Origin of the sequence: Pseudoxanthomonas suwonensis J47 (assembly GCF_000513955.1) — a bacterium.
Taxonomy (GTDB): Bacteria; Pseudomonadota; Gammaproteobacteria; order Xanthomonadales; family Xanthomonadaceae; genus Pseudoxanthomonas; species Pseudoxanthomonas suwonensis_C.
The window spans coordinates 1-48,569 of record NZ_AZUZ01000032.1 but is presented as its reverse complement, the minus strand read 5'-3'; the positions used below and the strand labels follow the sequence as shown (position 1 = coordinate 48,569).

Genomic DNA, 48,569 nt, shown 5'->3' with positions numbered 1-48,569 from the left:
TGGTTCTTCACCCAACTCCGGGGAAGGCCGCCCGGATCTTGAGGAAGAAGTAGGCGTCATCGCGGAAGCCGTAGGCCATGCGCTTGATGACCTTGATCTTGTTGTTGATGCCCTCGACCAGGTTGGTGCCCAGCGGCCACCGGCAGTGGGCCAGGATGCCGGGCAGGTAGGGCTCCAGGCGCCGGACGAAGATCTTCAGCGGCTCCAGCCCGCTGCGCAGGGCCCGGCGCTTCCACTGCTTCCAGGCGCGTAACGCCCAGGCGCGGCTGCGATATCGCCACAACTGTTTGAGGTCGTCCTTGAGCAGGTAGACGGTGAGCAAGGCGCGGTTGGCTGCCAGCAGTTCGTCCAGGTGCACGGCTTTGTCCGCCGGTACGTTCTCCCGGTTGCGCAGCAGCAGCCAGCGCGAGGTCTTCACCACGCGCCGGGCGGACGTGTCGCCACGCAACCGGTTGGCTTCGTCCACCCGGACCCGGTCGATCACCTCGCGGCCGTACTTGGCCACCACATGAAACAGGTCGTAGACCACCTCGGCGTTGGGACAGTGCTGGCGCACCTCCAGGTCATAGGCGGTGTTCATGTCCATGGCCACCGCCTGGATCTGCGCGCAGCGCTGCGGACCCAGCAGTTCGAAGAACGGACGCACCTCGGCCCGGCTGCGGCCGCGGCCCACCCACAACACCCGCTTGCGCTGCGGATCGACCACCACTGTGGCGTAGCGATGGCCCTTCTGGATCGCGAACTCGTCCATGGCCAGCAACCGCACCCCGTCCAGGTCCGGTGGCCCCAGCGTGCGCTCCAGGTACCGGTAATCGATGGCCTTGGCCGTCTTCCAGTCCAGGCCATGCCACTGCGCGGCGTGCCGCACCGAGGTGACCGCGCACAGGCGCGCCACGCTGCGGGCCAGACGCCGGGTCACCCGGGCATGCCGGTCCAGCCAGTCCAACTGCTCCAGCCGGGGACCACAGCGCGGGCAGGCCAGGCGCAGCCGTTGCACCCGCAGCTCCACCGACTCCTCGAACACCGGCAGGTCGCGGATCCGCCGCACCGTGCGGTCGTGGATCGCCGCCACGGGCTGGCCGCAGCCGCTGCAGCAACGCCGCACGCCCTCCTGCGGATCAAGCTCGATCACCAGCCAGCGTTGGCCGCCGCGCGGCTCGCGATGCCAGCGGCTTACGCCATATCCCGCCCAGCCTCCCAGCGGGGACATACAATCCAACTCGGCCACGGCCGGCCCCAGTTTGTTGCTTCGACACCAGCAAGTCTGCCGGGTCGGCCGTGTGCCTCTCTCCCCTTAGTTGGGAGAAGAACCATTTTTTTGTGAGGCATGATGATTCGAGGACGCAGGGGATGGTTCAGGAGGCAACTCACATCGTTGTGGGATCCATAGAGTTCGGCTCGCCGCCCTTTCGGAAGTTGGGTGGCTTTCGTATCGATTTTGCCGAGCGTCTCAAGCTAATTGCGGGTCACAACGGAATTGGCAAGTCGACAATTCTCGGATTGGTTTCGAATACCTTCGGATTAACTGATAAAGATGGTCCAAGGAGATCTCTTCTACGCGAACATAGAGAAGATCGTCTATTTGTCTATCGATGAGGTGGATCTCGCGCAAGACGGTCGGTCGGCTCCACCTACGGTTACCGCAAAGGTCGGCGGAGTGGAGGTGCGTAAGCGGTGCGCAATGACTCGGCGCGTAAAAGAGAAGCGCGCCAGGGTGGTGCCTCGGACAATAGATAGGGCCGACGACGATCCAGTGGGGCAAGATGCGAAGATTCCGTTGCCGACTATTTATCTAGGCATCAGGCGTTTGGCGTCTATCGGTGAGGCGGATGAAAACGAAGTCGCGAACGTCGTGCTGGCGATGGACTCCGAGGACAAAGCGCTGATGCGGGACTTCGTGTCGTCTGTAATTATGGGGGTTGAGCTAACTCCTGACGTCGGCCGCAACCCGTAAAGCAGGCAAAGGGCGTACCAACAGGGCGTAGCCCGGGTAAGCGAAGCGCACCGCGCCCCCGCATGGTCGAGGCGCTGGCGAGGTTCGGCGCGTCGCCACGCGCCAGCGGACTCGCCGCCACGCCATATGTACGGGTAAGCGAAGCGCACCCGGGGACGATGTGCCTTGAGGGATGGCTGCGCACCATTCCGCGCATCCGTCAATCGGCTACTGGCCGCGGAACCGAAGCACTACAATGCGCGCCCCCGTTTTCCCCCGCAGTGCATGGACATCGTCGTACTCGAAGAGCTCAAGGCCTATATCGATCCGCTGACCAACGACGAGTACGAGGCACTGGAGCGCAACCTGCTGGCCGAGGGCTGCCGCGACTCCCTGGTCCTGTGGGGCAACATCCTGGTCGACGGCCACAACCGCTACGGCATCTGCCAGAAGCATGGCATCCCCTTCAACACGGTGCAGAACACGCGCTTCCAGTCGATGGAAGACGTGCACCTGTGGATGATCGAGCAGCACCTGGGCCGGCGCAGCGTCTCCGACTACCAGCGCGGCGTGCTGGCGCTGCGCAAGCGCGAGATCCTGGCCCGCCGCCTGCAGGCGCAGCGCGAGGCCGAGCTGGAGGCGCTGCGTGCCGCCCAGGCCGCCGCTGCCGCCGCCGAAGCGGCCGAGGCCGAAGCCGCGGAAGCCGCCGAGGCCCTGAACGCCAGGGCGGAGCCCGACGACCTGCCGCCGTGGGATCCGGTGCCGGTCAGCCGTGCCGAACTGGCGCGCGAGGCCAAGCTCAGCCCGAACCAGGTGGCGATGATCGAGCGCATCCACACCCAGGCCGCGCCGGAGGTGGTGGAGGCGCTGAAGGCCGGCGAGATCTCCATCAGCGCCGCCGCCGCGGTGGCCAGCCTGCCGGTGGAGGAACAGCGCAGCGCCGCCCAGGGCGGCAAGGCCGAGCTGCGCCAGGCGGCAAGACGCGCGCGCGAGACGAAGAAGCGTCCGCGCCAGGAACCGGTGCCCGCCGCCGCCGAGGGCGGCGAAGACGCCCCCGAGGCCGCGGCCGAGCCGGACGTCCGGACCCTGCAGCGCCGCGTTGCCCAGCTGGAGCGCGAGAACGAGCAGCTGCGCGCCCAGGTGCAGGCGCTGCAGAACCAGCTGCTGCGCATGCGCGAGGCGAACGCGCAGGGTTGAAGGCCCGCGATCCTGTGGTTCGTGCTGCCGTTTGCCGTGTTCGGGAGCAAGGGGCGGCTGGATACCCTGATCGGCCTGCAGCGCCAGCAGACCGACCAGATCGCCTCGCTACGCGCCGACCTGCTGCGCATGCAGGCCGACACGCCCGGGGAACGACGCCAGGCCCGCTGCCGGCATGACTTCCGGCGCGCGCGCCAGGTGCGCGCCTGCCGCATGCTGCCGCCCTCGCCACGACTACAGGGGGTAGGGCATGCGTCTTCTGCTGGCAGCGGTACTGGGCCTGGCATCCACGGTGGCCACGGCTGCGCCGCGCCCGGCCGAGGTGGCCGTGCTCTCCACCCTGCACCGCCTGCACGCGCAGGTGCCGACGTATAACCAGGAGGTGCTGGCCGAAAGCATCCGCCGCCTGGACGCGGACGTGCTGTGCATCGAGGTGAATCCGGACAAGTACGCCCAGCGTGCCCCGGAGTCCACCAAGGTCGAGTACCCGGAAACCATCTACCCGCTGATCGATGCCGGCCACTACAAGGTCTACCCGATGGAGCCGGAGAACCCGCTGTACGACCAGATCGGCGGCGCCTACATGGCCTCGTTCCAGGCCTTCGCGTCCGGCCAGCCGGAGGCTTCGGCCGCGTTCTCGGCCTATGGCCAGGCGATCTACGCCGCGCTGCGCCACTACTGGACCAGTCCGGCGCGGGTCAACGACGCGGTCACCGACCAGCAGCTGCGCGCCAAGCACGCGCTGCAGGAAGGCCTGGTCGGCGAGGGCGAGCGCGCCGGCTGGCAGGCCTGGAACCGCCACTTCCTCGAGGTGGTCGTGCGCGCGGCCGCGGAGAACCCGGGCAAGCGCATCGTGGTCCTGGTCGGCGCCGAGCACGGCTACTGGCTGCGCGAACACCTGGCCGCCCAGCCCAACCTGCGCCTGCTCGACACCGCGGCGCTGCTGGCCGACTGAGCCGGGCAGCCCCGGGAGCGAACGCGCGGACGCGCAGCCCGTAAGCGAAGCGCACCGCGCCGCCGCGGTGCGGCTTGGCCCATGGGCCGATACCTGGCTTGCAGGCAACTGATACTTGCGTTGACGCTTGCGCAGGGCCCAACGCAATCTCCTACCGATGCGCGTATCACAGAGATCCGGGCTATCCGGAACCCGGGCGCAGGGAAGTGCGCTACACTTCACAGGAGAAAGCGCGATGCGTGAACTGCAGGAGCTTGAAGTGGCGAGTGTGAGCGGCAGCGGCGAAGGCGGTGCTGCCATCGGTGGCATCGTCGGTGGTATCGCTGGCCGCTACGGTGGTGTGACCGCCGGCGCGGCGATCGGTGGAGCGATCGGCAGCGTGATCCCGGGCGTGGGCACCGTGGCCGGCGGCCTGATCGGCGCGACGGTCGGCCTGATCCATGGATCGCTTATCGGCGGCGCGGTCGGCGGCTACGCCGGCTCGAAGATCCAGGATGCGCTCATGCAGAAGTGATTCCTGCGCGCCCTCTCCGCCGCGGCGGGGAGGGCGCGTACCTCCGGAGGAGGATCGATGCAGTTGCGCGAAGGCTTCAAGCTGGGCGCGAGGATCGAGGCGGTGGCCCTGTCATTCGTGGTCCTGTACATCCTGCTGTTTGAGCAGGATCTGGCGCCGCGGTTTGTGCGTGGGTACCTGCTTGGCTTCGTGACCATGGGAGCGGTGATCTACCTGCTCGCCCGCCCGGACGAGGACGGCACGCTGGGGGCCTGGCGTGCCAACCGCAATTTCATGGTCTTCCTGTCCGGATTGCCCTGCCTGGTGTTGCTTGGCCTGGTCTCCCAGCAGGTTCCTTACGAGGAATACGCCTGGCTGGTTGTGGTGCTCGGCGGCTGGATGGGAAACCGGATCGGCTGGTTGCTGAAAACACGCAGACGCAATGCCTGAGTTTCCGCCCTGTCGGACAACAGTCCGGGTGGCAACCACATGGCCCGAACAAGCAAGGTCAGCGGATGCCCGGCTTTCGCCGGCACGACGGTGCTTGCGCTTCATGCAACGCGGCAGCCCCGGGGGAGCCGCAGGGAGGCGTCCACACTCCGGGCCGGACCTGGTCGCACCCAGGTGCGCGAGGCCACGGACGCGGCCTTCGGCCTTGTCCGGGCTACCGGGTCGCCAGTGGCCGCGCGTGCTGGACGAGGGTGACCAGCAACTTGCCCGGTTCCTCGGCCAGGATCTCGTGGGCCGAGTGCTCGAACCACTCGAAGTGCTTGTACGGCGCCTGCACGCGCCCGAACCACTCGTAGGCGACCTGCGAGTTGACGCTGCGGTCGTGGCGGCCGGCGAGGATGATCAGCGGGCAGCCCAGACGCGTCTGCCCGCCCAGGTCCACGGACAGCACGTCGCTGAGCAGGAACTCCTGCGACCAGCCGTTGCCCTCGTACGCGCGCGCGGCTTCCGCGTCGCTGTACTCCGGCGCCAGGCGCACGGCGATGCCGTCGACCTGGCCCTGGCGCCAGGCCATCACCCCGCCGTAGTAGTCCGACCACTTCCGTTCAAGCGCGATCTTCGCCAGCGGGATCGGCTCGCCTTCGCGCGCGTACGGCGCGATCGATTCCAGCTCGGCGACGGCGCCGGCATTGCCGTCGCGGCGTGCCTGCTCCAGCGCATAGGCATAGCCGCGGCGCTCGCTCTCCGGGCTGTCGATGGCCTGGCCCATGCCGATGTAGGCATGCAGCCACTCCGGCCGGCGCAGCGCGAATTCCAGGCCCACGTAGCTGCCCCACGAGGTGCCCAGCAGGAACACCTTGTCCTGGGCGAACTCGCGGCGCAGCCAGGCCACCAGCTCCTCGGTGTCGTCGACGAAGCGTTGCGGGCGCATGCTCGGCGCGACCCGGGCCGGGTCGTTGGCCAGGTGGGTCTTGCCGGCGCCGCGCTGGTCCCAGTGGACCACGGTGAAGTACTCCTCCAGCCCGCGCGTGGCCCACCAGGCAATGCCGGAGGTGGGGAAGCCCGGGCCACCGTGCACCACCAGCAGCACCGGGTTGGCGCGGTCCTGGCCGCGGATGGAGACGAACTGGTCGATGCCGCCGATGCGCACGTACTCGTAGCGCTCCACGCCCTGCGGGGCCACGATCCGGCGCAGTTCGCGGATCACGCCCACCGCCTCGGCGCGGGCGCTGGCAGGCGGCTCCTGTGCCGGGGCGGGCGGGGCCAGGGCCAGCGTGGCCAGTGCAACCGCAAACAGTCGGATCGTCCACATGCGCCGGTCCTCGTCGGGGAAGGGGACGTGTAGAGGCCACTGTACCGGCATGCGGCGGCCGTTGGCCCGGCCAGACCCCGGGGCGGCCTCCGGCCTTGCCCGGGCTACCTGCGGGCGCGGGAGAGCAGGGCGTTGAGCGCGATCGCGCCGAAGGTGGCGGTGCCGATGCCGCCCAGGGCGAACTCGCCGAACTTCAGGGTGAACTCGCCGGTGCCCAGCACCAGCGGGATCGCGGCGACGATCAGGTTCTTCGGGTCGGAGAAATCCACCCGGTTGTCGACCCAGATACGCGCGCCCGCAACGGCAATGAGCCCGAACACCACGATCGACACGCCGCCCATCACCGGCAGCGGGATCGCCTGGATCAGCGCGCCGAACTTGGGCGAGAAGCCCAGCAGGATCGCGATCGTCGCCGCGCATACGAACACCGCTGTCGAGTAGATGCGCGTGGCCGCCATCACCCCGATGTTCTCGGCATAGGTGGTCACGCCGGTGCCGCCGGCCGCGCCGGACACCATCGTCGCCACGCCGTCGCCGATGAAGGCGCGGCCCATGTAGCGGTCGAGGTTGCGGCCGGTCATCGCCGTCACCGCCTTGATGTGACCCAGGTTCTCCGCCACCAGGATGATCACCACCGGCACGATCAGCATCATCGCGCGGGTGTCGAACACCGGCGTGTGCAGCGAGGGCAGGCCGAACCACGGCGCGGCGACGATCGCGCCCACGTCCACCGGCTTGCCCAGGCCCAGGCCGTTGGTCAGCGCGGCGTAGACCAGGCTGGCCAGCAGCAGGCCGACCAGGATCAGCAACCGCTGCACCATGCCGCGGGTGAACACCCCCACCAGCGCCACCGACAGGAAGGTCACCGCCTGCATCCACGCGTCGAAGTTGCCGGCGGCCATGTTCTTCACCGGGATCGCCGCCAGGTTCAGGCCGATCACCGCCACCACCGCGCCGGTCACCACCGGCGGCATCAGCCGTTCGATCCAGCCGGTGCCGGCCAGGTGCACCACCACGCCTATCAGCGCGTAGACCAGGCCGCACGCGATGATCCCGCCCAGCGCCAGGCCGATGTTGGCGTTGGCGCCCTGGCTGGCGACGTAGCCGGTGGCCACGTTGACCACGCCGATGAAGGCGAACGACGAACCGAGATAGCTGGGCACCTTGCCGCCGGTGACCAGGAAGAAAATCAGCGTGCCGATGCCGCTCATCAGCACCGCCAGGTTGGGATCGAAGCCCATCAGGATCGGCGCCAGCACCGTGGAGCCGAACATGGCGACCACGTGCTGCACGCCCATCAACCCGGTCTGGCCCCAGGGCAGCCGCTCGTCCGGCCCGATCACGCCGCCATCCTGCAGGACGGCCGGCGACTTTTCCGTCCACGAGAACATGCCCATGCGCCTGCATCCCCGATTCGTTCCCGCGATCTTAGGGGCTGGCCGGGTTCGTCCCAAGCGCCTGGTGCCCGGCGGCCCGCGACATGCTTCCCGGAAGCGCTCGAAAGGGATAACTTTGCGACGGTTTGCGAATAGGGGGTTCGCAATGTTTCGCCTGATCGCGGCCGCCTGCCTGGCGGCCTTCGCCATGGGCGCGTCGGCCCAGACCATCAAGGCCCATGTGGCGCCCAGCGCCCCGGCCAAGCCGGCCTACCGCCCGCCACAGCCGTACAACTCCGCCGCGAAGGACACCACGCCGTTCAACTGCGAGCAGTGGCGACGGCACCCGCACCCGGGGATGGTCGGGTTCTGCGAGAGCATCGAGTACATGGTGCTGTCCAGCGAAGCGCGAATGCAGGGGCGACCGGCCGCATCGCGCAGCGTGGTGACGCTGCCGGCCATGGGCTCGGCCGAGGCGAAGGAGCTGGGCTACGCCTGCATTGGCGGCCAGGCTTTCCGTCGCATCCCGAACGGCTGGGAGCAGGTATCGGCAAGAGATGGTGGCTGGCAGCGCTGCACCGGTGGCTGACGAGCGTGCAGCGCAGGTGGCAAGCGGGCGTGGTGCGCCCGCAGCCATCGATCCTGTCCTTCAGTCCTCGATCGGATCGGCCTCGTGCGCCGGCAGCGAGGCGATGAAGGCGCGCATCTGCGCGATCCGTTCGGGCGTATGGCCGGTCCACCCGGTGAGCTCGCCGACGACGCGGAACGGATGCCGCGAGCGGTACGACCGGGTCGGGTTGCCGGGATAGCGCTTGTTGGTGAGGTTGGGGTCGTCCTCCAGGGGGCCGGTGGGTTCGACGATGTAGATGCGCCCCGGTCCTTCGCCTTCGGCCAGTTCGGCGCCCCAGGCCGCCGCGTCCAGCGTCGCGGACAGGTAGACGTAGCGTGACGGCTTGCGGTTGCCGAAGTTGGAGGGACGGCCGGGCGCGATCAGATCGCCCACGCGGAGGTCGGCCTTGGTGCCGTGGTAGTAGGTCTGCGCTTCACTCATTCCTTCGCTCCTTCTTCCTGCCGGAACGGCAGGGCGGCGATCCTGCACCGCGCGTAGGGCGTTGCCGCAAGCCCCGGGGGCTTGTATAACGTTGTTGTGGGAGGCGCGGCGCGCCTCCCGTTCTTTTCTTGCGCACGCGAAGCGCGCGTGTTGCGCCAGGGGTGAAGTCGCCCCCGATGGCCCGGTCGCCCTGGTCCGTGTTCCGTCGCCGCACGGCAGGTTCCGTCGGGAACCGGTGGTTCGCCAAGGACCACCGTGCGAGCCTGCGAGGGTTCCCTCGATGCGGACATGCGCCATGAAGCATGCGAACTCGATCCTCTGCGGCGTTGCCATGCTGTTGGCAGCCACATGCGCGTTTCCGGTCCACGCGAGCGACGCGGACTGCGCGGTGGGCAGTTACCGCCTGGCTGATGGCCGCGCGCTGGATATCGGCCCGGGCGGCGAAGGCCGGTTGCGCTGGCGCACGCCCGATGGCCGCACCGGCGCGCTGTCGCCGGCGGGCGATGGCAGCTGGACCAGCACGCTGGGCTGGACGGGGCGCGCGGATGGACATCGCGTCGTGATCGAAGACTGCGGCCGCGGCGGCATCCAGTTCGACGGCGTCGCTGGCCTGCGCGTCGCGCTGGTGCAGGTCGAAACCCGATTTCAAGGCAGCGGTGGCACGCAGCTGGCCGGGCGACTGACGTTGCCGCCGGGCAAGGGTGCAGTGCCGCTGGTGGTGCTGGTCCATGGCGCGGAGCACGACTCGGCCTTGCAGCGCTACTCGTTGCAGCGCGAGTTCGCCAGCGCTGCCATCGGCGTGTTCGCCTACGACAAGCGCGGCACCGGCGCTTCAGGCGGCGACTACACGCAGGACTACCTGACTCTCGCCACCGATGCGATCCACGCCGCTCGCGAAGCCCGCCGCCTGGCCGGAGCACGCGCGGGTCGCATCGGCTACCAGGGTGGCAGCCAGGGCGGCTGGGTGGCGCCACTGGCGGCGCGTATCGCGCCGGTGGACTTCGTGATCGTCAGCTTCGGCCTGGCGGTGTCGCCGCTGGACGAGGATCGCGAGGCGATCGCCGGCGACATGGCGCGCGGCGGCTTCGGGCCGGAGGCGATGGCCGGGGCCATGGAGATTGCCGACGCCACCGCGCGCCTGATCGAGAGCGACTTCAGCGACGGCTTCGCGCACCTGGAGGTGGTGAAGGCGAAGTATCGCGATGCGCCCTGGTATCCAGCGGTGCGTGGCAACTTCACCGCCTACCTGCTCGCCAACGACGCGGAGGCCATCCGCCGCGATGCGCCGGGCCTGGTCCGGAGCATACCGGCACGCTACGACCCGATGCCGGTGCTGGAAACCCTCGACGTGCCACAGCTGTGGCTGTTCGGCAGCGAGGACCGCGATGCGCCGCCCGGCGAGAGCGTGCGACGTCTCGCCGCGCTGCAGCGTGCCGGACGGCCGATCGCCACGGTGGTGTTCCCCGGCGCCGACCACGGCATGTACGAGTTCGAAGTGGCCGCCGATGGCGAGCGCCTCTCCACCCGCCAGCCCGAGGGCTATTTCCAGGCGATGGCCGACTTCATCCTCGGCCGTCCACTGCAGCCGCATTACGGTGCGGCCACGCTCTCCCAGGTGCCCGTGATCCCTTCTCCCTAAGGGGGCTGGGCAGGGGAACGGGCCGGAGCCCGACGCCCCGTCGTGCATCGAAGCCCGATCGGCCCGCAGCACGCATGGGTGTTCCCCTGATCCGCCAGTCCTGCTGAAGTACTAAGGTGGCGCGACGGTGCGCCTTCAACAGGGAGGAAGCTGATGGGGAACGGAAGGATTTACGTTGCGGGTGTGGTCCTGGCGATGCTGGCAGGTGCAAGCGCGCCGGCGTGGGCCGCCGGAAGCGGGCAGGGGGCCGCCACGGTGGGAAGCGGGAAGACGCGGGCATGCATGATCGCCGGCGAGTTCGAGATCCTGGGCCAGCGCCTGCGGTCGCGCGACTGCTTCCAGGCAGGCCCCGACATTCCCGAGGCGACACACCGCGAGCTGTGCGAATCGCTGGCGCAGACCTCGGCGCAGCTGGGCGGCAAGGCCGGCGAGATCACCTGGATGGATGCCTGCCCCAGCCCGAACCAGGGCAGCTGCCGCGGCATCTTCGGCCAGAAGACGATGCACGCGTTCTACTACGAACGCCGGCCCGACGACCTGGCCACGCTGCCCGACAGCTGCCGCATGGGCGGCGGTACCTGGCAGAAGTAGGCGCCGACCCTCTCCCCTCGGGGGAGACGGCATGTGCGCGCCACTGGCGCGCATGCCGGCGAATGCCCGCATTTCGCTGGACGCAGGGCGCGGAGCGGGGTTGGGGAGAGGGCGGTGTGCCCCACCTGGCCTGGGCTGCCGGCCCTCTCCCCCGGCCCCTCTCCCGGGGGGAGAGGGGAGTGGTTCGGTGCTACCTTGCGTGTATCGAGGAGGGACGCGATGGCCAAGTACCTGATCTCCTTTCCCGCCGCCGCGATGGTGGTGCCCGACGGCGAGTGGGATGCGGTGGTCCGCGATTCGCATGCGGTGATCGGGGAAGCCAAAGCTGCCGGCGTGTATGTGTTCGGCGGCGGCATCGACGAATCCGTGCCGCCGGTGCTGGTGTCCGCGGCGGGCGAGGTGAGCGAGGGCGGCTATCCGGGTGCGCCGCCGCTCAACGGCGGCTTCACCGTGCTGGAGCTGCCGTCGCGCAATGCCGCCATCACCTGGGCGGCGCGGATCGCCAGGGCCTGCCGCTGCGCCCAGGAGCTGCGGGTATTCGGGTTCGATCCGCAGTCCTGAGCGATAGCAGCTGAAGCGGCCGGAGTCTCAGCGGCCTCCGGCCGGCGTCGGGTCGCCCACCTCCACGTTGGTCTTCGGCGGATCGGTCCACACCGCGTCGACCCACTCGCGATACTTCGTCGGTTCCCAGAACTTGTCCTGGTAGAACGCGTGGCCGCGGATCACCATGCGCAGCCCGTCGGGCCCCGGCACCACGACGTCCAGGGCCTTGCGCCGGCGCCAGTTGGCCGAGCTGAAGCGCTCCCGCAGCAGGTGGCTGTTGAGCTTGCGCGTGGCCACTTCATCGGCATACGTGGCCAGCATCGGTTGTCCGATCTCGACGGCTCGCTCCCGCTCGCCCCCGTCGAGCTGCCGCCAGTAGTTCTCGCGCTGGGCCACGAACAGCCGGTAGCCGCGCTCGGCGGCCAGGTCGGCCCAGGCATAGGCCAGGGCGCGGTCCACCGGCTGGCCCTGGCCCTTCCACGCCATCTCGGCCAGCAGCGCCTGCGCGGGCTTGTCGCCATAGCTGGCGGCTTTCTCCAGCAGCGTCCGCGCCTGCGCGAAATCGCCTTCGGCATAGGCCTGCCAGCCTTCCGTGCGGTACTTCATGTCCGGATGCGCGTTGAGGAAGGCCTGCGTCTGCATGACCTCCAGGTCGTCGCCTTCGATCGGGGCGTCGTCCGCGACTGCGGCGAGCGGACTGCAGGACAGCAGGACAAGAAGGATGCGCGTGCACACAGTACTCATGACCACTCCCTGGTGATGGTGGACCGGGTGCCGCCGGCGTGCCGGCGGGAGCGCGCCTGATCGGGCGCCTGCCAAGGGTACGTCGTCGGTCCGCAAACCGTCGCAACCTTCGCCAGGCTTCCTGAACGCCGCACGTAACGCGGACGCGGGTCACGCGCGGGAATGACCAACGGCCCACGCCGGTTCTGCTGCATCTGTCCCAGCATCCATCTTGCCGGTGCGCTTGGCACCGCCGTTCACATCGAAGCGGAGGTCGCATGTCCGAGCTGTCCCCCACGGTCCGTCGTCCCGCGCGCGTGCTGGGTGCACTGGTGTCGCTGCTGCTGCCGGTGCTGGCTTCGCCGGCGCTGGCCGAGGAATGTCCCGACCGTTCCAGTTACGCGCCGGCGCGCGAGATCATCGCCGACCTCGGCCGCATCACCGCGCCGACCGGCGTGCAGGAGGAGTACGCGGTCGAGATCGGCGGGCTGAAGCAGTGGGTCAACGTGCGCGGCCAGGATCGCGACAATCCGCTGCTGCTGCTGGTGCACGGCGGCCCGGCCTCGCCGGTGATCCCGACGCTGTGGCAGTTCCAGCGCCCACTGGAGGAGTACTTCACCGTCGCCAACTACGACCAGCGCGGCGCCGGCAGGACCTTCCTGCTGAATCCACCGGAGGACGCCGCCGACACGATCAGGATCCAGCGCTACGTCGACGACGCCATCGAGCTGGCCGAGTACCTGCGCATGCGCTACCACAAGCGCAAGCTGGTCCTGGCCGGGCACAGCTGGGGCACGGTGGTCGCCATGCACGCGGCGCTGCAGCGGCCGGACCTGTTCCATGCCTACGTCGGCATGGGCCAGGTGATCAACGTGCGCACCAACGAGCAGCTGAGCTTCGAGTACGGCCTGCGCACCGCGCGCGAGCGCGGCAACCGGGAGGCGGTGCGCGAGATGGAGTCGATCGCGCCGTACCCGGGCGACCAGCCGATTACCCGCGAGCGCATCGTTATCGCCCGCAAGTGGCCGCAGTACTACGGCGGGATGAGCGCGTTCCGCGAGGAGTCGAAGTACTTCTTCCGGGGGCCGCGGCTGTCGCCGGACTACGACGACGCGGCGCGCTGCGCGATCAACGCCGGCAGCGTGTTCACCCTGGGGCGACTGCTGGACGAGTTCCTGCAGGTGGACTTCACCGGGGTGAAGCGCTTCCCGATCCCCGTGGTGATGTTAATGGGCCGCCACGACTACACCACGCCGTCCGAACCCACCGCCGCCTGGCTGGCGCAGGTGCAGGCGCCGTACAAGGCCGGCGTGTGGTTCGAGCGCTCGGCGCACATGATCCCGTGGGAGGAGCCGGGCAGGACCCTGGTCAGCCTGCTGGAGCAGGTGCGGCCGCTGGCGGTGCAGGGCGAGGCCGAAACGCAGCGCTGAGCCGCATCCATTCCATCCATCCCCATCCGGAGGTCCCGTGTCACTTGCCACCCTCGTCATCGCCGCGGCCGCGGCGTCGGCCGCACCGTCCATCGAGCCCGCCACCCGCGCGGCGATCGAGGCCACCTGCTTCGACTACGTCGACGGCCAGCTCGAAGGCGACCCGGCGCGGGTGGCGCGCGCGCTGCATCCTGACCTGGCCAAGCGCGCGGTGCTGGGCGATACGCCGGACGAGCGCCTGGGCCTGCGCCGGATGGGCAAGGAGGAGCTGGTCGCGCTGACCCGGCAGGGCGTGCTGAAGACGCCGAAGGAGCAATGGGACCGCAGCTGCACGGTGCTGGACGTGGCCGGCAATGCCGCGGTGGTGCGTGCGGAGACGCCATGGTTCGTCGACTTCTTCCACATGGGCCGTTTCGGCGAGCGCTGGATCATCGTCAACGCGCTGTGGCACCCGAAGCCGAAGCCCGGACAGGCGCCATGACCGGCGGCGGCCAGTGCCGCGCCGGCAACGGCGACTGAACGCTCGCCGCGTGCACCAACCAATGGCAGGGCAGCCGCGCCCCGACCCGGTCTAGGCTTGGCGCCGAATCCAGGGGGATCCTCCATGCGCACGCCCGTCGCCGCTCTGCCCGCCGTCGCCCTCGTCCTGCTGCTGTCGGCCTGTACCACCGCGCAGGTCCGGCTGCCGGCCGGGTTCTCCGACCAGGCCGAGGCCTTTGAAGTCAGCGGCCACTCGCCGCGCCGTTTCGGCGAGCCTGTGCGCTTCGGTCCCTACAGCGCGCTGGAAATGCGCGAAGGCTCGACCTTCTCCTGGACGGTGCCGGCGCTGGTCGCCGACCTGACCCGCACCTCCAGGCCGTACGCGTACACGCTGGTGGCGCGCGAGCAGCCGCCGGTGCAGGTGCAGTGCCATGCGCGCGCGTGGACGGCCAGTAGCGGCGGCGAGTCGCGCCGCCTGGAAGTGGACCTGACCGCGATGGCCGGGCCGCTGCTGGCCTGCGGCCTGAGCCTGGACGGGCAGGAAGCGCAGCCACTGCAGATCGTGCGCGAAGCCGGACGTTACGACGGCCGCCTGGTCGCGCCGTGGGGCCGCGAGTACGCGGTGCGCGCGATCCATGCCTACGACAGCACGCCGGTCGCTTCCAACATCCCCACCGGCTACGCCATCGTCGATGGCGACACCACGCTGGCGGTAGTGGACGTGGTCAATCGCGGCCGCGTGCACCTGGTCCGCGGCCTGGACGAGGACCAGCGCGTGTATTTCGCTGCGGCCGCCGCGGCGCTGCTGTTGCTTGATCCGGAGCTGGGCGGCTGACGGACGCCCGCATGGGATCGCGACGGTGCATGCGCGGTCCGCACGCATGGCGCCACGCATCCGTGGCGCCACTCCGCTGATGACATCGAAGCATGTGACCGGCGCACGCGGCGATTGGGCGCGCGCCGGCCGACGGCGTATCGTGGGCAAGGTTTCCCCCCGACGCCCACGCCACCATGAAGCATGTCCGCCTGATCGCCGTCTCCGTCTCCGCCGTGCTCGCCTTGGCCGGCTGCAAGCCCGCGCAGGAAAGCGCCGCACCCGACGCGGATGCGGTCACCGCCACCGCAGACACGGACCAGGCCTATCTCGCCTCGGTCGAACAGTGGCGACAGGAGCGTGAGGCCAGGCTGCGCGATCCGGACGGCTGGCTCAGCTTCACCGGTTCGGGCCAGGTCGCCGTCGGCAGGCACCGCGTCGGCAGCGCCAATGACAACGACATCGTCGTGCCCGGCGGTCCGGCGCACTGGGGTGTGCTGACCGTGCCCGCCGAAGGCGCGCCGGTGTTCCAGCCGGCCGCCGATGCCGGGCTGCAGGTGGACGGCAAGCCCTTCGCCGGCGGTCCGCTGCTGACCCAGCTCGACGAGGGCGGCCCCACCGGCATCCATTCCGGCGCGCAGCGCTTCTACCTGGTGCGCACCGGCGAGGTGTACGGCTGGCGCTACCGCGATCCGGAATCGCCCGCGCTGAAGGCGTTCGACGGCGTGCCGCATTTCCCGGTGGATCCGGCCTGGCGCATCGAGGCGAAGTGGACCGCGTTCGAGCCGGCGCGCACCCTGGACCTGGTGACCACCAACGGCACGATCGAACCGGCGCGCGTGCCGGGCCAGGCCGAGTTCGAGCTCGATGGCCAGCGCCACGTCCTGCTGCCGGTGCAGGAGGAGGAAGGCGACGAGCTGTTCTTCATCATCGCCGACCGCACCAGCGGCCGCGAAACCTACGGCGGCGCGCGCTTCCTGTACGTGCCGGCGCCCGAAGGCGACACCGTGGTGCTGGACTTCAACCGCGCGCAGAACCCGCCGTGCGCGCTCAACGGCCACGTGGTCTGTCCGACCGCGCCGCCGGAGAACCGCCTGCCGCTGCGCATCACCGCCGGCGAGAAGACCTACCCGCTGGCGCACTGAGGCGTTCACCGGCGCTTCCATCGCCTCTGGCAGGCTGGTGCCTGTCCACGCGAGGAACCGCCGATGCCACGTCGCACGCGCAAGCCGGCTGCCGCCGCCACCCAGCTGCTGGAGCTGGGCGTGTCGGTGCCGCAGGTGATGGCCGCACGGCTGCAGCGCATCGCGCAGGCCGGGGCCGTGCCCTCGGCGCGCGACCGCCGCGAGTTCGCCGGCATGGTCATGGAGAAGCCCTTCGCCTTCGCCCAGGCCTGGATGGCGATGTGGACCGAGACCGCGATCGCCCAACAGCAGCTGGCGCTGTCGCTGCTGTCCGGCGCGGGGCCGGCCGCGCAGTTCGCGCAGGGTGCGGCGGCGCTGGAACGCATCGCCGGGCGCGGCCTGGCGCCGGTGCGGCGCAAGGCCGGCGCGAACGCGCGGCGCCTGCGCAAGCGCTGATCGGCGCGGAGGTTCCCGGCGCCTATGCCGGCGGCCAGCCGCCGTTCAAGCCAGGCCTGCCAGCATGGCTTCGATACCGTCCCCTCCGGGGACGCGGGGAACCTGGAACACGATGCGCCCGACTATCGCCTGTGCCCTGATCCTGTCGCTGGCCGCCATGCCGGCCTTCGCCGGCGAAGCCATGCAGCCGGGCGAGCTCGACGCGCTGGACCTGTCGCTGCCCAACCAGGCCTACCGCAATGATCCGCCGGGCACCTGGTACGGCGACACCTCCGGCGTGCCGGCCAGCGAAAGCACGACCGTGGCGCGTCGCAGCGCATGCCCGACCGCGCCGGATGGCAGCGAGCGCGACGTCACCGGCAGCGTCAGCGCCGGCATCGGCCATTCCTCGCGGTTCGGCAACAGCAACTGGCAGGCCGCTTCCTTGAACTACTGCAAGGAATCGGCGGACGACGACGGCAATCCGCGCAGCTTCAACCTGCGCCTGGACGTCGGCACCTTCGATGGCGCGCTGCCCGGGGCGTGGATGGGCCCGCCGCCCGGCCCGCATCCGTGGGGACGCGGGCCGCGCTAAGGGCGCCTACTCCGCCTGCGCCGGCGCCCAGCGGTAGGCGCGCACCTGGTCGTCCAGCAGCAACGGGATCACCAGCAGCTGCCGGCCGGCCAGGTAGAGGTGGTCGGCCGAACCCTTCACCAGTTCGAGCAGCGGCGTGGCGTTGCCTTCGCCGTCCACGTGCAGCAGCTGGCCCCGGGTCCAGTCGGTGATCGTCCAGCCGCCCTGGCCGTCGGGCTCGATGCCGTCGATATGGCCGATCGGCGTGCTGCCGATGCGGCCCAGCGTGCGGTCGGCCAGCGCCACCGTCGACAGGTGGCCGAGCTGGCTGCCGTCCGGCGGGACCTGCCAGCTGCCCATCAGGAGGCGCTCGCCGTCCACGCGCAGCCCGTTGGGACGGCCGGTCACCGCCGGATCCAGTTCCAGCCACGGCTCGAAGTGGCCGTCGGCGAGGCGGAACACCGTGTCCAGGCGCCGGCTGAAGACGTAGACGTTGCCGTCGGCATCGGCGGTGGCGTCGTTGAACTGTCCCGGGCCGCCATCGGCCGGCGCGTGGCGGGCGAGGATCCTGCCGGCCTCGGTGTCGATCTCCACCAGCGCATCGTCGTCGCCGGCGTAGAGGCGGCCGTTGGCCAGCGCCAGTCCCTTCGGGTTCTCCAGGCCGGTCACCCACTGCAGGTCGAGGATGCGGCCGTCGGCATCGAGCCGGCTGACGAAGCCGTCGCCCGGCACCGCGTCTTCGCCGCGCGTGGCCATGTTGGACACATAGAACACGTTGCGCTGCGGGTCGAACACCACCGATTCGGGCGTGCTGAAGCCTTCGGCCACCCACAGCGGCGCGGGCGCCGGATGGGACGTGGCGGCCTGCGCGCCGGCGCAGGCGAGGGCCAGCAGCGCGGCCAGCGCCACGCGGGAAGCATCGGGAATACGGCGCATGGGACCTCCTTGCCTGTGACCGGGCAGTATCGCCTGTGCAAGTGGCCGCGTGGCCGCGCGATCTTCCGATGCATTGCCGCAGCGGCATCAGTGCCGGGCGGGCTTGCCGGAGGTGCTGCTGGAGCGCGAAGGGGCTTTCTTCGCCGGAGGCTTCTTCTTCGCCGCCGTCGCGTGCCTGGTGGCCGGGCGCCTGGCCGCGCCGTCGCTCGCACCGGCGGCGGCAACGTCGTGCGGGTGCAGCCAGGCGTCCCAGCCTTCGAAAACACTGGCCCAGGCTGGATCGAACGCCGGCGCCGCCGAGGCCAGGCCGGCCTCGTCCAGCGCCGCGACGGTGTCGCGGTGCCAGGCCTGCAGGGCTTCCTGCACGCCCTGGGCGAAGCCGGCCTGCGCCGCCAGGGCGATCTCCGCGGCCGCCTGGTGGTCGCCGAAGCGCTGCTGCAGCTGGCGCCAGAAAGCATCCGCCGGCAGCGACAGCAGCTTCTGCCAGTCCTGGGTGCGCAGCATCTCCTGCACGTCGGCGCTGCCGTCGACCAGGCCCTCGTTGATCATGCGCTGGCCGAACTCCAGCCACATCAGGGCGCTGTCCTGGACCAGTTCGGCCAGGCGCGACTGCAGCTCGCTGTTGGCCCGGTACAGGGCCAGGGGAAGTGCGGTGGGATCTTTCATGCGGGCGTCCTCCGGCGAGGGGCGGGATAGCGGCTATCCCTCGAAACGGATGCGGACCGAGTCGGCGCTGCGCTCGGCCGGGCCGTGGTACACGGCCTCGATGTTGTTGCCGTCCGGGTCCAGCACGAACGCGGCGTAATACCCGGGGTGGTAGCCGCGCAGGCCAGGCGCGCCGTTGTCGCGGCCGCCATTGGCCAGCGCCGCGGCGTGGAACGCTTCCACCATGGCGCGGTCGCGGGCCTGGAAGGCCAGGTGGTGGCGGCCGGTCAGCTGGCCGGTGGCCGCCTCGCTGCCGGCGGTGGAGACGAACAGCTCGTCGGCCCAGAACCAGTCCTCGCCCTCGCCGCCGATCGGGATCCCCAGAGCCTCGAGTACCGCGCCGTAGAAGGTGCGGCTGGCGTCGAGGTCGCGGACCACCAGCTGCAGGTGGTCGATCAGGCGGCCGCGGTGCAGTTCGCTGGTTTCCATGCGACGGGCTCCGTGAAGAAGGGGCGGCCCCAGTCTGCGCAGGAAAGGTTCAGTGGGCGTGAGCATGGCCCACCGCCGCCCACCGCCGCCACCGCGGGGCTATGCTGGGCGCGGCCCGTCCGAGGAAACGCCCATGCGCCCCGTCGCCCGTTCCAGGTTCGTCCTGCGCGCGCTGTGCGCGCTGTCCTGCAGCCTCGCCGTGCTGGTCCTGGCCGCATGTGCCGGCACCGCGGGAAGCGCGCGCCCCGCGCCGGCCGGCAAGGTCACCGTGGCAATGCCGGCCACGGCGTTGCCGGGTCCCTCGTTCGCCTTCGTGCCGCTGCTGCCGGCGACCAGCGCCGAGCTGGACGCGCGGGTCCAGGACGAGGAGTTCCGCATGCGGCTGGAACAGGCGCTGTCCACTGCGCTGCAGGCCAAGGGCTACCGCTCCGCCGGCGATGGCGCGGCGGATTTCCTGGTCGCCTACCGGGTCGGCGTGCGTGATCTCACCCAGGTGTTGCCGGTTGAGGAACAGGCCGGCGGCAGCACGCGCATGGCGGCGGTGGAATGCCGCGGTGGCCGCTGCTCGCAGCTGGTCGTGCGCAACGACAGCGGCGCGCCGGTCTCGCGCTACCGCTTCGTCGCCAGCGAGCGCACCGAAGGCGGCCTGCACGTGGAGGTGGTGGAACCGGAATCGCTGCGGGTGCTGTGGAGCGTACTCAACAGCGGCACGGTGCACCCGGGCGACGGCACGCAGGCACGACTGGATGCGATCGCCACGCGTACGCTGGAGTCCCTGCCGGCGAAGGCGCGCTGAGCGCGCGAAGCCTGCGGCGTGGCACGCCGCAGGCCTGGAGGAAGCGGAGTTGCGCGCGGTGGACGGATGGCCCGTCCACCTGCAGGTGCCGCGCCCCCGCGCTGCGCGGGCGCGCGGCACCGCTCGCTTAAGGAGTCGGCGTCGGCGACTTCGGGTTGGTGCTGGGCACCGGATGCGCCTTGGCGCGCGCGTCCTTCTTCTCGCCCGGGGTCATGCCGCGTTCCTTGCCGGCATCGATTTCCTCGTCGGTGACATAGCCGTCGCCATTGACGTCGTACTTGGCGAAATCGTCGGCGGTCTTGCGGCCGCCGGCGGTGAACTCGGCCAGGCTCAGGCGGTTGTCGCCATCGGTGTCCATCTTCTTCACCTTGTCGGTGCTGGACATGTTGCCGTCGCCGGCGAAGGCCGTGCCGGCGGCGAAGGCGCCGGTCAGGGCGGCAAGGGCAAGCAGCTGGATCTTCTTCATCGGTTCCTCCCGTGGGGCTGCGGTGGTGCAGGGACAGGCGCGAATGCACCGTGCCCCCCCATGTTCCGTGCCGCGACGTTGCCTGCGCGGCAAGGCGGCGCTGGCACGGAGTGAAAGGTTCAGCCGGCCAGGGCGAGCCCGGCGGCTTCGCCCGGCGCGGCCAGCAGCGGCTGGCGCGTCTCGTCGGTACACACCTGGAAGCGCTCCAGGGTGTTGGGGCCGAAGGTGCTGCTGATCGCCACGTCGGCCGCGTCGCGGCCGCGGGCGATCAGCACGCGGCCGATGCGCGGGGTGTTGTGGCGCGCGTCGAAGGTGTACCAGTCGCCATCGAGCCAGGCCTCGAACCACGCCGAGAAATCCATCGGCGCGTCCACCGGCGGGATGCCGATGTCGCCGAGGTAGCCGGTGCAGTAGCGCGCGGGGATGTTCATGCAGCGGCACAGGGCGACGGCGGCGTGGGCGAAGTCGCGGCACACGCCACGGCCTTCCTCGAGCGCGCGCCGCGCGCCGCGGGTCGGGTCGGCGTGGTGGTAGCCGAACTCGATCGCCTCGTGGACGTGGTCGCAGATCGCCTGCACCCGTGCCCAGCCCGGCGGGATGTGGCCGAAGCGGTCCCAGGCGTACTGCATCAGCACGTCGGTCTCGCAGTAGCGGCTGGCGCGCAGGAACACCAGGGTCTCGTCCGGCAGCGCCTCCACCGGCATCTGCATCGCGTCCGGCGCCTGGCGGTCGGGCAGGCCGCTGTCGCGCACCACCGCGTCGGCGGTGAGCATCAGCAGGCCGGCCGGGGCGACCAGGCGCGTGCAGGTATTGCCGAAGGCGTCGCGGAACTGCCGCGTCGGCAGCAGCGGCCAGGTCGACAGCGGTTGCATGTCGACGATGTCGTGGCTGCGCGAACCGTGGACGTCGAGCATCACCACCATCGGCGTGGGCTGCAGGAAGCGGTAGGCGATCTCGAACCCGAGGCGGATCAGCATCGGTGTGGCCCGTGGGGGTGGGGGAAGCCGATTGCACCGGTCGTGCGCGCAAGGCGGCGTGAAACATGGCCGGTTCGCGCGCATGGAAACTGTCGCGTTCAGCCACGCGCGACGCATCGTTAACGCCGCGCTGCGCGACGATCCGGTGGTCGTCCTCGCAAGGAGTGTTCCGATGCAGCAGCGCCGGTTGCGTTTCGGCCGTGGCTTCCGCGTGGTGGCCGAATGCCGCGGCGTGCAGGCCGCGCAGATGGTGATCGCCCCTGGTGACAGCGAGGGCGGGCCCGACAACCGCCATCGCGCCGTCGAGCAGTGGCTGTACGTGGTGTCCGGCAGCGGCGTGGCCATCGTCGACGGCGTACGCCGGCGTCCGGGCGAGGGCAGCCTGCTGCTGATCGAGCGCGGCGAGGCGCACGAGATCCGCAACACCGGGCGCACCCCGCTGCGCACGCTCAACTTCTACGCGCCGCCCGCGTACACGGAGGGGGGGCAACCCGCGTCCGCCGGCGCGGAGGCCGCGATGACGCGCCCGGACCGGTCCCTGGGCCCAGGCACTGCCACCCGCACCGGCATGGGCGTAGGCTCGGCCCGGCGGCACTGGCGCCGCGGAAGGGGAGGCGGACATGCAGACGCAAACGGTAGCCTCGAGGCCCCCGGCGTACTGGCTGGTGGCGATCCTGGCGCTGGTCTGGAACCTGATCGGCGTGGCGATGTTCTACATGCAGGTGACGATGGACGACACCCGCCTGGCGGCCCTGACCGAGCTGCAGCGGCAGGTGTACCAGGCCACGCCGGCGTGGGTGGACGTGGCCTTCGCCTTCGCCGTGTTCGGCGGGCTGCTTGGCGCGATCGGCTTGCTGGTACGCCGGCGCTGGGCGGTGACGATGTTCGGCATCTCGCTGCTGGCGCTGCTGGTGCAGTTCCTCGGGGCCTACCTGGTGACGCCGGCATGGGCGGCCTATGGCGCGGCGGGGCTGGCGATGCCGCTGCTGCTGCTGGTCATTGCCGCGTTCCTGTGGAGCTATGCGCGGCGGGCGCTGGCCCGCGGCTGGCTGCGTTGAGAGACCGGACCGGCGCGCCGCACGTGCGCGGCCGCCGGCCCACGCGAACGGAGGTGGCATGGATATCGGCATGATCGGCCTGGGCCGGATGGGCGCGAACATGGCCGCGCGGCTGCAGCGCGGCGGACACCGCGTGGTCGGTTTCGACCCTGGCGCCGGTGCGCGCGAACGGGCGGCCCAGGCGCACGGGCTGGAGACGGTGGAATCGCTGCAGGCGCTGGTGGCCGCGCTGCCGGCGCCACGCGCGCTGTGGCTGATGGTCCCGGCGGGCGAGCCGGTCGACGCCACGCTGGCTACGCTGCTGCCATTGCTGCAGGGCGGCGACATGGTGGTCGACGGCGGCAATTCCAACTACCGCGACAGCCAGCGCCGCGCGGCGCAGTGCCGTGCGCAGGGCATCGACTTCCTCGACTGCGGCACCAGCGGCGGGGTGTGGGGCCTGCAGGAGGGTTACAGCCTGATGGTCGGCGGCGATGCGGCAGCCTGCGAACGGCTGCGGCCGCTGTTCGAGACGCTGGCGCCGGCGCCCGATCGCGGCTGGGGCCGGGTCGGCCCGGAAGGCGCGGGCCACTTCGCCAAGATGGTCCACAACGGCATCGAGTACGGAATGATGCAAGCCTACGCGGAAGGCTTCGCGATCATGCAGCGCAAGGAGGAGCTGGCGCTGGACCTGCCGCATGTGGCCGAGATCTGGCGGCATGGCAGCGTGGTCCGTTCCTGGCTGCTGGACCTGGCCGCCGATGCGTTGCGCGACAACCCGTCGCTGGAAGGCATCGCGGCGTGGGTGCCGGACTCGGGCGAGGGCCGATGGACGGTGGCCGAGGCGGTGGAGCTGGACGTGCCGGCGCCGGTGATCACGTTGTCGCTGCTGGAGCGGCTGCGTTCGCGCGACCGTGAGTCCTTCAGCGACCGCCTGCTGGCCGCGCTGCGCGACCGTTTTGGCGGGCATGGGGTGAAACGCGAGTAGTGCCGGCGGGTGGGCGGAACGGCGGGTGCAGCAACAGCGAGGCAACAGCAACGGCAACGGCGTTGAGCTGGCCGGCTTCGGACGGAGCCGCGGCAGCGCGGGGTATGGCGCATCGCGCGGTTCCGCGTCCTGCTCCAACGCGCGAGCGCAGCACATCCATGTGCTGCTTGCGGCATACCCCCGCGCTACCGCGTCTTCCGGCGCGTTGAGGTCATGGCTTCTATCTCCTCTCTCTCCCACCGGGGTGAGACGGCATGTTTGCGCGCCACTTGCGCGCATGCCGTCGAACGCCCGCGTCCTCTGGACGCGGGCCGGGGCGCGGAGCGGGGGCAGGGGGGAAAGGGTCGGCAACCCGACAACGCACGCCTACCCTGCCTGCTTCAGGCAAGCGCGATCTCCCGCCGCTCGGCGTTGCTGCGCAGCCCCGCCTCGATCACCCGGATCGTCGCCAGCGCGTCCTCCACTGAAACAGGTGGCGGCGCTCCATCGGTGATCGCATCACGCAGCTGTGCGTAATAGGCGAGGTAGTCACCCGGCGGCGTCGGTGAGGCTTCCTCGCGCACGCTGCCGTCCGGCTGCACGCGCAGCAGGGTGCCCGGGCGCGGATCGCGGCCCCAGTCCGCGCCGCCGGGGATGGCACCGCCGCGCAGCGCGTCTTCCTGCGGGTCCAGGCCGTGCTTGATCCAACTGCCGCCGCTGCCGTGGACGGCGAAGCGCAGGCCGTGTCCGGGGACCAGCGAGCCGGCGTGCAGTACCGCGCGCAGGCGCGGATAGCGCAGCTGCACGTGGAAGTAGTCGACCGCGCTGGCGCCGTCGCGCTGCAGCCCCAGGTCGGCCTGCACGGCGAGCGGGGTGCCGAACAGCTGCAGGGCCTGGTCGACCAGGTGCGGACCCAGGTCGTACCACAGGCCGCTGCCGGGACCGGCGCGGTCGCGCCAGCGGTCGGGCACCTGCGGGCGGAAGCGGTCGAAGTGCGAGTGGAATTCGGCGACTTCGCCCAGCGCGCCGGCCTGGAGCAGTCCGCGCAGGGCGAGGAAGTCGGCGTCCCAGCGCCGATTGTGGAACACGGCCAGTACGCACCGGTGTTCGCGTCCGGCCTCGGCCATCGCCTGCGCCTGGGTCGTGTCCAGGGCGAAGGGTTTGTCGACGACGACATGCTTGCCGGCGGCCAGCGCCTGCAGCGCCAGCGGTGCGTGGGTGTCGTTGGGCGTGGCCAGCACGACCAGCTGGATCGCCGGATCGGCGAAGGCCGCGGCCGGCTCCGGGAGCACGCGCACCTGCGGAAGGGCGGCGTGCACCTTGGCCGGGTCGCTGGAGACCACGGTGTGCAGATGCAGGCCGGGCGTCGCCTCGATCAACGGCGCGTGGAACACGCGACCGGCCAGGCCGTAACCGACCAGTGCGACCTCGATGGTGGCCATGTCCGTGTCCTTGCTGGAACCAGTATGGATTACACGTGTGCGGGCGTGCTTCCGGCAAGCCTCGCGCGCCTGAATCCTGCACAACCTTCACGCCAGGATTCACCGACGCTAGACGCGCGGATCGGGAGACTGCGCCCCACATCCACAGGAAAGGAGTTTCGCCAATGTGCAGGAATGCATCGATTTTCGCGGTTGCCCTGGTCGCCGCGCTGGGCGCCAACATGGCGCTGGCCAACGACGAGAAGCCGGAGAAGAAGCCGGCCGCCGACGCCGATTCGTCGCAGCCGGTCAACGACACCTGGATCACCACCAAGGTGAAGTCGAGCCTGCTGGCCGACAGCGACGTGTCCGGCACCAAGCTCGAAGTCGACACCGTCGACGGCGTGGTCTACCTGACCGGTACCGCCGAGACCCAGGCCCAGGCCGACAAGGCCAAGGAGATCGCCAAGGGCATCGACGGCGTGTCCAAGGTCGACACCACCAAGGTGAAGGTCACCGGTTCGCGCTGACGGCGCGAAGGTTCTGGCGCACCGGGGTGACGACGGCGCGCCAAGCGGCGCGGAGTCCTTCTGGACTCCGCGCCGCTTTCTTTTCCGGCACCGGGTGATGCCTGTTACAGAACGTTACACGGGCCACGCCAGGCTTCGCTGGCCGTTCCGGGCGCCTCGGATAGAATCGGCCCCCTTCCCCACGCCGTACCCCGCCGAATGCCGATTGAAGCGAAGCCCACCGACGCGAGGGTAGAGGACCTGCTGGCGCGCATGACCCTCGAAGAGAAGGTCGGCCAGCTGGGCATCTTCGCGGACATGGTCCGTCCCTTCGCGCCGGACGTGAATCCGGAGACCAACGTCCGCAACGCCGCCGAAGTGCTCGAGCAGGTGCGCGCCGGCCGCGTGGGCGCGCTGTTCAATGGCGTCGGCGCCGAGCAGGGCCGCGAGATCCAGCGCGTGGCGGTGGAAGAAAGCCGGCTCGGCATCCCGGTGCTGCTGGCCGCCGACGTGATCCATGGCATGCGCACCGTGTTCCCGATCCCGCTGGGCGAAGCGGCCAGCTTCGAACCCGGGCTGGCCGAGCGCACCGCGCGCGCCACCGCGATCGAGGCCACCGCGGCCGGCCTGCACTGGACCTTTGCCCCGGCCGTGGACATCGCCCGCGACCAGCGCTGGGGGCGCGTCGCCGAAGGCGCCGGGGAGGACGTGCATCTGGGCTGCGCGTTTGCCGCCGCGCGCGTGCGCGGTTTCCAGGGCCCGGACCTGCGCGCGCACGATTCGCTGCTGGCCACGCCCAAGCACTTCGCCGCCTACGGCGCGGTAGCCGCGGGCATGGACTACAACTACGTGGAAATCTCGCGCGGCACCCTGCGCGACGTGCACCTGCCACCGTTCAAGGCCGCGTTCGACGCCGGCGCGCTGACGGTTATGACCGCGTTCAACGACATCAACGGCATCCCGGCCAGCGCCAACCATGCGCTGCTGACCACGCTGCTGCGCGGCGAATGGCAGTTCCCCGGCCTGGTGGTGTCCGACTACACCGCCGACATGGAGCTGGTCGCGCACGGCTACGCGGCCGACGACCGCGACGCGACCCGCCTGGCGTTCGCCGCCGGCATGGACATGAGCATGCAGAGCGGCCACTACGCCGCCCACCTGCCGGCACTGGTGGAGTCAGGCGTGGTGCCGGTGGAGGCGGTGGACGAGGCGGTACGCCGGGTGCTTTCGGTGAAGGCGGCGATCGGCCTGTTCGACGATCCGTACCGTTCCCTGGATCCGGCGCGCGAAGCCGATACCTCGCACCGCGAGGCGCACGAGGCGCTGGCCCGCGATGCGGCCCGGCGCTCGATCGTGATGCTGAAGAACGACGGCGGCGTGCTGCCGCTGCGGCGTGATGCACGCATCGCCCTGGTCGGCCCGTTCGCGCGCGACCGCGACAACATCGAAGGCTGCTGGACCCTGTTCGGCGACCGCTCGCGCTACGTCACCCTCGAGACGGGCATCGCCGCCGCGCTCGACGGAACGGGCGGTGCGCTGGAAGTGGTCGATGGCTGTGGCCTGGAAGCGCCGATCGAAGGCGGCATCGAGGCGGCGGTGGCCGCGGCCCGCCGCGCAGACGTGGTCCTGCTGGCGGTGGGCGAACCGCAGCGCTACAGCGGCGAGGCGCAGTCGCGCACCCGTATCGTCATTCCGCCGGCGCAGCAGGCGCTGGCCGAGGCGGTGGCTGCGACCGGCACGCCGGTGGTGGTGCTGCTGCGCAACGGCCGCGCACTGGCGCTGGAAGGCGCGATCCACGATGCGCAGGCGATCCTGGTGACCTGGTTCCTCGGCAGCCAGACCGGCCATGCCATCGCCGACGTGGTGTTCGGCGGGTACAGCCCGTCGGGCCGGCTGCCGGTGAGCTTCCCGCACGATTCCGGGCAGCAGCCGTACTTCTACAACCATCCGCGCACCGGCCGCCCTGAAACGCCGGAAATGTCCGAATTCAAGGCGCGCTGGCGCGAGTACCCGAACACCGCGCTGTATCCTTTCGGCCACGGTCTGGGTTACGGCAGGATCGAGTACGGCGAGACCCGCGTCGATGCTGCGACACTGGAATGGAACGGCGCGCTGACCGTGCGCTGCACGGTGCGCAACACGGGCGAGCGCGCGGCCGAGGAAGTGCTGCAGCTGTACGTGCACGACCGCGTCGGTAGCCGGGTGCGCCCGGTGCGCGAGCTGAAGGGCTTCCGCAAGATCCTGCTGCAGCCGGGCGAATCACGCGACGTGGAGTTCACCCTGTCGCGCGCGGACCTGGCGTTCACCCGGGCCGATGGCACCCATGGCGCCGAGCCGGGTGCCTTCGATGTGTGGATTGCGCCGTCTTCGGTCGCGGGAGCCCCGGCGAGCTTCGAGCTGCTCGCGCCGGCGGACGGACGCTGACGCGCCCGGCGCACCGGCGTCCGTCCGCAATCCTCGTTACCGTCAGATACCGTGCGGCTCGCCGCGTTCCCAGGCGCGCAGCACGGCGTGGCGGGCGCGGTTCCAGTCCAGGCGCGACGGGCCCTTGCTCGCTTCCCATTCCTGTTGCAGCTGGGCCTCGAGGCTGGCGAAGTCGTGCTGCGGATGGCGCCGGCGCGCGCCGTAGCCGAGGCGGTAGGCCGGGTCGAAGTCCTCGTAGCTGTCGCCTTCGAGGTAGTAGGGCTCACGGTTGTACTGCTGCTGCCAGTAGCTCGAATCGGTGAACGAGTCGACCGGCTCGCGGCCGGGGATCTGGTAACCGGGTTGCTGCGGGGCCATGGCGTCTCTCATGTTCATCGGATGAGCCTGCAACGTAGCGACGCGGCGGTTAACGCCGGTGTCCGCCGGCGTGATCGCGAGGTTATGCGCAGGCGCGGTTCAGCTGACCGCGCTGGGCGCGTCGTAGGGCATGGGCGCGGCGCCGGCCCGCAGCACCGCCGCTTCCGCACGCGGGAGCTCCCCGTCCTCGGCGTCGACCACCAGCAGGATGCGGCCGGCCTCGATCTCGTCCTCGAACCGGCGGCGCACTGGATCCGGCACGGTGGCGCCCATCAGCGCCGAGGACCAGCTGCCGACCAGCGCACCCACCGCCGCCATGATCCCGGCGCCGGCGAGGGTGATGCCCAGCGGCGGGATCGCGACCGCGGCCAGCCCGGCGACCAGCCCCATCGCACCGCCGCCGGCGGCTCCGCGCAGCGCTGCGGGGACCATGTCGGTATGCGCTTCGCGCAGGTCGCTGGGCACCGCTTCCATCTCGATGTCCGAGCGCGCGATCAGCGACAGCGAATCGCGTTCGATGCCGGCTTCGTGCGCGGCGGCCAGCGCCGCCTGCGCCGCGGCCAGGTTCGGGGTCGAGTAGATGCGTCGGGTCTTCATCGCGCGCTCCGTCGTTGGCAAGGGCGCCAATGTCCGGCCGCGGCGGTGATCCACGCGTGATCGCGGCGGGGCGGGATTCAGCCTCGCCGCGGAGATGTCACGATGCCGGCGGGGTGTCGGCGATGTCGCTGCTCTGCCGCGCCACGATCGCGGTGGCGGTGAGGTCGCCGGTCACGTTGCCGGTGGTGGCGAACACGTCGGGAATGGTGTCCACCGCCAGCAGCAGGCCCAGCGGTTCCACCGGCAGCCCCATCGACTGGGTCACCGGCATCACCGTGGCCATGAAGCTCACCTGGCCGGGCAGGCCCACCGAACCCAGGCTGATCACCACCGCCAGTGCCGAGCCGGCAGCCAGCTGCAGCGCGGTCAGTTCGATGCCGTAGGCCCAGGCCACGAACGCGGCGGCGACGAGGTACTGGATCGGCGAGGTGATGCGGAACAGGGTCACCGCCATCGGCAGCACCAGCGCCGCCACCGAGGGCGACAGGCCCAGCCGCTCGCGCGCGCTTTCCAGCATCGCCGGCAGCGAGGCCAGCGAGGACTGGGTGCTGGCGGCCACCACCTGCGCCGGCAGGATCGCGCTGGCGAACGCAGCGGGCGAACGCCGCGCGAATACCGCGACCAGTCCGTAGCAGATCGCGATCGCGCCGATGTACATCGCGCACTGCAGGACGATGTAGCCGGCCAGCGCGCCGACCACGCCAAGCCCGGCCTGCGCGCATACCGCCAGCATCAGCGCGAACACGCCCAGCGGCGCGGCCAGCAGCACCCAGTGCACGATCACGATCATGGTGTCGGCGATGCCGTGGCACAGGCCGACCACCTGAGCGCGCCGGTCCACCGCCACGCGGGTGAGGGCGAAACCGAAGAACAGCGCGAACACCACCAGCGGCAGCATCGCGCCCTGCGCGGCGGCCATGATCGCGTTCGACGGGATGATGTTGCCGATCCACTGCGCCAGCGTCGGCGCCTCGCCGACCGCCATCGCCGCCGGCGAGGCCTGCAGGGTCGCGGCCAGCTGCGGGCTGCGCGGCACCAGCGACAGCAGCGCCGGCGCCACCAGCGCCGCGTAGGCGGCGAACAGCGACAGCAGCACCACGAAGGTGGTGAGCGCGCGCCGCGCCACGCGTCCGGACGAGGCGGCGTCGGCGGCGGTGGCCACGCCCAGGATCACCAGCGCCAGCACCAGCGGCACCACGGTCATCTGCAGCGCGCTCAGCCACAGCTTGCCGACCGGCTGGGCGATGCTGGCGGCGGTGGCCGCCGCGCCCGGATGCCAGTGGGCCAGGGCCAGGCCGACGACGGCGCCGGCCAGCAGCGCGATCAGGACCCGCGCGGTCGCGCCCGGCCACCTCATCGCCCGGCCTCCTGCGCGGCCGGCAGCTGCCAGTCGCCGGCCAGCCGCGCGCGCTCGGCCTCGGGCAGCAGCACGAAGCGCGGCTGCGCGGCCGGCTCCAGCCAGCCCAGCAGCGCTTCCATGTCCGCGTCGGCCATCGCCGTGCAGCCGGCCGTGGCCTCGCCGGGCTTGCGCCACAGGTGGGCGAAGATGCAGCTGCCGCCCTGCGGCACGTTGTCGGGGTTGTGCCCGATCACCAGGCCCAGGCGGTAGCGCGGATCGCCCTTGGCATGCAGGTCCAGGCGCATCGGTTCGCTGGACCCGGCGACCGCCGCCTCGCCGACCTCGCGCGCGTCGACGATCAGGTTGTAGTGCGGCGACTCCGGCACGTCCATGCACCGGTGGCTGGCCTGCATCGGCAGGTAGGGCACGGCGGTGTCGGCCTGCGCGGCATAGCCGAAGGCCGGGCCGATCGCGAAGGCGCCGGCCGGGCTGCGCCCGTCGCCCTCGCGCTTGCGCGGGCCTTCGCCGAGGTCGGCCGCGGCGTGCAGGCCGGTGCCCCAGGCGCTGCCGTTGCGACCGATCGCCACGGCGAAGCCGCCGGCCTCACGCCAGGCGTCGCCGTCGCCTTCGCGCTGGTAGTAGCGCAGCGTCCCCTGGCTGGCGTCCCAGTCCGCGGTGGTCACCAGCACCAGCTGGCGCGCGCCCTGCAGCGGGCTGGAAGCCAAGGCCGCCGCGCTCGCGCACAGGGCCAGCAGCAGGGTGCCGAGGCGGGCGCCGAGCCCGCCGGCGCAGGTGGAACGGGAGCGGTCGGCAGGGTGGGCCATGCGGTTCGGTCCGTCAGGTATCCAGCAGGTGCCGGATGCGTTCGAGGTTGATGCCGAGCTGGCGGTGCCGCTCCGGGTTGGCATGGCACAGCAGCACGAACAGGAAGTCGAGCAGGTACTGCAGCGAGGAACGGTACAACAGCGCCTCGACGTGCGGCAGCGGATCGTGCGCGGACACCACCAGCGAGGCGTCGGCGTGGGCGCGCAGCGGGTTGGCGGTGTGGCGGGTGATCGAGACCACCTTGCCTTCGCAGGCCTGGAACTGGCGGCTGATCTGCGACAGCTGCGGCAGCTGGCCGAACTCGGAGAACAGCAGCATCACGTCGCCGGGCCGTGCCGCCGACAGGTTGGCCATCATCAGGATCGGGTCGGCGTGGTGCACCGTGAGCACGCCCAGCAGCGAAAGGCGCATGGAGAACTCGCGCGCGAACAGGCCGTCGTCGCCGAGGCCGAACACGAACACCTTGCCGGCGCCATCCAGCAGCCCGACGATCTCCTCGATCCGCGCGCGCGGGTTGAGCAGCCGGGTTTCCTCCTCGGCGGCGATCTTGCTGCGGCGCAGGCTTTCCTCGATGCGGGCGAAATCGTCGCCCTCGTCGGCCACCGGCGCGGCTTGGGCCGGCGCGTCGGCGCCGTTGCGCGCCACCGCCTGGCCGATGCTGTACTTCAGGTCCGGGTAGCCGCGGAAGCCGAACTTCTGGCTGAACTTCACGACCGACGACTGGCTCACTCCCAGCGCGCTGGCCAGCTGCTGCGAGGAGTAGTCGCGCAGCAGGTGGGCGTTGTCGAGGATGAAGTCGGCGATGCGGCGTTCGATCGCCGACATGTGGTCGCGTTCCGAGCGGATCTTCACCAGTGGCGGCATGGGCGCGATCTTGGTCCGGACGACGGCGGCCATGCAACCGGCGCTCAGCGCGCCAGCAGCTCCAGCCCGCGGATCTCGCTGATCCCCAGGCCGGGCGCGTCGGTGATGCTGATCTCCGACTCGTTGAAGATGACCCCGCCCTCGACCGGGTTGAACTGGCCCAGCGAGGGACCGTCGAGGTCGACCTTGCTGATCGCGTCGGCCTTGGCCACGGCCACGTGCACGGCCGCGGCGACCGAGACCGCCGATTCGATCATGCAGCCGATCATGCACTGGACGCCGTAGATCGAGGCGATGTCGGCGATGCGGATGGCGTTGGAGATGCCGCCGGTCTTCATCAGCTTGATGTTGATGATGTCGGCGGCGCGGCGCTGGATCAGGTCGAACACCTGGCTCGGCCCGAACACGCTCTCGTCGGCCATCACCGGGGTGTGCACGCGGTCGGTGACGTACTTCAGGCCCTCGATGTCGGCGGCCTTGACCGGCTGCTCCAGCAGTTCCAGCAGCACGCCGGCGTTCTCCAGCGTGTGCATGGCGTAGACGGCCTGCTTGGCGGTCCAGCCCTGGTTGGCGTCCAGGCGCAGCAGGGCGCGGCCCTCGACCGCGGCGTGGATCGCCTTGACCCGCTCGATGTCCAGGCCGATGTCCTTGCCGACCTTGATCTTCAGCGAGTCGAAGCCGCGGTCCACCGCGGCGATCGAGTCGGCGACCATCTTGTCGATGTGGTCCACCGAGATGGTGATGTCGGTGGTGATGACCGGATCGCCGCCGCCGAGCATCTTGTACAGCGGCGCGTCGTACAGCTGGCCCCACAGGTCGTAGATGGCGATTTCCACCGCCGCCTTGGCGCTGGTGTTGCGCTCCAGCGAGCCCTGGATCAGGGCGCAGATGCGGTTGAGGTTGGCGATCTCCTGGCCGATCAGGCGCGGCTTGATGAAGCGGTCGATCGCCTCGATGATCGAACCATGGGTATCGCCGGTGATCACCGCGGTGGCCGGCGCCTCGCCGTAGCCGGTGTGGCCGGTGTGGGTGCGGACCAGGACGACGATGTCCTCGACCGTGTCGACGGTGCGCAGCGCGGTCTTGAACGGCGTCTTCAAGGGCACGCGCAGCATGCCCAGTTCGATGTCGGTGATCTTCATGGAGAGGCTTGGGCTTCCGGGTTCACGGGCCGCATCCGCTGGATGCTGGTGATGCGGTCCACGTAGGTTTCTTCGTCGCCGAACAGCATCGGCTCCAGCGGGGTCACCGACACGCCGTTGAGGCCGGCGCGCACGCGCTGGCCGTCGGCGCCGAGCCAGCTGCCGCCGTTGGTGTCGTGGATCATGTAGGCGTTGCCGTCCTGGTGGCCGATGGCCACCATCACGTGGCCCGGGATGTAGACCAGGTCGCCGGCCTGCAGGCCGCGCACGGCCTCCATGCGCCTGTCGCGGCTGTCGCCGCGCTCGAACGCGATCCGGTCCAGCGCCGGGCTCACCGCCTGGTCGCGGGTGTTGCGCGGGACCAGCACGCCGAAGCTGCGGTAGATCTCGGAGACGAAGCCGCTGCAGTCGCGGGCATCGTAGGAATGGCCCCAGCCGTAGCGCTCGCCGAGGAACTTGAAGGCCTGGCGGATGAGGTTGGCGCGGGTCAGCGGCAGGTAGTCGTCGGCGACGTCGGCCGAGCGCGGCACCAGCGCCGGCACGAACTCCAGGCGGCCATTAGCGTCGCGTACCGGCAGGTCGACCACGTGCGAGGCGTACGGATGCTGGCCGTTGACGCGCTGGTCGGCCGGCCAGTCGCTGCGCAGCGGCAGGCGCAGGCCCATGTCCAGCTGCAGCGCCGAGACGCGCGGCTCTTCCGGGGTATAGGCGGTGCGCACGGTGGCGCCGGTCACCACGATGTACGGCGCGCGCTTGGCGTAGCCGAGCACCGCCTCGCGCTCGCCGATGGCGACGTGGCGGGTTTCGATCCAGGCCTCGTAGCGCTCGCTGGCCACGAACAGCCACTGGCCGTCGCGGCTGCGGTGCAGCACGGCCACCGCGTCGCCGGGGAACAGCGCCGATTCCTGGAAGCGGTCGATGTCGGTGTCGCCGGGCGAGCTGAACACCCGCAGCGAGGTCGGGAACGCGCGCAGGGCGGCGCGGTGCACGACCAGGCCGAAGCGCAGCGGCTGGCTGGCCGGGATCGCATCCAGCGCGATCGCGCGCTGCAGCGCATCAAGTTCGCGCTTCGGCACGGTCTTGCCGTGCACGTCGTAGAGGGTGCGGGTCGGGGCCGCGGACAGCGCCTCGACCCGCTCGCGCACCAGTGCCCGCGGCAACGGGTCTGGCAGAGCGGCGATGTCGTGGATCGAAGGATCACCGGCGCGCATGCGCGCGTTCTGCGCCTCGATCTGGGCGCGATCCAGGACCAGGGCGTCCGGATCGGGCAGCTGCGCGATCCAGTGCTCCGGCGCCAGGTCGGCCAGGGTCACGCCGATGACGGCGGTGGGCGTGGCCGGCGCAGGCGCCGGTTCGCGGGCGGCCAGGGTGGCCGGCAGCAGGGCGGCCAGCAGCAGCCAGGCGCGCGGCAGGTGCGCACGGCGACGGGCCGCGGGCGCGTGACTAAGGGCGCTCATGTCGCCGGATCCTCCCCTTGAGGCGGGTTGCGGAAGAATAGTTATTCCGAATATCGGCGACGTCAAGAATAAATTATTGACCCGCTACCGGGGCCGTGTTACATCACGCCTACCACCGCACAAAGGGGAAGTGTCGCCGTGGAACACCGCCGCCGCCAGCGTCCTGCACCACAGGCCGCGCGCAGGTCCCATCGGGGCCTGGCGCCGCTGGGTGCGGCCGCGTTGCTGCTGGCCATGACGATCTCTTCCGCGGGCGCGCGCGTGCCCGCGCCCGCGCCGGCGGAGCTGGTCGCGACGGTGGATCGTGGCGATTTCCGCGGCGCCGAGGCGCGGATCGCGGCCGCGCTGGCCGATCCGGCGTTGCCGGCGGCGCAGCGCGAGGCGCTGGAATACCAGCGCGAACGCATGCGCCGCATCCGCCTGGACTTCAGCCTGGACCGCACGGCGGCGCTGGCGCAGCTGCGCAAGTCGATCCCCGACCTGCGCGAGGACGAGTTCGACGCCTGGGACCGCGCCGGCCTGATCGAACGCATGGATATCGACGGGGAGCCGCGCTACTTCAAGCGCGCCATCCCGAACCTGTTCCGGCTCAGCCCGGAAGCGGCGGCGCGCCGTGCGCCGCCGGTGCTGCCGTTCAACGAGGGTCCGTTCGAAAGCCTGCATCCGCACCACGCCGAAGTGCTCGCCGCCGCGGGCGACGGCGCCACCAGCGTGGCCCCGCGGCGCCTGCGCGTGACCCAGTCGCTGGTGGTGGACGCCGACGCGGTGCCGGCCGGCGAGGTGGTCAGCGCCTGGATCCCGTTCCCGCGCGCGATCCCCGGGCAGCAGGAAGGCATCCGCCTGCTTGGCACCGTGCCCGAGGGCGGACAGCTGGCGCCGGAGTCGGCGCTGCAGCGCACCGTGCACATGCAGCGCACCGCGCAGGCCGGCACCCCGGTCGAGTTCTCGGTGAGCTACGAGCTGACCGTGTTCGCCCGCCACTTCGACATCGACCCGGCGCGCGTGTTACCCACGCCGGCCGACGCGGAACTGGCGCCGTTCCTGGCCGAGGAAGCACCGCACATCGTGTTCACCCCGCAGCTGCGCGAATTCTCGCGCCAGGTGGTGGGCGATGAGACCAATCCCTACCTCATCGCGCGCAAGCTGTTCGAGGCGGTCGACCGCATCCCCTGGGCCGGCGCGCGCGAGTACTCGACGATTTCCAACATCAGCGACTACGCGCTGCACGCTGGCCACGCCGACTGCGGCCAGCAGACCCTGCTGCTGATCGCGCTGCTGCGGCTCAACGGCATCCCTGCGCGCTGGCAGTCCGGCTGGGTCTATTCCGACGACGAGGTCGGCTACGACAACATGCACGACTGGGGCTGGCTGTACCTGGCCCCGTACGGCTGGGTGCCGATGGACGTGACCACCGGCCAGCTGGCCAGCGACGACCCGGCGTTGCGCTGGTTCTACCTGGGCGGCCTGGACGCGTACCGCATCGCGTTCAACGACGCCATTTCCGGGGATTTCGTTCCGGCCAAGCGCCACTTCCGCTCCGAGACCGTGGATTCGCAACGCGGCGAGGCGGAATGGCGGGGCGGGAACCTCTATTTCGACCAATGGGATTACCGGTTCGAATGGCAGCTGCTGCCACCAGGCAATGACGCCACCAGCGCGGGCGAATAACACCAACACCACTGTGGGAGAGACACGGGGATGAAGAGCAGGACTTTCAGGAAGGCGGCGCTCTACGTGGCGCTGGGAGCGTGCCTCGGCGCGATGACGCCGATGGTGGCGATGGCGCAGAGCGCAACCGGTGCGGTCGCCGGCCGCGCCACGGCGGGCGACCAGATCGTGGTCACCAACATCGCCACGGGCGCGTCGCGCACCGTGACGGTCGGCAAGGACGGCGTGTACCGCCTGACCCAGCTGCCGGTCGGCGACTACAAGCTGCAGCTGCTGCGCGACGGCCAGCCGGTCGGCGAGGGCGCCACGGTCAACGTCGGCCTCGGCGGCACCACCTCGGTGAACCTCGGCTCGGAGGGCAACCTGGTCAACCTCGACACCGTCGAGGTGGTCGGCTCGCGCGTGATCAACCGCGTCGACGTCTACTCGACCGAGTCGGTCACCACCGTCAACCGCGAGGAACTGGCGCGCATGCCGGTCGACCAGACCTTCGGGTCGGTCGCGCTGCTGGCGCCGGGCGTGGTCGGCGGCAACTCCTCGCTGGGCGGCCTGTCCTTCGGCGGTTCGTCGATCGCCGAGAACTCGGTGTTCATCAACGGCCTGAACGTCACCGATTTCTACCGTCGCCAGAGCTTCTCGACCGCGCCGTTCGCGTTCTTCCAGGAGTTCCAGGTCAAGACCGGCGGCTACTCGGTCGAGTTCGGCCGCAGCACCGGCGGCGTGCTCAACGCCGTGACCCGCCGCGGTACCAACGAGCTGCAGGGCGGCGTGGAGGTGACCTACGAGCCGGCCGCGCTGCGTTCGCACACCGAGGACCGCTACTACGCCGACGGCAGCATCAACTCGCTCGGCAGCCACGACCGCCAGACCTGGATGAAGACCAACGTCTGGGCGTCCGGTCCGCTGGTCAAGGACAAGCTGTTCCTGTTCGCGATGTACGAGTACCGCGACAACGACTCGCGCGCGACCAACGCCCTCGGCACCAGCATGAACTACGCCGACTCGGGCAACGGCTTCTGGGGCGCCAAGCTCGACTGGCAGATCAACGACGACCACCTGCTGGAGCTGCTGGCGTTCTCCGACGAAGGCGAAAGCGTCACCGAGAACTACCAGTACGACTTCGCCACCCGCGAGCGCGGCAACTACGTCGGCAAGACCACCAGCGAGAGCGGCGGCAAGAACGGCTCGATCACCTACACCGGCCACTTCGGCGAGAACTTCACCGCCAAGGCCATGTATGGCGTGAACCGCACCCAGGGCCTGTCCTACTCGCCAGCCGACCAGCTCTGCTCGCAGGTCATCATCAACACCACGTACAACCCGGTGTACACCGCGATGGGCCGCCCGCCGGTGTCCTGCCACCCGAGCACCTCCAGCTCGGTGGTCGACCACCACGACGAGCGTACCGTCGGCCGCCTCGACTTCGAATGGGCACTGGGCGACCACCTGCTGCGCTTCGGCTTCGACCGCGAGGAGATGAACACCGAGCGCTTCACCAAGTACCCGGGCGACGGCTTCCGCTACACCGTGACCGCGCAGAACCCGGGCGACCGCCTGGCCAACGGCGCGAACGTGCCGGCCGGCGTGAACGCCGTGATCACCGGCCGTCGCCGCTTCGACGGCGGCGAGTTCGACACCACCGCCAACGCGTTCTACATCGAGGACGTGTGGAACGTCACGCCGAACCTGCTGCTGAACCTCGGCGTGCGCGTGGATACGTTCGAGAACATGGACGCCACCGGCAAGACCTTCATCAAGCAGGACAACCTGGTCGCGCCGCGCTTCGGCTTCTCCTGGGACATGAAGGGCGACGGCACCACCAAGCTGTACGGTAACGTCGGCCGCTACTACCTGCCGATCCCGAGCATCATCAACTACAACTTCGCCGGCGGCCTGACCGACGAGTACACCTACTGGGCGCTGGACGGCTGGGCCCCGGCCACCAACCCAGTGACCGGCGCCTCGTACATGGCCCCGGTGTTCGGCCAGCAGATCGGCCCGACCGACACCTCGATGAACATCTCGGCGGCCGATACCCGCCAGAGCGTGGACCGCGACCTGAAGGCCGTGTACCAGGACGAGGCGATCCTCGGCTTCCAGCAGATGATCAACCAGGCCTGGTCGTGGGGCGTCAACGCCACCTACCGCCGCATGGAGAACGACCTCGGCGACATCCGCATCAACGCGCTGTGCGGCGTGCGCCACGGCAACCTGTGGCCGATCGCCAACCCGGGCGACAAGCTGACCATCTGGGGCACCCAGGCCCAGGGCTGCGCCCAGGACGGCTGGGTGACGATCGACACCTCGAAGGAGGGCTACATCACCGCCGGCAGCAATCGGATCATCGGCTACAAGGATCCGAAGCGTACCTACAAGGCGGTCGAGTTCCAGATCGACCGCGCGTGGGACGACAAGTGGGCGTTCAATGCGTCGTACCTGTGGTCGAAGTCTGAGGGCAACTTCGAAGGCCCGGTCAACTCCGACACCAACTACGGCGACACCGGCATGACCCAGCACTGGGACCATCCGGCCAACAACGAGCGTTACGGCGTCCTGTTCAACGACCATCGCCACCAGGTCAAGCTGCGCGCCAGCTACAAGCTGAACGACATGTGGCAGTTCGGCAGCACCCTGACCGCGATGTCCGGCGGCCCGATCACCGCCTTCGGCGTGACCTGGCCCGACGAGAATCTGGCGGTGGCCAGCTACACCTCCACCGGCAGCGGCGGCGGCACCGGCTGGCTGTGCGTGCAGAACTGCTCCGGTTCGTACGACCAGCGCGTGTACGAGTGGTCGCCGCGCGGTGCCTTCGGCAACCTGCCGTGGACCTACAACCTGGGCGCCAGCGTGACCTGGACCCTGCCGGTCCCGGGCATCGACCTGAAGGCGCGCCTGTCGGTCTACAACCTGCTCAACGAGCAGGAAGTGATCAACGTCAGCGCCCGCTACGAGGGCCAGCCCGGCCAGCGTCGCGACACCTTCGGCACCGGCACCCGCTGGCAGTCGCCGCGCTACACCCAGCTGGTCCTGACCTGGAACTTCTGACCGGCTGACATGGGAGGCGCGTCCCCGGCGGGGGACGCGCCTCCGGATTCGGGGATAGAGAAATGCGCAGGATCCTCCCGTTTGCGGCCGCACTGGCGGCCGCTTTTCTTTTCCAGCCGGCCTTCGCGAAGCAGGACGGCGACGAGGCCGCGGCGATCGCGCGCGCGGTCGACGATGCGGTGCAGCGCTACGGGCTGCCCGGCATCGCCGTCGGCGTGATCCGCGACGGCAAGGTGGTGGCCGTGGAAACCCGCGGCGAACTGGCCGCCGGCAGCGGCGAGCCGGTCACGGCCGACACGCTGTTCAAGATCGCCTCCAACACCAAGGCCATGACCGGTGCGGTGCTCGCGCGCCTGGTCGACCAGGGCAAGCTGCGCTGGGACGACCCGGTGACGAAGCACCTGCCGCAGTTCCGCATGCACGACCCGTGGGTCACGGCGAACATGCAGGTGCGCGACCTGCTGGTCCACAACAGCGGCCTGGGCCTGGGCGCCGGCGACCTGATGCTGTGGCCGGAACCGAACGACTTCACCCGCGCCGACATCATCGCCGGCCTCGAACACCTCAAGCCGGTGACCAGCTTCCGCTCCGGCTATGCCTACGACAACCTGCTGTACGTGGTCGCCGGCGAAGTGGCCGCCGCGGCCGGCGGCGCGCCCTACGAGGAACTGGTGCGCCGCGAGATCTTCGCGCCGCTGGGGATGGATGGCTGCCGCGTCGGCAGCTGGAAGGCCGCCGAGGCCGGGCCGGTGGCGAAGCCGCACCGCCGCGTCGACGGCCGCAACGTGGCCATCGACGAGGACGGGGAGGTGGTGCCGGACATCACCTCGATGGCCGCCGGCGGCATCCGCTGCGGTGTCGACGACATGCTCAAGTGGATGCAGGCCTGGCTGGATCCGGCCAATCCGTGGCTGTCGCCGGCGCAGCGTCGTGCGGTGTGGACCGGGCACATGCCGATGCCCGTCAGCGCGCGCATGCGCGCCTGGGACAACACGCACTTCTCCGCCTACGGCTTCGGCTGGCGCCTGTCCGACGTGCACGGCCACTGGAAGGTGGCGCACACCGGCACGCTGTCGGGCATGTACTCCTCGCTGATCCTGCTGCCGGACCTGCGCTCGGGCGTGATGATCCTGATCAACGGCGAGGGCGAGCACGCGCGCACTGCGCTGGGGCAGGTGCTGATGGAGCGCTTCACCGCGCCGCAGGCCGGCCACGACGTGGCCCACTTCGCCCGCCTGCTCGACCAGGAGCGCGCGCAGCGCGTGGCGGCCAAGCCGGTGCCGGACATCTCGGCGCGGCGCCCGGCCACCGCGGCCGAGGCGCGCGAGCTGCTCGGCGTGTGGCGCGATCCGTGGTTCGGCGAAGTGTCGATCTGCCGCCGTCCCGACGGCGTCGGTTTCGCCTCGGCGCGTTCGCCGCTGATGAAGGGGCGCCTGATGCGCCTGGGCGAGCGCTGGCTGGTCGCGTGGGACGATGCCGCCATCGACGCCGAAGCCCCGGCCTGGCTGCACCCGCCCGCCGCCGGCGCTACCCTCGCCCTGTCCCATGTCGATCCGGAAGCGGACTTCAGCTACGACTATGCCGATCTCGCCTTCACCCGCCAGCGCGACTGTCCCTGAGCGCGGTCGCGCGTCCACCGCTTCGCGCCGCCGGCTCGCGCCGGCGTGCGCGGCCGGCCTCGTGCTGGTCGCAGGCATGGCCGGCGCGGCCGATCCGCCGGTCGTGTCGCCGGCGGCCGATGCCGAAGCCGCCGGCATGGTCGACGTCGCCACGCTGGCGCCGGGTATCGAGGTGGAGATGCGCTACTCCGGCAGCAACAACTTCACCGGCGCGCCGGTGCCCGGCTACGAGGCCAACCGCTGCTACCTGCTGCGCCCGGCCGCGGAGGCGCTGGCGCGGGTGCAGGTGGCACTGGAGGCCGACGGCCTGCGCCTGCGCGTGCACGACTGCTACCGGCCGGTGCAGTCGGTCCAGCACTTCATGCGCTGGGTGGCCGCGCCCGACGATCCGGCGCTGAAGGCGCGCTGGTACCCGAACGTGGACAAGTCGGCGCTGACCTCCGGCTACATCGCCGAGACCTCCGGCCACAGCCGCGGCGCCACCGTCGACCTGACCATGGAACGCTGCGACGCCGCCGGCTGCACCCCGCTGGAGATGGGCACGCCGTACGACTTCTTCGATCCGTCCGCGCACACCGACGCGCCCGGCACCCCGCCGGAGGCGCGCGCCAACCGCGACCGCCTGCGCGCGGCGATGGAAGCCGAAGGCCTGGCCAACTATCCGGGCGAGTGGTGGCACTTCACCCTCAAGCCCGAGCCGGACCCGGGCACGGCCTACGACTTCCCGGTGCGCTGATGGCCGGCTGGGTGCAGCGGCAGTGTCCCTACTGCGGCGAGCCCGTCGAGCTGGCCCTCGCGCCGGAGGACGGCGACCAGGACTACATCGAGGACTGCGCGGTGTGCTGCCGGCCGATCGCGGTGCGCCTGCGCGTGGACCACGACGGCGAAGCGCAGGTGGAGCTGCGGCGCGACGACGAGGCCTGAGCGGCGCAGTCCTGCCCGGCTTCCGGCGCCCCTCGTTTAGACTTCCCCGGCCTCCACGACCCTGATCCCGATGAACCTGTCGCTGCACACCGGACTGCTTGGCGCCCTCGAAGCCGGCCTGATCGCCTTCTTCGTCGGCCTGCTCGTCTATGGCCTGTGGGCCTGGGTGTGCCGGCGCAGCGGCTGGGGCATCGGCTACGCGATCGGCTGGGGCGCGGCGATCGCGGTGGTGATCGCCGCCGGCATCGACAGCTGGAACCTGTTCTACCTGGGCGTGTCGCGGCTGGAATCGCCGCTGTACGCGCGGCTGGCGCTGCAGGGCATCCACGACGCTGATTCGCTCGGCACGCGCGTGGTGTTCGAAGTTGTCGGCGCGCTGACCGGCACGGTGGTCGGCTGGTGGCTGTTCAGCGGCCGACACGGCCACCATGACAGCGGCAATACGCCGGAATAGGGCCGCGGAGAGTGCCGCAGCGCACGTTTGAACCGGGGGCTAACGCGGCGCCCACGCATCGCTAACCACCGGCGTAAACGCATTCGAAGGGCGTGTGGTTAATGGTGCGTGCAGGCGCCGGTTGCGGCGCAAGCACCGTTCATCGCGGCGCTGGCAGGGTGCGGGCCGTGGGTTGCGGTGCGGCTTCCGCGCGGTGCCCACGACTTCGACCCGAGTCAGGAGCAGCACATGCACAGCACCAAGCGCATCACTTCCGGTTTCCTCATCCTCGGCATGATGGCCGCCGCGCCGCTGGCGTTCGCCCAACAGACCACGCCGACCGACGGCCAGCAGTCGCCCCCGGGCAGCAGCACCCAGGATGCCGCCGCGCAGTCGCAGTCGCAGTCGTCCGGTGGCCAGGGCCTGAGCTGGGCCGACCTCGATACCGACGGCAACGGCAACCTCAGCAAGACCGAGGCCCAGCGCCATGCCGGCCTGGCCGCGGTCTTCGCCGAAGCCGACACCAATGGCGACAACGAACTGACCGCCGACGAGTACCGCGCCTTCGTCGAGAAGCAGCAGTCCAACGCGACCGGCCAGTAAGGAACGGGCGGGGCGTGGCCGACGTGCCACGCCGCCGCGATGCCCTCGCGGGGCGGGCGGGATGCCCGCTCTTCCTCATTCAACGCTCGACAGCCCGCCGTGGCGGGCGCGCCTCGGCTGACGCGCGGCGCTGGTATCCTGCGCGTCCCCGCACGGCGCAGGATTCCCATGAACAACATCCGCCTGGTCGGCTTCGACGGCGACGATACCCTCTGGCGCAGCGAGGACTATTACCGCGCCGCCGAGAAGCAGTACGAGGAAATCATCGGCCGCTACATCGACCTGCACGACGCCGGCACCCTGCGCCACCTGCTGGAGGTCGAGCGCCGCAACCTGCAGGTGTTCGGTTACGGCGTGAAGGGCATGACCCTGTCGATGATCGAGGCAGCGATCGAGCTCACCGATGGCCGCATCGCCGCGCGCGACCTGCAGCAGGTCGTCGAGATCGGCCGCGCCACCCTGCAGCATCCGGTGGAGCTGATCGACGGGATCCGCGGCGCGGTCGAGCAGATCGCCGCCGAGCTGCCGGTGGTGCTGATCACCAAGGGCGACCTGTTCCACCAGGAGGCGAAGATCGCCGCCTCCGGGCTGGCCGACCTGTTCCCGCGCATCGAGATCGTGTCGGAGAAGGATCCGGCCACCTACGCCCGCGTGCTGTCGGAGTTCGGCATCGACGCCTCGCAGTTCGTGATGGTCGGCAATTCGCTGCGCTCGGACATCGAGCCGGTGGTGCGGCTGGGCGGCTGGGGGGTGCACATCCCCTACGCGATCACCTGGGCGCACGAGGCCGAGCACGGCCTGGCCGAAGAGCATCCGCGGGTGCAGTCGGTCGCCCATGCCTCGCAGCTGCCGCAGGCGGTGCTGGGCATCGCCGGGCGCGGGCGCCACCCCGCGGCCTGACGCCACGCCTGCCGCTGCGGCAGAATCGGGCCATGTCCAGCCTGTCGCGATGGAAGATGACCGCCCCGGCCCTGCGCGCCGGCCTGTTGGTGCTGGCGGTGGGGTTCGCCACCGCCCCCGTGGGCGCGCAGGAAGCGAACGCTGCGGCGGCGGAAACCACCCCCGCCGCGCCGCCGGCCCGCGCCACCGGTGACGCCTGGCTCGACGAGTGGCTGGCCGACATCGACCGCTACGCCGCGCGCTACCCGGACGCCTTCGCCGACGAACTGGAGCGCTACGCCGGCGTGCCGCGCGCCTACGTCGCCGGGCTGCTCGCGCAACCGCGCTGGTCCGGCGGCGATGCCTGGTTCGCCTGCTTCCTGGCCCGGGCGGTGCAGGCCACCTGCCGCAGCGTGGTGCGCACGCGCACCCGTCTCGGCCCGGAAGCCGACTGGGAAGCGGTCGCGGCGGAGTTCGATGCCGCCCCCGGCTCGGACGCCTATGCCCGCGTGCGCCTGGCCCTGGCCGACAGCTACCGCCGCTGGGACCGCCCGCTGCAGCCCGACGCGGCGCTCAGGCGCGCCCTCCGCGAACGCGAAGCTGAGGCCACCGCCGCCTCGAAGGCCGCCGCTGCATCGAAGGGCAGCGCGAGCGCCCGGGCCCGCTGATCCCGCCGGTCTGCCGGCGGACAGGCGCGGGCGTGTAACCTAGCGCCCCTCCACGCCACCGGCCGTGGCGCCCTGGCGCCCCGCCGTGCCGTGGCTCCCGTCCCGCCGCACAGTACGCCCCATGGTCGCCGACGTTCCCGCCACCACCCCCGCTCCGGCCGCCAGCCCGCGCCACCTGGCGCAGGCGCGCCTGAGCGTGGCGCCGATGATGGACTGGACCGACCGCCACTGCCGGGTCTTCCACCGCCTGCTGGCGCCGAACACCCGCCTGTACACCGAGATGGTCCACGCCAACGCGGTAGTCCTGGGCGACCGCGAGCGGCTGCTGGGCTTCGACCCGGTCGAGCATCCGCTGGCCCTGCAGCTGGGCGGCAGCGAGCCGGAGGTGCTGGCCCAGGCGGCGCGGATCGGCGCGGACTGGGGCTACGACGAGGTCAACCTCAACTGCGGCTGCCCGTCCGACCGGGTCCAGGCCGGGCGTTTCGGCGCCTGCCTGATGCGCGAGCCGGCGCTGGTGGCCGACTGCGTCGCGGCGATGGCCGCCGCCAGCCCGGTGCCGGTGACGGTGAAGTGCCGGCTGGGCGTGGACGACGACCACGAGTACGAGCGCTTCCTGGCCTTCGTCGACACCGTGGCCGCGGCCGGCTGCGCGACCTTCGTGGTCCACGCCCGCAACGCCTGGCTGCAGGGCCTGTCGCCGAAGGAGAACCGCGAGGTCCCGCCGCTGCGCTACGACTGGGCCTGGCGGCTCAAGGCCGAGCGGCCCGGCCTGCAGGTACTGGTCAACGGCGGCATCGCCACGGTCGAGCAGGCCCGGGCCCAGCTGGCCCACGTCGACGGAGTGATGGTCGGCCGTGCCGCCTACCACGACCCCTACGTCCTGCACGCCATGGACGTGGCCCTGCACGGCGGCGGCGAGCTGCGCCCCCGCGAGGAACTGCTGCGCGCCCTGCGGCCGTACGTCGAGGCCCAGCTGGGCCGCGGGGTGGCGCTGAAGCACATCGTCCGCCACGTGCTGGGCCTGTTCCATGGCCAGCCGGGCGGTCGGGCATTCCGCCAGGTGGTCAGCGAGGGCGCGCACCGCGACGGCGCCGGCTGGGAGCTGGTCGAGCGTGCGCTGCAGGCCACCGCCAGCCCGCGGCGGGCGGCGGCCTGAGTCCAACGGCCGCGGAAGGGCGGTATAGGCATCCGCGAGGCGGCACGTTACGGTATGGGGCGTGTCCACTTGCCGCTCACCAGGCTGAACCGGGGCGTCCCGCCATGTGGATAAGTTCAGACCGGATTCACCGCTTTCTAACGACCATCTTCGCCCAGCCCCATGCATTGGCGGAACCCGCCGTTCCACGGCGATTTGCCATTGCCGCCAGAGTCCGTTAGGAAGTCGTGATGCCACGCCTGTTCCGCCTGATGATCGCCATGCTCCCGCTCGCGCTGGGCACGGCTACCGTGGGCGCGCAGGAAGCCCGTCCGGGCGGCCGTGGCGGCCCGCACATGGAGCGTCCGCAGGTCCAGGTGTCGAGCCAGGGCCCGCGCGAGGTGCGCCCCCGCGAATCGCTGATGCAGCAGCCGCCGCGCCGGCGCGACCCGGAACCGTCCTACGCCCCGCAACCGCCGCCGCAGGCCCAGCCGCAGGCGCAGGAACGGCGTTCGATGTCCGACGCCATCCGCCACGTGCAGCGCGCCACCGGCGGCCAGATCCTCAGCGCCGAGCAGGTTCCGTTCGAGGGTCGTAACATCACCCGGGTGAAGTACATGGACGAGCGGGGCCGGGTCCGCTATATGGACGCTCCAGGGACGTCGGAGCGACGCCCGCGACGCGCCGATAACGACACGCCATAGAGACTGGCCGGTGCCGCCTGGGGCCGGCCCAGGGGAAGCCCTGGCAAGATCCCACACAGAAAACCGCAACAGGGAGAGTGCATGCGAATCCTTCTGGTCGAAGACGAAGCCCCGCTGCGCGAGACGCTCGCCGCGCGCCTGAAGCGCGAAGGCTTCGCGGTCGACGCCGCCCAGGACGGTGAGGAAGGCCTGTACATGGGCCGCGAGGTCCCGTTCGACGTGGCCATCATCGACCTGGGCCTGCCGAAGATGTCGGGCATGGAGCTGGTGAAGGCGCTCCGCGACGAGGGCAAGAACTTCCCGGTGCTGATCCTGACCGCCCGTTCCAGCTGGCAGGACAAGGTCGAGGGCCTCAAGCAGGGCGCCGACGACTACCTGGTCAAGCCGTTCCACGTCGAGGAGCTGCTGGCGCGCCTCAACGCGCTGGTGCGCCGCGCCGCCGGCTGGTCCAAGCCGGTGCTCGAGTGCGGCCCGGTGGCGCTGGACCTGGCCGCGCAGACGGTGTCGGTCAACGGCAGCAACGTCGACCTGACCAGCTACGAGTACAAGGTCCTCGAGTACCTGATGATGCACGCCGGCGAGCTGGTGTCGAAGGCCGACCTCACCGAGCACATCTACCAGCAGGACTTCGACCGCGACTCCAACGTGCTGGAGGTCTTCATCGGCCGCCTGCGCAAGAAGCTGGATCCGGACGGCGAGCTGAAGCCGATCGAGACCGTGCGCGGTCGCGGCTACCGGTTCGCGATCCCGCGTACCGACGGCTGATCCGCGGCACGGCGGAGGCCCAGGGAACAGGTGGAGCGCAGTCGATTCGGGTTCCGGCCATGGCGGCCGCGCTCGCTCAAGGCACGCCAGCTCACCGCGGCCAGCATCAGCCTGGTCGCGTTCCTCATGCTCGCCGGCTATGCGCTGGACCGGGCCTTCGCCGAGACGGCGGAGGCCAACCTGCGGCAGCGCCTGAAGAGCTACGCGATGGCCTACGTCGACAACATCGACTTCGGCCGCGACGGTTCGCTGTACACGCCTGACGTCGGCCCGGACCCGCGCTTCCACCGCCCGGGCAGCGGCCTCTACGCCGAGGTGCTGATGCCCAACGGGCACTGGGCCTCGCAGTCGGCCGAGGGTCCGCTGCTGCCGGAGGTCGCCGGCCAGCTGGCGCCGCGCGAGGAGCGCTTCGACGGGCCGCTGGCGATGACCCAGATCGACGGCAGTCCGGGAGAGGTCTACCGCTACGGCATCGGCCTGGTCTGGGCCGAGCGCGGCCCGGAGGCGGAATTCCCGTACACCATCTTCGTGATGGAGGACGCGCAGATCCTGGCCGCGCAGGTGCGCGTGTTCCGCGCCGCGCTGTGGGTGTACCTCGGCGGCGCCGGCCTGTTCCTGCTGCTGCTGCAGGTGGTGATCCTCAACTGGAGCCTGCGCCCGCTGCAGCGGGTGATCGCCGAGCTGACCAAGGTCCAGCGCGGCCAGCTGCAGCGCATGAGCGAGCGCCATCCGCGCGAGNTGGAGCCGCTGACCGAGAGCATCAACGCACTGATCGATTCGGAGCGCGAGAACCTGGAGCGCCAGCGCAACACGCTGGCCGACCTGGCGCACAGCCTGAAGACGCCGCTGGCGGTGCTGCGCACGCAGCTGGACGCGGGCGCCGGCGAGGGGCCGCTGCGCCAGGAGCTGGACGCGCAGCTCAAGCGCATGAACGACCTGGTCTCGTACCAGCTCGCGCGCGCGGCGTCCGGCGGCCACAAGCTGTTCTCGGCGCCGGTGCCGATCGAGTCCACCGCCGAGGAGATCGTGCGCGGGCTGGAGAAGGTGTACGCGGGCAAGAACGTGCTGTGCGAGTTCGAGATCGCGCCGGGGGTGCAGTTCTACGGCGAGGCCGGCGACCTGCAGGAGCTGCTCGGCAACCTGCTGGAGAACGCGTTCAAGTGGGCGAACCGGCGGGTGCTGCTGACGGCGCGTCCGGGCCCGGCGGCGCCGAACCGTCGCGCGGGCCTGATGCTGGCGGTGGAGGACGATGGTCCGGGCATCGCGCCGGAGGACGTGGCCAAGGTGCTGCAGCGTGGCGTGCGCGGCGACGAGCGCGTGCAGGGCCACGGCATCGGCCTGTCGATCGTGCAGGACCTGGTCCGCGATTACCGCGGCGAGCTGCAGGTCGGCCGCTCGCAGGAACTGGGTGGCGCCCGCTTCGAAGTGACGCTGCCGCCGGGGCTTTGACCGGGGCGTATGGCCCGTTCGGGTCGTGTCGTGCATCGAAACCTACGCGACTTCGCACTTGCCTGTGAACCAGGCGATGCGAGCGGGTGGGGCACGGCCGCAGCAAGAGCCACAGCCACAGCGACAGCAACAGCGACAGCGACAGCGACAGCAACAGCGACAGCAACGGCTTTGGGGCGTCGGCTTCGGACGGAGCCGCGGCAGCGCGGGGGTATGGCGCATCGCGCGGTTCCGCCGTCCATGGCTCCAACGCGCGAACGCAGGCCATCCATGGCCTGCTTGCGCCATACCCCCGCGCTACCGCGTCTT

General features: G+C 70.6%; 51 protein-coding genes and 1 pseudogene. 34 read left to right on the top strand and 18 right to left on the bottom strand.

What is annotated here, in order from left to right; all coding sequences use genetic code 11:
* Positions 1–7: 7 nt before the first annotated feature.
* Positions 8–1,228, bottom strand: coding sequence for an ISL3 family transposase (locus tag M503_RS0110145; protein WP_155952008.1), 1,221 nt, complete (start codon positions 1,226–1,228; stop codon positions 8–10).
* Positions 1,229–1,534: 306 nt separating this feature from the next.
* Between M503_RS0110145 and M503_RS17425 the strand changes: the two genes are divergently transcribed.
* The 5 genes from M503_RS17425 (at position 1,535) to M503_RS0110120 (ending at position 5,028) form a co-directional block, all read left to right on the top strand.
* Positions 1,535–1,954 carry a hypothetical protein gene (locus tag M503_RS17425; protein WP_155952026.1) on the top strand — a complete coding sequence of 140 codons (420 nt, stop codon included), beginning with the start codon at positions 1,535–1,537 and terminating at the stop codon, positions 1,952–1,954.
* A 264-nt stretch (positions 1,955–2,218) separates the two neighbouring features.
* Positions 2,219–3,130 (top strand): hypothetical protein, encoded by a 912-nt coding sequence (locus M503_RS0110135; protein ID WP_028920347.1) that lies wholly within the window; start codon positions 2,219–2,221, stop codon positions 3,128–3,130.
* A 250-nt stretch (positions 3,131–3,380) separates the two neighbouring features.
* Positions 3,381–4,085 (top strand): hypothetical protein, encoded by a 705-nt coding sequence (locus M503_RS0110130; protein ID WP_155952025.1) that lies wholly within the window; start codon positions 3,381–3,383, stop codon positions 4,083–4,085.
* Positions 4,086–4,320: 235 nt separating this feature from the next.
* Entirely contained in the window at positions 4,321–4,599 is a 279-nt protein-coding gene (locus M503_RS0110125) for a hypothetical protein (RefSeq protein ID WP_028915076.1), read from the top strand.
* Positions 4,600–4,656: 57 nt separating this feature from the next.
* Positions 4,657–5,028 carry a hypothetical protein gene (locus tag M503_RS0110120; protein ID WP_028915075.1) on the top strand — a complete coding sequence of 124 codons (372 nt, stop codon included), beginning with the start codon at positions 4,657–4,659 and terminating at the stop codon, positions 5,026–5,028.
* A gap of 214 nt (positions 5,029–5,242) precedes the next feature.
* Here M503_RS0110120 and M503_RS0110115 read toward each other — a convergent pair whose 3' ends face one another.
* The gene (locus M503_RS0110115) at positions 5,243–6,340 is read right to left on the bottom strand and encodes an alpha/beta fold hydrolase (protein ID WP_028920345.1); all 1,098 of its coding nucleotides are present in this window, start codon (positions 6,338–6,340) and stop codon (positions 5,243–5,245) included.
* 104 nt (positions 6,341–6,444) lie between these two features.
* A complete protein-coding gene (locus M503_RS0110110; protein ID WP_028920344.1) occupies positions 6,445–7,737 on the bottom strand; it encodes a solute carrier family 23 protein in 1,293 nt (430 codons plus the stop codon).
* A gap of 145 nt (positions 7,738–7,882) precedes the next feature.
* Here M503_RS0110110 and M503_RS0110105 point away from each other — a divergent pair, with 145 nt between their 5' ends.
* The gene (locus M503_RS0110105) at positions 7,883–8,305 is read left to right on the top strand and encodes a hypothetical protein (protein WP_028920343.1); all 423 of its coding nucleotides are present in this window, start codon (positions 7,883–7,885) and stop codon (positions 8,303–8,305) included.
* 60 nt (positions 8,306–8,365) lie between these two features.
* On the opposite strand, the gene arr is transcribed toward M503_RS0110105, so the two are convergent.
* A complete protein-coding gene (gene arr, locus M503_RS16205; RefSeq protein ID WP_037061093.1) occupies positions 8,366–8,767 on the bottom strand; it encodes an NAD(+)--rifampin ADP-ribosyltransferase in 402 nt (133 codons plus the stop codon).
* A 388-nt stretch (positions 8,768–9,155) separates the two neighbouring features.
* On the opposite strand from arr, the gene M503_RS16200 reads away from it, so the two are divergent.
* The 3 genes from M503_RS16200 (at position 9,156) to M503_RS0110085 (ending at position 11,558) form a co-directional block, all read left to right on the top strand.
* Positions 9,156–10,406 carry an alpha/beta hydrolase family protein gene (locus M503_RS16200; RefSeq protein ID WP_231472353.1) on the top strand — a complete coding sequence of 417 codons (1,251 nt, stop codon included), beginning with the start codon at positions 9,156–9,158 and terminating at the stop codon, positions 10,404–10,406.
* Positions 10,407–10,688: 282 nt separating this feature from the next.
* Positions 10,689–10,997 carry a hypothetical protein gene (locus tag M503_RS0110090; protein ID WP_197017675.1) on the top strand — a complete coding sequence of 103 codons (309 nt, stop codon included), beginning with the start codon at positions 10,689–10,691 and terminating at the stop codon, positions 10,995–10,997.
* Between the two features lie 219 nt (positions 10,998–11,216).
* Entirely contained in the window at positions 11,217–11,558 is a 342-nt protein-coding gene (locus M503_RS0110085; RefSeq protein WP_028920341.1) for a YciI family protein, read from the top strand.
* 27 nt (positions 11,559–11,585) lie between these two features.
* Here the strand turns inward: M503_RS0110085 and M503_RS16195 are convergent, their stop codons facing one another.
* Positions 11,586–12,284 (bottom strand): tetratricopeptide repeat protein, encoded by a 699-nt coding sequence (locus M503_RS16195; protein WP_155952024.1) that lies wholly within the window; start codon positions 12,282–12,284, stop codon positions 11,586–11,588.
* Between the two features lie 257 nt (positions 12,285–12,541).
* Between M503_RS16195 and M503_RS16190 the strand changes: the two genes are divergently transcribed.
* The 6 genes from M503_RS16190 to M503_RS0110050 all read left to right on the top strand — a co-directional run bounded on the left by M503_RS16190 (position 12,542) and on the right by M503_RS0110050 (position 17,141).
* The gene (locus M503_RS16190; protein ID WP_051414513.1) at positions 12,542–13,693 is read left to right on the top strand and encodes an alpha/beta hydrolase; all 1,152 of its coding nucleotides are present in this window, start codon (positions 12,542–12,544) and stop codon (positions 13,691–13,693) included.
* Positions 13,694–13,730: 37 nt separating this feature from the next.
* Entirely contained in the window at positions 13,731–14,174 is a 444-nt protein-coding gene (locus M503_RS0110070) for a nuclear transport factor 2 family protein (protein WP_028920340.1), read from the top strand.
* A gap of 123 nt (positions 14,175–14,297) precedes the next feature.
* Positions 14,298–15,008: a hypothetical protein gene (locus tag M503_RS0110065; protein WP_028920339.1), complete on the top strand. Its 711-nt coding sequence runs from the start codon at positions 14,298–14,300 to the stop codon at positions 15,006–15,008.
* Positions 15,009–15,184: 176 nt separating this feature from the next.
* Complete coding sequence (locus M503_RS0110060; RefSeq protein ID WP_051414511.1) at positions 15,185–16,132, top strand: DUF1684 domain-containing protein; 948 nt, start codon at positions 15,185–15,187, stop codon at positions 16,130–16,132.
* 63 nt (positions 16,133–16,195) lie between these two features.
* Positions 16,196–16,567: a hypothetical protein gene (locus M503_RS0110055; RefSeq protein ID WP_028920337.1), complete on the top strand. Its 372-nt coding sequence runs from the start codon at positions 16,196–16,198 to the stop codon at positions 16,565–16,567.
* A gap of 112 nt (positions 16,568–16,679) precedes the next feature.
* Entirely contained in the window at positions 16,680–17,141 is a 462-nt protein-coding gene (locus M503_RS0110050; RefSeq protein WP_028920336.1) for a hypothetical protein, read from the top strand.
* 6 nt (positions 17,142–17,147) lie between these two features.
* On the opposite strand, the gene M503_RS0110045 is transcribed toward M503_RS0110050, so the two are convergent.
* The 3 genes from M503_RS0110045 to M503_RS0110035 form a co-directional block, all read right to left on the bottom strand.
* The gene (locus M503_RS0110045; RefSeq protein WP_155952023.1) at positions 17,148–18,056 is read right to left on the bottom strand and encodes an SMP-30/gluconolactonase/LRE family protein; all 909 of its coding nucleotides are present in this window, start codon (positions 18,054–18,056) and stop codon (positions 17,148–17,150) included.
* A gap of 87 nt (positions 18,057–18,143) precedes the next feature.
* The gene (locus M503_RS0110040; protein ID WP_028920334.1) at positions 18,144–18,722 is read right to left on the bottom strand and encodes a phasin family protein; all 579 of its coding nucleotides are present in this window, start codon (positions 18,720–18,722) and stop codon (positions 18,144–18,146) included.
* A gap of 33 nt (positions 18,723–18,755) precedes the next feature.
* Positions 18,756–19,190 carry a VOC family protein gene (locus tag M503_RS0110035; protein ID WP_028920333.1) on the bottom strand — a complete coding sequence of 145 codons (435 nt, stop codon included), beginning with the start codon at positions 19,188–19,190 and terminating at the stop codon, positions 18,756–18,758.
* Between the two features lie 133 nt (positions 19,191–19,323).
* On the opposite strand from M503_RS0110035, the gene M503_RS0110030 reads away from it, so the two are divergent.
* The gene (locus tag M503_RS0110030) at positions 19,324–19,986 is read left to right on the top strand and encodes a DUF4136 domain-containing protein (protein ID WP_028920332.1); all 663 of its coding nucleotides are present in this window, start codon (positions 19,324–19,326) and stop codon (positions 19,984–19,986) included.
* Between the two features lie 127 nt (positions 19,987–20,113).
* Here M503_RS0110030 and M503_RS16185 read toward each other — a convergent pair whose 3' ends face one another.
* Complete coding sequence (locus tag M503_RS16185; RefSeq protein ID WP_024870052.1) at positions 20,114–20,452, bottom strand: hypothetical protein; 339 nt, start codon at positions 20,450–20,452, stop codon at positions 20,114–20,116.
* 119 nt (positions 20,453–20,571) lie between these two features.
* Entirely contained in the window at positions 20,572–21,429 is an 858-nt protein-coding gene (locus tag M503_RS0110020) for a transglutaminase-like domain-containing protein (protein ID WP_028920331.1), read from the bottom strand.
* Between the two features lie 172 nt (positions 21,430–21,601).
* Here M503_RS0110020 and M503_RS17800 point away from each other — a divergent pair.
* The 3 genes and pseudogenes from M503_RS17800 to gnd form a co-directional block, all read left to right on the top strand.
* Positions 21,602–21,934 (top strand): annotated as a pseudogene (locus M503_RS17800) (cupin domain-containing protein); the annotation flags it as partial.
* A gap of 115 nt (positions 21,935–22,049) precedes the next feature.
* Positions 22,050–22,487: a hypothetical protein gene (locus tag M503_RS17795; RefSeq protein WP_028920330.1), complete on the top strand. Its 438-nt coding sequence runs from the start codon at positions 22,050–22,052 to the stop codon at positions 22,485–22,487.
* A 58-nt stretch (positions 22,488–22,545) separates the two neighbouring features.
* Positions 22,546–23,454, top strand: a complete 909-nt coding sequence (gene gnd, locus M503_RS0110010) for a phosphogluconate dehydrogenase (NAD(+)-dependent, decarboxylating) (RefSeq protein ID WP_028920329.1) — start codon at positions 22,546–22,548, stop codon at positions 23,452–23,454.
* Between the two features lie 380 nt (positions 23,455–23,834).
* Here the strand turns inward: gnd and M503_RS0110005 are convergent, their stop codons facing one another.
* Positions 23,835–24,875 (bottom strand): oxidoreductase, encoded by a 1,041-nt coding sequence (locus M503_RS0110005; protein ID WP_028920328.1) that lies wholly within the window; start codon positions 24,873–24,875, stop codon positions 23,835–23,837.
* 164 nt (positions 24,876–25,039) lie between these two features.
* Between M503_RS0110005 and M503_RS0110000 the strand changes: the two genes are divergently transcribed.
* Together M503_RS0110000 and M503_RS0109995 are read left to right on the top strand one after the other, a co-directional pair.
* Positions 25,040–25,384 carry a BON domain-containing protein gene (locus tag M503_RS0110000; RefSeq protein ID WP_028920327.1) on the top strand — a complete coding sequence of 115 codons (345 nt, stop codon included), beginning with the start codon at positions 25,040–25,042 and terminating at the stop codon, positions 25,382–25,384.
* Positions 25,385–25,582: 198 nt separating this feature from the next.
* Positions 25,583–27,787 carry a glycoside hydrolase family 3 N-terminal domain-containing protein gene (locus tag M503_RS0109995; protein ID WP_028920326.1) on the top strand — a complete coding sequence of 735 codons (2,205 nt, stop codon included), beginning with the start codon at positions 25,583–25,585 and terminating at the stop codon, positions 27,785–27,787.
* A gap of 42 nt (positions 27,788–27,829) precedes the next feature.
* Here the strand turns inward: M503_RS0109995 and M503_RS0109990 are convergent, their stop codons facing one another.
* The 7 genes from M503_RS0109990 to M503_RS0109960 form a co-directional block, all read right to left on the bottom strand.
* On the bottom strand, positions 27,830–28,162 hold the full coding sequence (locus tag M503_RS0109990; RefSeq protein WP_231472352.1) for a hypothetical protein: 333 nt from the start codon (positions 28,160–28,162) through the stop codon (positions 27,830–27,832).
* An 81-nt stretch (positions 28,163–28,243) separates the two neighbouring features.
* A complete protein-coding gene (locus tag M503_RS0109985) occupies positions 28,244–28,741 on the bottom strand; it encodes a hypothetical protein (RefSeq protein WP_028920324.1) in 498 nt (165 codons plus the stop codon).
* 97 nt (positions 28,742–28,838) lie between these two features.
* Positions 28,839–30,098, bottom strand: a complete 1,260-nt coding sequence (locus M503_RS0109980; protein ID WP_028920323.1) for a dicarboxylate/amino acid:cation symporter — start codon at positions 30,096–30,098, stop codon at positions 28,839–28,841.
* Complete coding sequence (locus M503_RS0109975; protein ID WP_051414506.1) at positions 30,095–30,904, bottom strand: L,D-transpeptidase family protein; 810 nt, start codon at positions 30,902–30,904, stop codon at positions 30,095–30,097. Before M503_RS0109975 ends, M503_RS0109980 begins: the two co-directional genes overlap by 4 nt.
* Before the next feature lie 13 nt (positions 30,905–30,917).
* On the bottom strand, positions 30,918–31,769 hold the full coding sequence (locus M503_RS0109970) for a MurR/RpiR family transcriptional regulator (protein WP_028920321.1): 852 nt from the start codon (positions 31,767–31,769) through the stop codon (positions 30,918–30,920).
* A 44-nt stretch (positions 31,770–31,813) separates the two neighbouring features.
* Positions 31,814–32,911 (bottom strand): dipeptide epimerase, encoded by a 1,098-nt coding sequence (locus tag M503_RS0109965; protein WP_028920320.1) that lies wholly within the window; start codon positions 32,909–32,911, stop codon positions 31,814–31,816.
* Positions 32,908–34,368, bottom strand: a complete 1,461-nt coding sequence (locus M503_RS0109960) for an SH3 domain-containing protein (protein WP_028928238.1) — start codon at positions 34,366–34,368, stop codon at positions 32,908–32,910. The genes M503_RS0109965 and M503_RS0109960 overlap by 4 nt, the downstream gene beginning before the upstream one ends.
* Positions 34,369–34,602: 234 nt before the next feature.
* Here M503_RS0109960 and M503_RS0109955 point away from each other — a divergent pair, with 234 nt between their 5' ends.
* The 13 genes from M503_RS0109955 (at position 34,603) to M503_RS0109895 (ending at position 48,260) form a co-directional block, all read left to right on the top strand.
* Positions 34,603–36,036: a transglutaminase-like domain-containing protein gene (locus tag M503_RS0109955; RefSeq protein ID WP_081721005.1), complete on the top strand. Its 1,434-nt coding sequence runs from the start codon at positions 34,603–34,605 to the stop codon at positions 36,034–36,036.
* 30 nt (positions 36,037–36,066) lie between these two features.
* Positions 36,067–39,081, top strand: coding sequence for a TonB-dependent receptor (locus tag M503_RS0109950; RefSeq protein WP_028928236.1), 3,015 nt, complete (start codon positions 36,067–36,069; stop codon positions 39,079–39,081).
* A gap of 62 nt (positions 39,082–39,143) precedes the next feature.
* Entirely contained in the window at positions 39,144–40,700 is a 1,557-nt protein-coding gene (locus M503_RS17790) for a serine hydrolase domain-containing protein (protein WP_028928235.1), read from the top strand.
* A 76-nt stretch (positions 40,701–40,776) separates the two neighbouring features.
* Entirely contained in the window at positions 40,777–41,436 is a 660-nt protein-coding gene (locus tag M503_RS0109940) for a M15 family metallopeptidase (RefSeq protein WP_051414504.1), read from the top strand.
* Positions 41,436–41,624, top strand: a complete 189-nt coding sequence (locus tag M503_RS0109935) for a CPXCG motif-containing cysteine-rich protein (protein WP_028920314.1) — start codon at positions 41,436–41,438, stop codon at positions 41,622–41,624. The genes M503_RS0109940 and M503_RS0109935 overlap by 1 nt, the downstream gene beginning before the upstream one ends.
* 70 nt (positions 41,625–41,694) lie before the next feature.
* A complete protein-coding gene (locus tag M503_RS0109930; protein ID WP_028920313.1) occupies positions 41,695–42,078 on the top strand; it encodes a hypothetical protein in 384 nt (127 codons plus the stop codon).
* Between the two features lie 228 nt (positions 42,079–42,306).
* Positions 42,307–42,660 carry a calcium-binding protein gene (locus M503_RS0109925; RefSeq protein ID WP_028920312.1) on the top strand — a complete coding sequence of 118 codons (354 nt, stop codon included), beginning with the start codon at positions 42,307–42,309 and terminating at the stop codon, positions 42,658–42,660.
* A 168-nt stretch (positions 42,661–42,828) separates the two neighbouring features.
* Positions 42,829–43,560 (top strand): HAD family hydrolase, encoded by a 732-nt coding sequence (locus tag M503_RS0109920; RefSeq protein ID WP_028920311.1) that lies wholly within the window; start codon positions 42,829–42,831, stop codon positions 43,558–43,560.
* A 32-nt stretch (positions 43,561–43,592) separates the two neighbouring features.
* Entirely contained in the window at positions 43,593–44,207 is a 615-nt protein-coding gene (locus M503_RS0109915) for a hypothetical protein (protein ID WP_231472351.1), read from the top strand.
* Between the two features lie 121 nt (positions 44,208–44,328).
* A complete protein-coding gene (dusA, locus tag M503_RS0109910) occupies positions 44,329–45,363 on the top strand; it encodes a tRNA dihydrouridine(20/20a) synthase DusA (protein WP_051414501.1) in 1,035 nt (344 codons plus the stop codon).
* Between the two features lie 230 nt (positions 45,364–45,593).
* A complete protein-coding gene (locus M503_RS17985) occupies positions 45,594–46,046 on the top strand; it encodes a hypothetical protein (RefSeq protein WP_428992231.1) in 453 nt (150 codons plus the stop codon).
* 81 nt (positions 46,047–46,127) lie between these two features.
* The gene (locus tag M503_RS0109900; protein ID WP_024868732.1) at positions 46,128–46,811 is read left to right on the top strand and encodes a response regulator transcription factor; all 684 of its coding nucleotides are present in this window, start codon (positions 46,128–46,130) and stop codon (positions 46,809–46,811) included.
* 126 nt (positions 46,812–46,937) lie between these two features.
* Positions 46,938–48,260 carry an ATP-binding protein gene (locus M503_RS0109895; protein WP_430536859.1) on the top strand — a complete coding sequence of 441 codons (1,323 nt, stop codon included), beginning with the start codon at positions 46,938–46,940 and terminating at the stop codon, positions 48,258–48,260.
* Positions 48,261–48,569: the final 309 nt, after the last annotated feature.

What these genes read in the sequence shown, in the direction of transcription:
- M503_RS0110065 (WP_028920339.1), top strand. Translation starts at nt 14,298, where the DNA reads ATGCGCACGCCCGTCGCCGCTCTGCCCGCCGTCGCCCTCGTCCTGCTG.
- gnd (WP_028920329.1), top strand. Translation starts at nt 22,546, where the DNA reads ATGGATATCGGCATGATCGGCCTGGGCCGGATGGGCGCGAACATGGCC.
- M503_RS0109915 (WP_231472351.1), top strand. Translation starts at nt 43,593, where the DNA reads ATGTCCAGCCTGTCGCGATGGAAGATGACCGCCCCGGCCCTGCGCGCC.
- M503_RS0110005 (WP_028920328.1), bottom strand. Translation starts at nt 24,875, where the DNA reads ATGGCCACCATCGAGGTCGCACTGGTCGGTTACGGCCTGGCCGGTCGC.
- M503_RS0110125 (WP_028915076.1), top strand. Translation starts at nt 4,321, where the DNA reads ATGCGTGAACTGCAGGAGCTTGAAGTGGCGAGTGTGAGCGGCAGCGGC.
- M503_RS0109985 (WP_028920324.1), bottom strand. Translation starts at nt 28,741, where the DNA reads ATGAAGACCCGACGCATCTACTCGACCCCGAACCTGGCCGCGGCGCAG.
- M503_RS0109975 (WP_051414506.1), bottom strand. Translation starts at nt 30,904, where the DNA reads ATGGCCCACCCTGCCGACCGCTCCCGTTCCACCTGCGCCGGCGGGCTC.
- M503_RS0109980 (WP_028920323.1), bottom strand. Translation starts at nt 30,098, where the DNA reads ATGAGGTGGCCGGGCGCGACCGCGCGGGTCCTGATCGCGCTGCTGGCC.
- M503_RS0110115 (WP_028920345.1), bottom strand. Translation starts at nt 6,340, where the DNA reads ATGTGGACGATCCGACTGTTTGCGGTTGCACTGGCCACGCTGGCCCTG.
- M503_RS0109970 (WP_028920321.1), bottom strand. Translation starts at nt 31,769, where the DNA reads ATGCCGCCACTGGTGAAGATCCGCTCGGAACGCGACCACATGTCGGCG.
- M503_RS0110020 (WP_028920331.1), bottom strand. Translation starts at nt 21,429, where the DNA reads ATGCTGATCCGCCTCGGGTTCGAGATCGCCTACCGCTTCCTGCAGCCC.
- M503_RS0110055 (WP_028920337.1), top strand. Translation starts at nt 16,196, where the DNA reads ATGCCACGTCGCACGCGCAAGCCGGCTGCCGCCGCCACCCAGCTGCTG.
- M503_RS0110040 (WP_028920334.1), bottom strand. Translation starts at nt 18,722, where the DNA reads ATGAAAGATCCCACCGCACTTCCCCTGGCCCTGTACCGGGCCAACAGC.
- M503_RS0110045 (WP_155952023.1), bottom strand. Translation starts at nt 18,056, where the DNA reads ATGCGCCGTATTCCCGATGCTTCCCGCGTGGCGCTGGCCGCGCTGCTG.
- M503_RS0109965 (WP_028920320.1), bottom strand. Translation starts at nt 32,911, where the DNA reads ATGAAGATCACCGACATCGAACTGGGCATGCTGCGCGTGCCCTTGAAG.
- M503_RS0109900 (WP_024868732.1), top strand. Translation starts at nt 46,128, where the DNA reads ATGCGAATCCTTCTGGTCGAAGACGAAGCCCCGCTGCGCGAGACGCTC.
- M503_RS0110085 (WP_028920341.1), top strand. Translation starts at nt 11,217, where the DNA reads ATGGCCAAGTACCTGATCTCCTTTCCCGCCGCCGCGATGGTGGTGCCC.
- M503_RS17790 (WP_028928235.1), top strand. Translation starts at nt 39,144, where the DNA reads ATGCGCAGGATCCTCCCGTTTGCGGCCGCACTGGCGGCCGCTTTTCTT.
- M503_RS0110110 (WP_028920344.1), bottom strand. Translation starts at nt 7,737, where the DNA reads ATGGGCATGTTCTCGTGGACGGAAAAGTCGCCGGCCGTCCTGCAGGAT.
- M503_RS0109940 (WP_051414504.1), top strand. Translation starts at nt 40,777, where the DNA reads ATGGCCGGCGCGGCCGATCCGCCGGTCGTGTCGCCGGCGGCCGATGCC.
- M503_RS0110035 (WP_028920333.1), bottom strand. Translation starts at nt 19,190, where the DNA reads ATGGAAACCAGCGAACTGCACCGCGGCCGCCTGATCGACCACCTGCAG.
- M503_RS0110135 (WP_028920347.1), top strand. Translation starts at nt 2,219, where the DNA reads ATGGACATCGTCGTACTCGAAGAGCTCAAGGCCTATATCGATCCGCTG.
- arr (WP_037061093.1), bottom strand. Translation starts at nt 8,767, where the DNA reads ATGAGTGAAGCGCAGACCTACTACCACGGCACCAAGGCCGACCTCCGC.
- M503_RS0109960 (WP_028928238.1), bottom strand. Translation starts at nt 34,368, where the DNA reads ATGAGCGCCCTTAGTCACGCGCCCGCGGCCCGTCGCCGTGCGCACCTG.
- M503_RS0109955 (WP_081721005.1), top strand. Translation starts at nt 34,603, where the DNA reads ATGACGATCTCTTCCGCGGGCGCGCGCGTGCCCGCGCCCGCGCCGGCG.
- M503_RS0110120 (WP_028915075.1), top strand. Translation starts at nt 4,657, where the DNA reads ATGCAGTTGCGCGAAGGCTTCAAGCTGGGCGCGAGGATCGAGGCGGTG.
- M503_RS17795 (WP_028920330.1), top strand. Translation starts at nt 22,050, where the DNA reads ATGCAGACGCAAACGGTAGCCTCGAGGCCCCCGGCGTACTGGCTGGTG.
- M503_RS0109950 (WP_028928236.1), top strand. Translation starts at nt 36,067, where the DNA reads ATGAAGAGCAGGACTTTCAGGAAGGCGGCGCTCTACGTGGCGCTGGGA.
- M503_RS0109935 (WP_028920314.1), top strand. Translation starts at nt 41,436, where the DNA reads ATGGCCGGCTGGGTGCAGCGGCAGTGTCCCTACTGCGGCGAGCCCGTC.
- M503_RS0110000 (WP_028920327.1), top strand. Translation starts at nt 25,040, where the DNA reads ATGTGCAGGAATGCATCGATTTTCGCGGTTGCCCTGGTCGCCGCGCTG.
- M503_RS17425 (WP_155952026.1), top strand. Translation starts at nt 1,535, where the DNA reads ATGGTCCAAGGAGATCTCTTCTACGCGAACATAGAGAAGATCGTCTAT.
- M503_RS0110060 (WP_051414511.1), top strand. Translation starts at nt 15,185, where the DNA reads ATGAAGCATGTCCGCCTGATCGCCGTCTCCGTCTCCGCCGTGCTCGCC.
- dusA (WP_051414501.1), top strand. Translation starts at nt 44,329, where the DNA reads ATGGTCGCCGACGTTCCCGCCACCACCCCCGCTCCGGCCGCCAGCCCG.
- M503_RS0109995 (WP_028920326.1), top strand. Translation starts at nt 25,583, where the DNA reads ATGCCGATTGAAGCGAAGCCCACCGACGCGAGGGTAGAGGACCTGCTG.
- M503_RS0109920 (WP_028920311.1), top strand. Translation starts at nt 42,829, where the DNA reads ATGAACAACATCCGCCTGGTCGGCTTCGACGGCGACGATACCCTCTGG.
- M503_RS17985 (WP_428992231.1), top strand. Translation starts at nt 45,594, where the DNA reads ATGCCACGCCTGTTCCGCCTGATGATCGCCATGCTCCCGCTCGCGCTG.
- M503_RS16195 (WP_155952024.1), bottom strand. Translation starts at nt 12,284, where the DNA reads ATGAGTACTGTGTGCACGCGCATCCTTCTTGTCCTGCTGTCCTGCAGT.
- M503_RS0109930 (WP_028920313.1), top strand. Translation starts at nt 41,695, where the DNA reads ATGAACCTGTCGCTGCACACCGGACTGCTTGGCGCCCTCGAAGCCGGC.
- M503_RS16185 (WP_024870052.1), bottom strand. Translation starts at nt 20,452, where the DNA reads ATGAAGAAGATCCAGCTGCTTGCCCTTGCCGCCCTGACCGGCGCCTTC.
- M503_RS0110030 (WP_028920332.1), top strand. Translation starts at nt 19,324, where the DNA reads ATGCGCCCCGTCGCCCGTTCCAGGTTCGTCCTGCGCGCGCTGTGCGCG.
- M503_RS16190 (WP_051414513.1), top strand. Translation starts at nt 12,542, where the DNA reads ATGTCCGAGCTGTCCCCCACGGTCCGTCGTCCCGCGCGCGTGCTGGGT.
- M503_RS0109925 (WP_028920312.1), top strand. Translation starts at nt 42,307, where the DNA reads ATGCACAGCACCAAGCGCATCACTTCCGGTTTCCTCATCCTCGGCATG.
- M503_RS0109990 (WP_231472352.1), bottom strand. Translation starts at nt 28,162, where the DNA reads ATGAACATGAGAGACGCCATGGCCCCGCAGCAACCCGGTTACCAGATC.
- M503_RS0110130 (WP_155952025.1), top strand. Translation starts at nt 3,381, where the DNA reads ATGCGTCTTCTGCTGGCAGCGGTACTGGGCCTGGCATCCACGGTGGCC.
- M503_RS0110105 (WP_028920343.1), top strand. Translation starts at nt 7,883, where the DNA reads ATGTTTCGCCTGATCGCGGCCGCCTGCCTGGCGGCCTTCGCCATGGGC.
- M503_RS0110050 (WP_028920336.1), top strand. Translation starts at nt 16,680, where the DNA reads ATGCGCCCGACTATCGCCTGTGCCCTGATCCTGTCGCTGGCCGCCATG.
- M503_RS0110090 (WP_197017675.1), top strand. Translation starts at nt 10,689, where the DNA reads ATGATCGCCGGCGAGTTCGAGATCCTGGGCCAGCGCCTGCGGTCGCGC.